The sequence below is a fragment of the Ureaplasma rhincodontis genome, assembly GCF_057537535.1.
On record NZ_BAAKAX010000002.1, the window covers coordinates 57,672 to 115,342 of the forward strand.

Genomic DNA, 57,671 nt, shown 5'->3' on the forward strand with positions numbered 1-57,671 from the left:
TGTGAGATTCAGCTCAATCACAATTAGAAGAAATGTTAAATGAAAACAACATTGAATATACAAAGATGATTGGAGAGGCGGCTTTTTATGGACCTAAAATTGATTTCCAAGTTAAAACTGCTTTAGGAAGAATAATTACAGTGTCTACTATTCAATTAGACTTCTTATTACCTGAGAGATTTGATATATCTTATAAAGATTCTGATTCTGAATTAAAAAGACCTGTAATGATTCATTTAGGATTAATTGGTACTTTTGAAAGATACCTTGCGGTCTTGCTTGAACAAACCAAGGGAGTTCTTCCTTTATGATTAAGTCCAAAACAAGTTTCTATTATTCCTGTTAATTTGGAACTTCATTCAACTTTTTGTGAAGAAATCAATGAAGTTTTAATTCAGAATAATATAAGAACAGATATTGATTTAAGAAATGAAAGGATTTCTAAAAAAATTAGAGATTCACAAATTTCAAAAACACCTTACCAAATTGTTGTTGGTGATGATGAACTTAAAGACAAGAACTTTGTGTCATACAGAGAGTATGGTAAAGAAAAAATTAACAAAGTCACAATTAATGACTTCGTTAATTTACTTAAAAATAAAATAAATTCTAAAAATTAGTTATTATCATTTAAAGTTTTCATCAACTTTTGCATAAAGCGATGTAGCATAAAATTCGTTATTAAATTTTCTAGAATTTTTAATATATTTTTCTTCGATGCTATCAGAATAAAAACGAGAGAAATAAAAAGAGTTGTTTTGAAATAAGATTTCAGAATAATTCTTTTTATTTTCTTCTAAAATTAAAAAATTGTTGCAATCGTATGCAGTGTTATTTCAGAAGTTTCTTTCTGTTTGGCTGAAATGTATGTAGTTTGAATGATCAAGAATTATTTTGAATTTAATTTTTTTATTATCCTCTAGTTCTTCTTTTCAAGTTAATAAATATGCATTTATTAATAAGCATAAATTCATTAACGGCATTCCATTTTCAGTATTAAAATATCCTTCTATCTTGTTTTGATTATGTACTGAAGTTACATGGAATTCAGAATTTGAAAAAGTTTTTAAAATTCAATTTATTAAGACTGTAATTTCAATCGTTTCAGAAATGTCATTAATTTCTATATAAATTTTTGACATTTTAATTTTTTTAATTTCGTTTGTATCTAAAAAAGTAGAATTACTTTTATCAAAAGAAATTTTTAGATTTTTAATGTTTGTGTTTATTATTTTTTTTAATTTGTTCATATAAATCTATTTTATTCTAAATACTTGTATATTTTAATAATTTATCTAATACAATAAAAAAATGAATTATTCTAATTGTATAGTAAAATAGTATTATATTTTTTAAGAAAACTTATTTGTTTTTCAAATCTATAAATATACAATTAAATAAATATTAAAATATTTTAAGGAAAAAAGATGGCTATTAAAAGAGGAATTAGATTACAATGTATCGAATGTAAAGAGATAAATTACTTGTCTAAAAAAAATCCTAAAAACAATCCGGATAAATTAGCTTTAAACAAATATTGTAGTAGATGTAGAGCAACTAAGTCACATGTGGAAATAAAGGCAAAAAAATAATATGAAATTAAGAATTAAATTAGTAAAAACTTTTTTAGCTAACGCTAATATAGATGGTGTGATATTCGCTTCTAAACAAAATCGTTATTGATTAACAGGTTTTGAATCAACAGAAGGATATATTTTTGTTAACAACAAAGGTGAAATAAGATTTCTAGTAGACGGAAGATATTTCGAAAGAGCTCTTGCTTCAATCGAAGGATTAACTAGAGATGAAATTGTTTTAATTAACACTAAAAAAACTTTAATTGAACAAATTAAAAATGTATTAAACGATTTACAAATTAATAAATTAGCTGTTGAAGCAGAATATACAATAGTTTCATTAAGCAACTTATTGGCTTCAATTAGAGGATTAGAATTATTTTCATTTAAATCACAAGCTTTAAGAATCACAAAAGATGAAGAAGAAATCAAATATCTTAAAAAAGCTTCTGAAATCACTTCTAACACTTTATCAAAAGTTAAATCAGATCTTAAAGCTGGAATGACAGAGAAACAAATTGCTAAAATGATCACTCAAGGTTTATTGTCAGCTGGTGCCGATGGTAATTCATTTGACCCTATTGTAGCTATTGGTGTTAATGGAGCAAATCCTCATCATGTTCCAACTGATACAAAACTTAAAAAAGGTGACTTCATTACTATTGATTTAGGATGTTCATATAAAGGTTATGCTTCAGACATGACAAGAACATTTACTTTTGCTAAATTAATTAGAAAAACAAAAAACCAAAGAATGTTAAAAATCTATAACGCTGTTAAAGAAGCACATAAAGTGGGTATTGAACAATTATCAGTTACTTCAACTGGTGAATCAATCGATACTGTATGTAGAAACATTATCTCAACTCATGGTTATGGAACTTATTTCCTTCATGCAACAGGGCATGGTGTTGGAATAGATGTTCATGAATTGCCTCTTATTTCATCAAAAAACAAAGACCCATTAGGTGTTAATTCAGTTGTAACTGTTGAACCTGGTGTTTATGTTGAAGGTGTTGGTGGAGTTAGAATTGAAGATACAATTTTAATTACTCAAAATGGACCTGTAATTTTAACTAAAGATTCTAACAAATAATCATTTATGGAAAAGAATAAAATTTTTAATCAATTAAAAAAACTTCACTCCGTTTCTTACGCTAAATACTCAAATTATCCAGTTAGTGCAATTGTTAGTACTGATAAAGGGTTCTTTGAAGGTGTTAACGTGGAAAACGGAGCTTTTCCATTAGGTTTATGTGCTGAAGTTAATGCGATTTCGACTGCAGTTACTAATGGTGCTACAAAAGTAAAAGAAGTTTTCTTGCTAACTAAAACCGAAATAGGTTTCGGAACTCCTTGTGGTGGATGTAGACAATTCATTTTTGAATTCTCAGAAAATGAAGATGTAAAAATTAATTTATTTAATTTGAATGAAGAGTTGGATATAGTCAAAATTAAAGATTTATTACCTTACCCTTGAAAGGATTTATAAATTTATGAAAAAAGAACTATATGAAATTGTTTATGAAGAATGATTAAACAATAAAAATGTTCCTGATAGATTAAAACAAGAAATGGAAAAAATGGATGAAAAGACAATTAAAGTTGCTTTTCAACCAGGTTTGATCAAATTTGGGACTAGTGGTTATAGAGCTGAAATGGGACCTGGATGTACATTTTTAAATACATTCACTTATACTCAACTTGCATATGGTTACGGTAAGTATATACAAACTCAAAAAAATTGAGAAAAAAGACCTGTCATATTAGCAAGAGATAATAGACTTAATTCAGATAAATATGTTTTATTAATAGCAGACGTTTTAAGTTCAATGGGAATTAATGTTTATATCATTAAAAATAATGTTGTGCTTTCTACTCCTCATTTATCTTATTTAATTATTAAATTAAATGCTGTTGGTGGCATTAATATAACTGCGAGCCATAATCCTAAAAAAGATAATGGATTCAAAACATATAATAGTTTTGGTTCTCAACTATTGCCTGACGAAGATAAAATACTTGTTGAATCAATGTTGAAATGAGATGAAGTTTTAAATTATGAAGTCAAACCAGATACTTCTAAAATTCACACATTAAAAGACAAAGATGTTCAATCTTTCTTTAATGAAATCCAAAAGATTTCAGATGTATCAAAATCAGCCAAAAAAACAAAAGTCTTGTTTTCTTCAATGCATGGAGCCGCAACTCCATATATGGTCAAGTTTTTAAGAAAACTTGGTTATGATGCTCATGATTTTGAAAAACAAAACTTTATTAGTTCCTCTTTTGAAAATGCAAAAATCATAAACCCTGAAGAACCAGAAGCTTTTGATCCTGCAATTAAGTTTGCTGATGAAAATGGATTTGAATTAATATTTGCAGCCGATCCCGATGCTGATAGATTAGGAATCGCTTATAAACATAATAATAAGTGAGAATTTCTAACTGGTAATGAAGCTGGTATTATTCAAACTTACTATCTTTTGAATAAAAATAAAAACTCTAATAAAAATCTTAAAATAATTAGTACTTATGTTTCAAACAACATGATAGATAGATTAGCAAATGAATTCAATGCTCAAGTTATTAGAACAACAACTGGATTTAAATGAATAGCAAATGCTATGAATCAATTATCTGATAATGATAAATTCATTACAGGTTTTGAAGAAGCAATAGGTGCAACAACTTCTGATCTTAATAGAGAAAAAGACTCATTCCAAGTGGCGGCTACTCTTTTAGAAATTTATACTAAATTCCAAGATAAAAAATATACTTTTAAAGATATATTAGAAAAAGAAATTTTTCCTAGATATGGAACTTGATTTGGAAAAACTCAATACTTTATGATTTCAGGTTATGATTGAAAGTTTAAAGCACAAGAATTAATGGAATATTTATTAAACTATAAAGGTAAAAGTATTCTAAATAGAAAAATCACTAAAATTGAAAAAAACGAAGTTGGTCAAACTGTAGAATTCAATTTTAAAAACGATAGTTGATTGAAATTTAGAATTTCTGGAACTGAACCAAAATTCAAAATGTATTTTAATTTATTCACTAATGAAGACACTGAAACTACATTTGAAGAACTTAAGCATGAAGCTTTAGAAATAATCGAATATTTAAGAAAAGAATTAAACATATAAAATGACTGAAAACAGAATTCTAGAAAAGTTTTATGCATATAAAAAATATTTAAAAGCAATTTCATCTTTGAATTTTGTTATTGCAATATTTACTTTGCTATGAGTTATTTTCTTGTATTACTATGTGTACACTCCAACAAACTTATTAAAAAATTCATTATTAACTTGTTTTTCAGTATTTGCATCTTTATCTTTAATTTTGTATATTATTTGCTCATTAATAGCTGTAGTTTTATATAAGAGACACTTTAAAGACGAAACATCTGAAATACTCATTCTTTATTTAAAACAATCATTGATTACTATTTTTGTTCCTTTTTTATATCCATTTATTAACTTAATTAAGATAAGTTCAATAATAAAAAAAGTAGAAAAAGAAGTTATAGATTTAAATAGATAAAATAATAAAAAAAATATCTTTGTTTCAAGATATTTTTTTATATTATTGACTTTATTTCAAGTATAATTATTTAGTTTTATATGTGTTATAAAACACTCTTACTCAGTTTAGAGTAATACCCCATAAGAGAAAGGTTAGATACACATTATGGCTAAATATGAAATTATGCTTTTAATAAGCAGTAATTTAAAAGAAGCAGAAGCTAATAAGATTGCTTCTGACTTGATTAAAACAATAAACGAAAAAAGTATCAAAGAAACTAAAATTGGTTTAAAAGATATGGCTTATGAAATTAAAAAAATGAAAAAAGCTTATTATTTCCAATACAACTTTGAATCAGATCAAACTGAAAACTTAGAAGAATTTAAACGTCTTACAAGAATTAACAAAAATGTTTTACGTCAATTAGTTATTAACATTGAAAAAGACTATGGTTACAAAGCATCAGTTAATCCTAAAAAAGTTGCTTCAAACAAAAAAGCTGCAGAAGTTAATGCTAAAAAAAGAGAAGAAGCAAGAATTAGAAGCGAACAACGTAAAGCTGAATATGAAGCTCGTAAAGCAGAATGAGCAGCTAAAAACAGCGAAGCTAAAGCTTAGGTTTATTTAAAATGAATAAAGTATTTTTATCAGGATATTTAACTAAAGATCCTATAATCAGAAAAACTAAAAATGATAAAGATGTTGCTAGTTTTTCTATTGGTGTAAATGATGCTAGACAATGAGAACAAAGTTATTTTCTTAACTGTGCTGCTTTTGGTCCAAGTGCTACATTTGCTAAAAACAATTTACATAAGGGTGATCTAGTTGTTATTGATGGAAGAATAACAACCGGAAGTTATGTTAACAAAGACGGAAACACTATTTATACAACTGATATAGTTGTAGATAATATTAAAAGTTATGGTTCTAGAACTAAAGGAAGTGCCTCAAAATCTGAAGCTAATGATTATTCAAGTAGTTCAGATGAACACGAATTTAAAAAAACTATTAACTTAGGTGAAGTTTTTGATGAAAAATCAAATTCAAAAGATAAAGACTCAAATAATGATTGAGACGATGAAATTTAGAAAGAAGTAAAATTATGGCTAATTTAAAATTTAAAAAACGTAAACCACGTAAAAAAATATGTTATTTCTGTTCACGTGGTATTGAACAAATTGATTATAAAGACGTTGATACATTGAACAAATTTATTAATCAAATTGCTAAAATACAACCAAGAAGAATTAATGGAAACTGTTCAAAACACCAAAGAAGAGTTGCGAATGCAATTAAACGTGCAAGAATAGTTGCTCTTTTACCATTTATAGTTGAATAAATTTAAAACCCTAAACTAAGGGTTTTTGTTTATATTTAGGAGTTAATCATGAAAGTAATTTTAAAACAAGATGTTAAGGGTGTTGGTCTTAAAAACACCATTGTAGAAGTTAATGATGGGTATGCTAAAAACTTTCTTATAAAGAAAAATTTGGCTGTTTCACATAATGAGAAAAACTTAAGAGAACTTGAAAAAGACTTAGATATACTAAATATAAATAACGAAAAAAGACTTGATGAAGAAAGAATAATTAAGTCCAAATTAGAAAAAATGTTTTTAGAATTTGAACTTAAAACAAATAACGGAGCTGTTTTTGGTCACATAACAAACAAGGCTTTATTATCCGAAATTAACAAAGAAGAAAAATTGATTAATAAATTTATGTTTGATGAATCTTACAAAATTACTGTTGGATCGTCAAAAATTAAAATTAATTTATCAAAAGACACATCAGCTATTATTAAAATAAATGTAAAGGCAATATAATGTCATATAAAAGAATAGAAATAGATTTTGAAAATCTAGAATCAAGAATCATTTCTTCTTTCTTAAGAGATTTAGATGCCAGAGAAGAAATAGTTTCTAAAATTACAATTGATAATTTCAAGAAGCCAACTAATAAAAAGATATTCACTATACTTTTGGATTATTATGCAAAGAGCAAAGATTTTAATTTAGAAGTATTTCTTGGTGAAATGCAAGATTTAGACTTTAAAAAGAAAATAGCAAAATATTTAACTGAAAATCCAACATCTGAAAATATTAATGTTTATATAGAATCATTAATTAATGCTTCTATTAAATGAAAACTTGAAGAAGCTCATAGAGAATTTTCTGATGAAAAAATTACTATTTTAAATGCTGATGAAAAATTTAATGATTTATTTGAAAGATCAAGAAAAATAATTCTTTCAAAACCAACAGCTTCTCTAGTTGATGTTTCACAATACACTAAAGATTTTAATGAAAGAATGACTAAATTAAAAAATCACGAAGCAGACGTTAATGGTGTAAAAATTAATTTTTCAGGAATAGATAAACTAACTAATGGCTTTTCTCCAGGAGAATTAATAATTCTTGCTGCTAGACCTAGTATTGGTAAAACAGCATTAGCATTGAATTTTGTTTCTAATATTTTAAAAGACGACAATATTAGAAGAGATGAAGTTGTTGTTCTTTTCTCATTAGAGATGAGTGCTGATCAATTAATCGAAAGATGAATTTGCATGAATTCTAATCTTGATAACAACGTTTATAAGAACGGTTCATGAAATGAAGAACAAGAAAAAATGATAAAAGAAACAAATGAAGAAATTTCAAAATGAAATCTTAAAATTTTTGATGGTTCAAAAATAACTGTTAATGAAATTCATTCAACTTTAAGACAACTATCAAAAAGTTATAAAATTAAATTAGTAGTTATTGATTATTTACAACTTATAGAGTCTACTAAAAATTCTTTTGCTTCAAGAAATGAAGAAGTTGCAAAAATATCAAGAACTCTAAAAATAATTGCTAAAGAAATAAAAACACCAGTATTAGCTGTTGCACAGTTGTCAAGAAACATAGAACAAAGAACCGGTGAAGATAGAAGACCAAGATTATCTGATCTTAGAGAATCTGGCGCTATTGAACAAGATGCTGATATTGTTTCATTTATTGATTATGATAGAAGTCAAGTAGATGATGCAAATAGCAATAATGAAATTGTTAAATTCAAATCAGTAGTTAATGTTGAATTTACAATTGCTAAAAACAGAAGTGGTGAAACAGGATTGGTTAAATTGTCATTTAACAAATCAACTGGTAAGTTCACTAAATTTATAAGGAAGAAAACAAATGATGAAAATTAGAACAAGAAAAAAATTATTATTTTTAGGATTAGGAGTTGCAACGATTGGTGTGTTATCATTACCACTTCTTTTATCAACTTCATGTGCTTCAACTTCTACTCCTTATGGCCCTTATACAGATTTTGCTGTAACTATAAACGGCAAAACTTTAAATATGAAAATGTATACAAACTCAAAAGTTGTATTTATGAATAAAACAACTGATGGATTTGGTATTCCTATTCCTTCATGAAAAGACAAAGAAGTGACTGCTAATCAAGTGGCAGAACTTGTTAAATTTAGAGCTCCAGGTTCAAAAGTAGAACCTGATCAACAATATGTAATTGATCAACCAGATTTAAATAAAGATTCTCCTGCAAGATATGAAGAAAACGGAAAATGAATTAATGCAACCAATTTTACTGTTGGAGATGCATTTAAACTTTTAAACATATTATCGATAACTGAATCTATATATTCTAATGCTCAAACATTTGCTATTGGATTAATTAAAAACGCTTCTTCATCACAAGCGATAAATCCATCAAACACCACTTCACTTCAAATTTCAAATTGAAACAATCAAATTATTAACTCTCCATTAGCTAAAGAATTCACTCTTGGGTTATTAATGGGAGCTGGAGAGGGCAATACTTCATATTCTTTATGACCAAGTAAAATTTCTATGAACTTAAATATTGTTCCTAACACAGCAACGACTACTCCATCTTGAAACAATGGTGGATTTCCAACATTTAAAACTCAAGTTGATGAGAATAATTTATCAAAATATAATTTTAACATTGAAGCAACTAATGTTAATTTAACTTATCAATGATACAAAAAAGCTAGAACTGGTGGAGAATTTCAAGGTGTTGACGTAAATATATTAAATGATGCATCAAAATATACAGGAAGTCAATGAAGAGCTTTACAAAGTGCTGGATTAAAAACAGGATACACTTCAACAACTTATGTAGTGCCAGTTTCTAATATGAATTTTAATGCAAATAGTGGATGATATACTCATGCCGACAAACCAACTGAAACAAATAAAGATCCAGTTACAAATTATTATTTAAATGGATTAATGTCAGTTCAACCAACATTATTTAATTCTAATTATCCTGAAGGCGCAATTGATGCTTCCAATTTTAATTTTTTACAAGGAACTGAAAATTTTTCTGTTAAAGCCGTTGAAGCCTCAAGAATTGACAATAAAGGATTTGAAAATCTTTATAAAACAATAAATAATATACCTTCAAATAAGAATGTTACTGCCAAAATAGTTTCTTCAAATATAGAAAATGGTTTTGTAGCTGCAAATGTAATGATTAGTGAATCTAATAATTCTGTTATAACCAAAAAAGTTTCTTATTATGGATTTAAAACTCCTAAAGCATTAATTCCTACATGAGGTGTTTCTCAAAATCAATTTGCTTTTTCTTTCCCAGCAATTAATGGTTTGACATCTGAAAGATTAAATATATTTAATGAAGAAATTAAAAAACTTTCAGAAACGAATCAAGTAGTTAATTCACACAACACTTTGCCGTTTAATATGTATAAATATTTAGTTATTTTAGGTTATTTAAGTAATTTAAATAATCCATTAGATGGACTAAATAATGTTATTCAATCAGTCGATTCTAAAGAGAATGAAATTGAAACTGCAGTTAAAAATAATGACAAAAAATCACCATTATTTAACAATTCTGATTATAAAAATGGAATTTCAACACTTTATCAATTAATAAATATTTCAACTATCAAAAAATAAAATTTAATAAAGGAGCGCAATAAATGAAAGAAGTATTTGCAAGAACTGTATCGCCGCTTGCTGAACCTATGTCTTTAGAACCTTGACAAGCCATTCTTGTCTTTTTGGCCTTCTTTATCACTATATTAACTGTATCTATAATTAAAAAAATCTATTATTCAGTTAAATATAAGAAGAGATATTATATATTACCAAGAGTTGGTGTTAAAGGGATAACCAATATAGCAATGGTTATTGCTATATCTATTGCTGTCATTATTCTTTTAACAGTTATAACGGCTGATTTGCTTAATGTTGTTTTTAGGGCGTGACCTGGAACAAGAGTTACGTTAGAAGGTATTCTTATTAAAATTGGTGGATTATTATTTGGTCCATTTATAGGAATGTTTATTGGAATAATGACTGATCTTTTGACAGTTGCTTTAACAGCTGGTGTATTTCACTATGGATATTTAATAGCAGCTATGGCTTATGGACTTATTGGTGGATTAATTAGAGTTGTTTTTGTCTTTGCTAAAAGAAAAAATTTAAATTTTGCAATATATTCAACAATATTATTTACAATTATTGCTGCTTTATTAGGTTTCTTTATTGGTGAAGGAATTCATTTATTAAATCCGAATAGTTTGAGAATTTTTGAAATAAGCTTCTTAGGATTAACTATTAAAATACAAGATTGACAAATCGCATTATTAGTATCTGGTTTTATAGTTTCTGCTATTGTTGTTATTTGAATTTCTTACTTCATTAACAAATCTAAAAAACAACTTAAGTTCACATCACAAAAATATGAAAAACATTTTCATGTTGGCGAGAAAAAAATAAGCTTTAATCTTTTTAAAACAAAATGTTCTTACGAATTAAAAACAACAAATAAAAATTGATTTTCTACTTTTGCTCCTGTTTTAGCAGCTATTATATTGTCATCATCAATTGTCGATGTAGTTATGCTTCCTGCTTTTGATGCAAATATTTCTACATTAGGATTCGAGTTTTGATTAACTATTAGATCATTCTTATTTGTTCCAATGGTCTTATTAAATATAGCTATAATATATCCTATTTTTAAGATTGTTGTTCCTATGATGAAATATGATTACACAACAGAAATAACAGAAAGCAAAAAACTCCCTATATATTACGAATAATTGAAAGATAATTATGAATTTTAAAAAATCACTAGAAGAATTAAATTTAGAACTTAAAAAAAATGAAATAGAAATACTCAAAACATTAGAAGAAGAAACCAATCTTTCTTTTTCTAAAATTAAGAATTTCAAACTTAGTTCAAATTTAAAACCAGTTTATGAGAATAAAACCTTTTTAAGAGAAGATGAAGTAATTCAAATCACTGATGGTATTTTTGATAATGCTATTGAAGTTGAAGATAATTTAGTGGTAGTTAAAAATGAAAAATAGTTTAATATTAGAATTTAGAAACAAACTTTTAAATAATGAAATTACTGTTTCTGAAAATCTTCAAAATTATTTAAAACAAAATGATTATGAAAGTTCTTTGTTAGATCTTTCATCTTTTGCAATTAATAAGGCAAAAGAACTTGATAAAGTTAAAATAACAAAAAACACTAATTTATTGTTTGGTACAGTTTCCTCAATTAAAGATAATATTAATCTTAAAAATAACGTTACCACTTTTGGTAGTATGTATTTTAAAGATTATGTTTCTGCTTTTAATGCAACAGTAGTTGAAAATATTAATAACAAAAATTCATTAATAATATCTAAGGATGTTCTTGACGAATTTGCACAAGGTGGAACTGGCCAACATACAGAATTCAATAAAGCTTTAAATCCGTTTAATGCTAATAAGATAACTGGAGGTTCAAGCTCTGGTTCTGCTACAAAAGTTGCTTCTAACAAAGTTATGTTTTCAATAGGAACAGATACTGGAGATTCTGTTAGAACTCCTGCTAGTTATCTTGGTATTGTTGGATACAAGCCTTCTTATGGACTTATAAGTAGATATGGTGTCTTTCCATTTGCTGAATCTTTTGACACAGTTGGTATATTTTCTAAATATGTAACCGACTCTGCTATTGTTATGTCTGAAATTGCTACTCATGATGAAATGGACTTTACATCTTCAAATAATCAAGAAAACTATTTTGAAAATCTTAAAGAACCAAAGAAAACAAAAGTTTTAGTTTACACATATGATTTAAAAACTGATGAAAAAATTAAAAAAGAATACGAAGAATTTTTAAATTTTATTAGTAAAAATGAAAACTTTGAAATAACTTATAAAGAAATAAATAAAGAAATTTTTGAAATAATTCCTCATTTATACAAAGTAATAAGTTATTCAGAAGGCTCTTCTAATTTAAATTCTTTAAATGGAATTACAATAGGAAATAAAGTTGATTACAAAAATCATCTTGATCTTCTTAAGAAATTAAGAACTGATTATATTTCAAAAGAAGTTAAAAAAAGAATGTTAATAGGAAACATTGCAACCAATGAAGATAATTTTGAAGAAGTATATTTAAAATCTAAAAAAATCATTGAACATATCAATTATCAAATAACAAATGATTTAGAAAAATATGATATTTCGATTTCATTAGCTTCATCAATATATGCTCCTGAAATTAAAAACTTTAATATTCAAAACAATTCAAGTAATATTTTACAAATAGCTAATTTTTTAGGATTAGGTTCAATGGTTATTCCTTTTATAAAACATTCTAATGAAGATTACATAGGACTTAATATTTTTGCTAAACAATATGATGATCAAAAAATATTTAATAATGCTCTTAAATTAGAAAGAATAATATTGGAGAAAAAATATTAATATGAAAAATTTTGAAACAATAATAGGTTTAGAAGTACATTGTGTTTTGAACACTAAAACAAAAATTTTCTCAAGTTCTAAAAACGATCATAATTCTAAACCTAATACTAATATTAATTATTATGATCTAGCATTACCAGGAACTCTTCCAAGATTAAACAAAGAAGCTGTTAAAAAGGCTATTTGATTTTCTAATTTTACAAATATGCAAATCGATTATAAAAATATAAGATTTGATAGAAAAAATTATTTTTATATCGATTTAGCAAGAGGATTTCAAATTACTCAGCAATGACATCCAATTGGCAAAAATGGTTTTATAAAATTAGATAACAATAAAAAAATACATATAGAGAGAACTCATTTAGAAGAGGACACTGCAAAACAATTCTCAAAAGATAATAAAATATTTCTTGATTTCAATAGAGCAGGATCTGGACTTATTGAAATAGTTACTACTCCATGTATTTCTTCAGCAGAAGAAGCCAAGGAATATTTAACTAAATTAAGACAAATACTTTTGTTTGGAAATATCTCAGATGCAAAAATGGAAGACGGGTCATTAAGAGTAGATGTAAACATTTCTATTAGACCATATGGTCAAAAAGAATTTGGAACAAAAATAGAAATCAAAAACATTAATTCAATTCTTAATGTTGAAAAAGCAATTCAATTTGAAACAAATAGACAAATCTCTATGTACTTAAATGAAGAAGAATTCATTCAAGAAACAAGAAGATTTAATGATTCAACAAACACCACTGAGCATATGAGGTTCAAAACAGATGCTGTAAATTATAGATATATTTATGAACCCAATATTATAAACATATCTTTAGATGACAAAACATTCAACGAATTTATAAAAGAATCTCCAAAATCAATAGAACAAATCAAAAATGATTTATCAAAAACAAACTTAGATGAAAAATCAATAGAACATTTGTTGAGAGATTATGATTTATATAAACTATTTAATGAATTAAATAAAAATAAAGATCAATTACTTATATATAAATGAATATCTCAAGATATCATAGCCAATCTCAAAAAAGAAAAAAAGAATTTATCAAATTTAACTTCTTTCAATAAAGAACAAATATTATTAATGCTTGATTTATTATCTAAAGAAGAAATAAATGGTAAACAAGCAAAATTAATATTAACTCAACATATAAGTACAAATGAAAAAGTTAAAGATATAATAAAAGCAAATGATTTTGTTCAAATAAAAGATGAAAAAATTATTAAAAAACATCTTGAAAAAATCATTTCAGAAAACAAAAATATGTTAGAACAATATGCTGATAGACCAGAAAGAGTTGAAAAATTCTTCTTAGGAAAACTAATGCAAATTACAAAAGGACAATGTAATCCTAATATTAGTTCTAAAATTTTAAAAAATTTATTAAAATAGTAGAGTTATCTATGGAGTAAATTAATGAAAAAATTATCAAAAATTTTAAATAAAACAATAGAGAAAAAAGGTAAAACTGAAGTTGTTCAATTCTTGATTGAAGAATTAGGTCTTCCAACTCATTCTCATGCTGATGCTGACTATATGTTTGAACATAAAACAAATACAGAAGAAGAATCAAATATTGAAACTATAAAAAAAGAATCTAACAAAACACCAATCAACGATTCACATGTTTACTATTTATCACCACATGGAGATAAAGGATGAAAACTTATGAAAAGAGGTGGAGAAAAAGCAAGTTTTGTATTTGAAACTAAAAAAGAAGCTATGGAAAAAGCAAGAGAATTTGGTAGAGAAAACAAATGCACAATTATCATCAAGAAAAAAGATGGTAAAATCTCAGATTCAATTAAATACCACTAAAATGAGCTCAGCTCATTTTTTTTGTTAAAAGGAGTTTATATGAAAAGTTATAATTTACATGAATGAATTGAAACGACTTTAATTCAAAATAATTTTGTTAGGCCAACTAACATACAAAGAAAATTAATTCCATTAGGCATTAGAAGCAAAAATATAATTGGTGTTGCTCCTACTGGTACTGGTAAAACTTTAGCTTATTTGTTGCCTATTTTGCAAAATATAGATTATTCAACAAATAAATATCAAGCATTAATAATATTGCCAACTAGAGAGCTTGCTAGACAAACGATTTCTAAAATAGAAATATTTAAGAAAAACAACAAAAAACTTAAAACTCAACTTTGAATAGGTGGAGAAGAAATTTCTAAACAAATTTCTTCTACTAATAATGGAAGTCAAATTTTAGTAACTACTCCTAATAGATTTTTAAAAATTTATGAACAATCAAAAATTGATTTATCTTCATTAAAAACTATAGTTCTTGATGAAACTGATATGTTATTAGATCTTGGTTTTTTTAAAGAAATAGATCAAATTTTCAATATTATAAAAAACAAAGAAATTCAAAAAATAGCATTAAGTGCTACTATTCATAATTTACTTTCTCAACAACTTGCTAAATACTTTACAAATACTAAAGAAATTAATGTTTCTAAATCTATTTATGAAAATGAAAATATTAAACATTATCTTTTATGAACTAAAGATAAATATCATGCTTTGGCAACAATTGCTAATACAACTAATCCATATTTATGTTTAATATTTGCAAATACCAAAAAACAAGCAGATGAAATTTATAAATATTTAAAATCACAAAATAGAAGCGTTATACATTTACATGGTGGATTAAGAACTAGAGAAAGAAAGAACAACTATAAATCTATTCAAAGATTAGATTTTCAATATGTTGTGGCTTCTGATTTAGCTAGTCGTGGATTAGATATAGAGGGTGCTAGTCATGTTATTTCTTGGAATTTACCAGATGATCCAGAATGATATGTTCATAGAGCCGGAAGAGCCGGGAGATCTAAATACGAAGGTATTTCATATGTATTTCAAAATAACGAAGAAGATGCAAAAATATTGAAGCTTCAAAAAAAGGGCATCAACTTCGTTAATATGAAAATTAAGAACAACTCTCTTGAAAAAACAAATCAATATGTAAGAGCAAGAAAACCTAAAATATCAGAAGAACAAATTCAAGAAATTAACAACGTTGTTAAATATCAAAAGAAAAAAATAAAACCTGGTTATAAAAAGAAACTTTCAAAAGAAATTAAAAAGATTAATCAAAAATATAAAAGAGAACATCTTGAAAAGGTTATTAAACAAAAAAGAGTTGAAGGTTACAAAAGAGACAATTCAAAAAATAAATAACTAATTAATCTTTTAAGAAGTTATAATAAATACATAATATTAAACAAAAAAGTAATTAAAAATTGTTATTAATATATCTCCATATTATTGACTTTTTTTAATTGAATTAAACAAAAAAAGGAGAACTTATGGCAATAAGTAAACAACTAAAAGCTGATCTAATTAAAAAATTTGGTGGTTCAGCAACTAACACAGGTGACACAAAGGTTCAAATTGCTATCTTAACAGAAGAAATCAAATCTTTAACAACTCACCTTATAGCTAATAAAAAAGACAACATCTCAAAAAGAGGGTTATACATGAAAGTTGCTCAACGTCGTAACTTATTAACTTACTTACAAAAAAGAGATATTGAAGCTTATAGACAATTACTTAAAGATTTAAATCTACGTGGAAACTAATAAAAGAAACTTATAAACTATGACAACAAAATCTATTATTATTAATAATTCAGAATTTGAAAATGATGCATATGAATCAAATGATCATATGGAATTTGTTGTTAACGAAAATTCTTTCTATAAACAATTAAATAAAAATTTTGATAATTTTGTCAAACGTAAAAACTTTATTGTTTATTGATTTTCTAAACTATTTTTTTATTCAGAAGACTACAAAAAGAATCCTTCTATATCAGAAAAGAAATTATCAACTAAACAACTTTTTATTAAGTTGTTTATTTTTCTATCTTGAATTTCACTATTTGTTTGCATAATATGAGGTGCAGCTCTTCCCATGATAGGTTCTGTAATGAAAACACAAGCTTTATTAAAAGGGAATGTGACAGGTGAAATAATAGCTAATAATCAATTAGTTGGATACATATTAACTACTAAAACAGCTGCTAATTGGTTAAGTTCAGCGGTTAATGATCCTGGAGTAAATTTACAAAAACTTACAGATACAGGATATGTTGGACAAAAAACAATAGATTCTTCTGGTGTATATGACATGTTTGGTGGAACTAAAATATTTTATCCACCAGGAAGTTCTGGAAAAGGAGTCAATGTAGCTAATGGAATGGTTCTTACTCTAAATTCGGGTGCTAGAAACTATTTATTAAAAATATTACAACAAGCTAATCCTAATTTAACCGCTTCTCAAATTGTTCTAAGTGTTGATCAAGTTGGACAAAAACTTATAATTGGAAATATATGACAATCATATTTTTCAACAGCTTCTACGTTAGTGCCGATGATATTAACATTATTCTTTATATTAGTTATTTTTGTATTAAGATATAGAAAGAAAAAGATATTACCAGTTACTAACAAAGCTAGTTGAAAGGATTATTTTCTTTCTAAAGTTTTATGAGTTAGAAGATTTAAATCCGTTGTAAACGCCCCAATTACTAAAAAAATATTAAATAACAAAGAAAATCACAAACTTCTTATTAAAGCTTCTTATATCAAATATTCAGATATGTATGATTTATTAGAATTTCTAAATTTCATGTTTGGAAATTTAGTAGAACTAAATATATCAATAATAATTGATCTTGAAGAAGAAGAAATAAAACAAATTTATAAACAAGTAAAAACTGAAAACTGAGAAAATATATACATAACATCTATTCAATAATTTTTAAGGACACATATGAATAAATATAGTTGAGATCTAGAACATCTATTACAAAACAAACCACTAGAAGTATTACATAAAGAATGATTAGACAAACAAAAAGAAATAATTAAGTTGTATAAAGATTTTTTAAAAACTGAAAATAATTTTATTAAATTTTTAAATAAATCAGAAGAATTAGAAAAAATTTCTAATCGTTTATATAACTTTATAAGTAATAATCTTAATGAAGATATTGCCAATCCTACTTGAAATAATTGAACTCAAAAACTTTCTAATGAATCGATGAAATTTTCAACTGAACTTAGTGATTACACTAATGTTGTTTTAGAAAATCAAGAATTGATTTCAAGATATTTAAATAATCCTAAAATCAAAGAATACAAAAGAAGTTTTGATTTAATATTCAAAACTAAAAAACATGTATTATCTAAAGAAGAAGAAAAACTTCTAACGAAATTATCAATATATGATTCAGGTTTTGAAGATGTTTATTCTACATTGCTTGATAATGATATTAAATTTGAATCTGCATTGGATTCTAATAATAAACTGCATGAATTAAAAACACAATCTGATGTTTTTAAAAATTTAAAATCTAAAGATAGAGAACTTAGAAAAAACTCTTGAATAAATTTCAACAAAGGAATTTATAAGTTTAAAGATACTTTAACTAAATTACTTTATTACAATTATTTAATGCTAAATACAAATTCAAAAATAAGCAATTTTGATGATTATGTTTCAGCTACTGCTTTTTCTGATGAAATTGATAAAAAATTTATAAACACTGTTTATAAACAAGTTAAAAATTTTTCAGATATTTATAGAACCTATTTAGATTCTAGAAATGATTATTTAAAAGAACTTCTTAACTTGAAAGAAATCGAACCTTGAGATTCTTCTGTAGATTTATATAAAAAGGAAATTAAATATACACAAGAAGAAACAAAAGAAGAAGCCCTTAAAGCTTTAAGTATTTTAGGTGAAGATTATTCTAAACAAGTCAAAAGATCTTTTGAAGAAAGATGAATATCTTGAATGCCTAAACCAGGAAAACAAACTGGAGCCTATTCTATTGGCGGAACAAAAGGATTAGACAAATATTATATTTCTATGAATTTTTGTGGAACCATTCAATCTGTTTACACTTTAGTTCATGAATTAGGACATAGTATGAATAGTTATTACTTTGGTCAAAAACAAGAAATATATCAAGGGTGTTCTATATTTTATGCAGAAGTTTCTTCTATTATTAATGAAATGCTTTTAAATCATCATTTATTAAATAAATTTTCTAACGACAATGAAATGAAATTAATGATATTAGATGAAATGATTTCAGGATTTTTTGCAACTACAAGTAGACAAGTAATTTTTTCTAACTTCGAAATGATCGCTAATGAAAAAATCAATAATTCTGAAAATTTTGATTATTCAGTTATTGAAGAAACATATTACAATTTGACAAAAGAATATACAAATTCTAAAAAAGAATTTAAAGATCTTGAATTTCCTAATAAATATAGTTTAGTAACTCCTTTAAGAATTTCTCACTTTTTTGTTGGTAATTTCTATGTTTATAAATATGCTATTGGCCAAGTTGCTGCTATTATTGCTAGCGAAAGAATATTTAATAATAAAGAAGGTTCAAAAGACTTATTATTTAAATTCTTAAGTTCTGGTAATAGTTTATCTCCATTAGAAACTATTAAACTTTTAGATATCGATTTAGAAAAAGAAGAAACATGATTAGAAGCTAAAGAAATAGTTTCTAAATGAATCTCAGAATTTCAACAAATTTCAGAGAAATTAAGGAAAAAATAAAGATGTCTTTTTATTCTAGAAATGAGTTTAGTGTAAGTCATCATGCAATCGAAAGAGCTAAACAAAGACTTAATTATTCTGGATCGAATTTAGAAATTGAATTAAAAATTTTAAAAGATCTTGACGGAGTTCATTTTGAATTCGAAACCAGAACAGATTACTATTTTGAAGTACCCAATAAATACAATTACTATTTTGTTGTTTCAAAAAACAACTTCTTAGTTATTACAGTTTCTCGAATTTCTTACAACAAAAAACTAAGTTTAAATATTATTTAAGCTTAGTTTTTTTAATTTATTTTAAATTTTAAAAATATCTATTTTTTATATTTCTTATAATTATTAATATAAAGATTGGAATAGTAATGTTTAAAAAAATTAATCTTGAAAATGATAAAGAAATAGAAAAAATAATTAATGACGAACTAAAAAGACAAATGGAACATATAGAACTTATTGCTAGTGAAAACTTTGTAAGTTCTGATGTTCTTAAAGCAACTGGTAGTATATTAACAAACAAATATGGAGAAGGATATCCTGCTAAAAGATATTATTCTGGTTGTGAGAATGTAGACAAAATCGAGGCGTTAGCTATAGAAAGACTTAAAAAATTATTCAATGTTAAGTTTGCTAATGTTCAAGCTCATTCAGGAAGTTCTGCTAACGCAGCTGCAATTGCTGCCTTAATAAAACCAGGAGATAGAATTTTAGGAATGTCATTGAATTCTGGCGGTCATTTGACGCATGGTCATAAAGTTAACTTCTCTGGAACTTTTTATGAATCTCATTTTTATTCAACTAATGATAATGGTTTAATAGATTATGAAAAAGTTTTAGAAATAGCAAAAGAAATAAAACCACATTTAATAATATGTGGTGCTAGTGCATATTCTAGAATAATAGATTTTTCAAAATTTAAAAAAATAGCAACTGAAGTTGGTGCTAAATTAATAGCTGATATTGCACACATTGCTGGAGCCATCGCTGTGGGGTTACATCCATCTCCTATGGAATTTGCAGATATTATAACTTCTACTACTCATAAAACACTAAGAGGAGCAAGGGGTGGAATTATTATGACCAACGACCCTGAAATTGCTAAAATTATTGATAAAAAAATATTTCCTGGTTTTCAAGGAGGCCCCTTGTTTCATGTTATTGCCGGAAAGGCAATTTCTTTTAAAGAGGCTCTTCAACCTTCTTTTAAAGAATATCAAGAACAAATAATCAAAAATGCAAAAACGTTTTCTGAAACTTTTATAAATAAAGGTTGTAGTGTAGTTTCTAATGGTACAGACAATCACTTATTTATAATTGATGTAAAAAAATCATTTAATATGACAGGAAAAGATGCTGCTGAAATTTTACACTCATATAAAATAACATGCAATAAAAATACAATTCCTAATGATAAAGAATCTCCATTTGTTACAAGCGGAATAAGATTGGGTGTTCCTGCAATGACTACAAGAGGTTTTGTTGAAAAAGACTTTATACAATTGGCAAATATTATAATTCAAATTTTAACTAACAAAGAGAGTGATAATCCCTCAATTATTAATGATATTACAATCATGAGTGATAAATGTAGAAAACTAAAAAATTAAATTTATTTTAAATTTTGCAAAAAAAAGTATAAAATTATTTTAACTCTTAAAATTTATGTTTTCTGAGTGATAAAATTAAGGATAAAAAAAATGAGAAAAAAAACTATTTTTTCAATTGCAACTGCAACTGTTGCAATAATTACTGCAGCAACATTAGGAACTTCTTTAAGTTCTTCATTAGTTTCAACTAAAACTACAAATGCTGCTGTTAAAACAATTAGTTCAAAAACAACGCCTATTTATGATCAAATCCAAGTTGACGGCAATAATATGTATGTATATACTACACAAGCAGACGACTTTGATATTACTGGGCAAGGAATATTAACTGGTTATTCACCTAAATTTAAAAATTTAATTGAATCTGGACCTTTAAGTGAAATTTTCTATATCAATTTAGTAGTACCAAGCACTGTTAAAGGTATATATCGTAATTCATTTGACCCTGGAAATATTAAAAATCCAACTTCAAACTATAAATTGTTAGCTGTTGATTTTTCAAAAGCAACACAATTAAATGAAATTCATAATCAAGCTTTTATTGATAATCCATTTTTAACAAGTGTTAAATTTAATGAAACTCTTTCTATACTTGAACATTCAGTTTTTGCAAATTGTCCAAATTTATGAAAACTAGAAGGTCTTGAAAGAACAAAATTAACAACAATTGAACGTGATACTTTTAGATCATCAAAACTTAAAAAACTTTCATTACCTAATACTTTAACAACAATTAAAGATTGAGCTTTTGGTGGTATTCAAACTAATTCACCATTACTTGATTTTTCAAACACAAAAGTAACAACCATTGGAAACAACGCTTTCAAAGATTCAACATTTGGATTTTACTTCTTGCCAGAAACTGTAACATCTATAGGTTCTGGTTCTTTCGAAAGAACAACAAATCCTGTTACAAACAAAACTATTAGTTTACCTTCAAAATTAGTTACTGTAGCGACATTAAATTCTGCTGGAATAAAACCTTCAGCACAAGGAGCTAATCTTTGAACTGATGCATTAATCCAAAGTAAAAATTCACTTACTTCTCACTTTAACAAAGAAGCAATTATAACTGCTTTCTTTAATGATGCTAATACACCAGAAAAACAAATCGAAATTTTTAACTCAAAAAAAGGTCAAGAAAAAGCTGATTTAATTGGTCAATTCTTCCATTTTAATAATGATATTAACCAAAAACAAAATATCATGAATACTCTAAGAGACTTTAAATTAACTTTAGAAACTAACGGTTCAATTACTATTGATATAGTAACTTCACCTTTCTATACAACTGATCTATTAACATTTAACGTGTTAAATCCTAATATAACTCCAGAACCAGATCCAGTTCCTCCTTCACCTGACCAAGGCGGAGACAATAACACAACTCCTCCAACACCAAACCCAATTCCTCCAGGAGAAATTGTTCCTGGTGAAGGTGATGGCAACAATCAAACACCAGACCCAGTTCCTCCAGCTCCTGAACAACCTGAAGGGAATTTAGAAGCAACAAAAAATAATAACACTGCTGCAATTGCTGGTGGTACAATTGGTGGAATATTAATTGTTGTATTAATAGTTGCTGCTATTGCGTTAATTTTCAGAAAAAGAAAAACAAACGATCAATAATATTTAATTATTTTAAACTCAATTTAAACTCTCTATTTAATAGAGAGTTTTTTATTAAACAATTATATTAATCATTTATATTACAAGATTTATTACCAAAATTTAAAAAAAAGTGTAGAATTACTTTAACTCTTTTAAAAAAATATTATTAAGAGTGTGTAATTATAAGGATAAAAAAATGAGAAAAAAAACTATTTTTTCAATTTCTAAAATCAGCTTAGCTGTATTTGCGACTGCTACTATAGGAGCAACATTAGGAACCACATTAAATAAAATTGAAACTAAGAAGAAATCAATCTATAGTTCAAATATTCAAAAAACAATTTTAACATACGACGAAATTCTAGTGAATAATGTTAAAAGTTACTTGTATACAACTTTAACAGAAGATCTTCAAATTAATCATTCAACTGGAGAATTAACTGGTTATTCAGAAACATTTAAAACAAAACTTAAAAATGGAGCTCAAAGTTCTAATTTCTATATCAAACTTAAAATTCCATCTTTTGTTAAATCTATTAGTGATTCTGCATTTAGTGCTCAATCTAACACTTTTGCAAATTACAAATTACTTTATGTTGATTTCGATATTGCAACCAGCTTAACATCTATTGGTGCATCTGCTTTTAGTGGTATTACAACTACAACTAATTTATTTGATTTTTCACATACAAAAGTAACAACGATTGGAAACAACGCTTTCAAAGATTCAACATTTGGATTTTACTTCTTACCAGAAACTGTAACATCTATAGGTTCTGGTTCTTTCGAAAGAACAACAAATCCTGTTACAAGTAGAAAAATTAATTTACCTTCTCAATTAATTAGCATAACATCGTTAACTGATGCCGGAATAAAAACTCCCTATCCTGATGTTCCTTGAACAGAATTACTAATTAAAAGAAAATGAGAATTGACCTCTCACTTAAATAAACAAGCATTTATAAATGCATTTTTCAATGATACTAATACACCAGAAAAACAAATTGAAATCTTTAATTCTAAAAAAGGATTACAAAAAGATAGATTAATTGGACAATTCTTCCATTTTAATAATGATATTAATAAGAAAATGATGAACGTATTAACTTTAAGAGACTTTAAATTAACTTTAGAAACTAACGGTTCAATTACTATTGATATAGTAACTTCACCTTTCTATAAAGCTGATATATTATCATTTAACGTGTTAAATCCTAATATAACTCCAGAACCAGATCCAGTTCCTCCAACACCTGACCAAGGCGGAGACAATAACACAACTCCTCCAACACCTGAACAAGGTGGTGGCGACAATCAAACACCAAACCCAGTTCCCCCTTCACCTGACCAAGGCGGAGACAATAATACAACCCCTCCAGCACCTGACCAAGGCGGAGACAATAACACAACTCCTCCAACACCTGACCAAGGCGGCGGTGATAATCAAACACCAAATCCAGTTCCTCCAAACCCAGACCAAAGTACAGAAACAACAAAAAATAATAATAACGCTGCAATTGTTGGAGGAACAATTGGTGGACTAATAATTCTTGCATTAATAATTACTGTTATTTCACTAATTTTCAAAAAAAGAAAAAACAAATAATTAATAATATTTAATTATTTAAAGGTTGACATAAATCCTTTATTTAATAGAAGATTTCTCTATTATAAATTGAATACAATAAAAAAATCATCCCAAGGATGATTTTTTTATATTAATTAGATTTCTCTTTTTTTAATTTTAATTCCGAACACTAAAATTATTATTATTAAGATTAATGCTAACAAACCAACTCCACAACCGAATAAAATAGTATCAGTTTCTGAGAAGATTATACCTTTTACTGGTTTTGGTATTTTTTTGAATTGAACATTGAAGTGAATAGGAATATTTTTTGTAGCCCCATTTTCATATGCGTTTATTAAACTTAATTCAAAACTTAATTTTGAACTAGCTTCATTAAATCAAGCATTAGTTAATTTCATTTCAGAAGTATTACCTAAATTTTCGACTGTTAATTGTAAAGCTTGAAGTTTTGGACAACCTTCAAAATTCTTAATAGTTTTTGCGTTTCAAGAATTAATTTCAGTTTGTAATTCAGTTAAATATATTTCTGATTCTTTTCTATCTTGAGTTGACATATCAATTTCATTATTTAATAATGAAGAACTAAATATTGTTGAAGGAAGATCAGCGAATAAGATAGTGAATTCTAATGGGATTTTATTTGTTGTTACTCCATTAGATTTAGTATTTTCTAAAGTTAATTTGATACCTAAAGTTCTTGTTAGTTTATTTGGAGTATAAACTGCATCAGCTAAACGAGCTTCAGTGTTTAAATTAGTGATATTTAAACCTAATCATTTAAGAATAGTAGAATTTGCAAAATTTGCCACTTTCGAATTATTTCAATCAGCTATTTCTTTATTTAATTCAGTTTCAAATAAATCCATTTGATCAATGTTAGCCTCTTTACTAATATCTTTAAGAGCATTTTTAACATCAGATGTAAATGTTGTTGCATTTTGGTCTTTAAATCAAACAGTAAAGTTTAAATCTAATATTCCTGTATTTGAACCAGCAGTTGTTGCTCCGCTAAGTTTTAATGTAACTCCTATTGTGTTATGAGTGCTTATATTCTTAGTATCAAAAACAGCAGAAAGTTGCATTGAAGTTGAAGGGTTTGTAACACTTAGACCCATTGCTTTAAGTATTTTAGAACTTGAGAAACTTGGATCTTGTCCAGATATTGGATCATTTCAATCAGTAATTTCTTTATTTAATTCAGTTTTGAACAAATCTAACTTAGATGTATCTACATCACCTAAATCAAGAACATTGTTTTGATTTGAAGTTCTAAAAATTGTTACTGGTGAATCATTAAATACAACTTTTAAATTTAATGGTATAGATTCATTAGTTGATCCACTAACATAAGCATTTTTTAATGTCAATGAGAAAGACAAAATATTAGTATCTGGATCGAAATTAAATGTAGATAATTCTAAAATTAATTTTTGTTGACCAAGAACTTGATTTGCATCTTTTGATATTGATAACCCTAAAGCATTTAGAATTGCATATTTTTCTTTTGCAAACAATAAATCAGGAGTTATGTTTCATTTGTTAACTTCATCTTGAATTTTGGCTTCAAATTCTGAAACTTTATCTTGAAGCACTGAACTTAAATTAAGTGTATTACTTGCTAAAGAACTAACAAATGTATCATTTGAATAACCAGTACATTTAATAGTAATGTATTGCGTTAAATTAGGAACATTAACACCTAAATTATTTACTGTTAATTTAAGAATCATTGTATTAGATTTTAAATCTGCAGTCAATGTATAAGAAAGTTTAGCTCCACTTGGGATGTTAACAAAATTAAGATCTAAGAATTTTAAAAAATCAGTTGATGGTAAATAGTTGGTGTTTGTTTCTGGGCTTCATCCATCAGTTTCAGTTGTTAATAATGTTTCTAAATCTGATTTTTGACTAAAGTTAAGTTTGCCAGTTAAATCTAATATATTGTTAGGAAGTGAAGAAGTAAATTGGGAAGAAGAATCTGCTTTATAAACTATATTAAAATCTTGTGTTAAATCAATAGTGGTTGAAGTTGAATCAACATATGCTTTTGACAAAGTTAATCTTACAGAAAATGAATTAGTGTCATTTGATTCAGTAATCACGTGTGTTAATCTTGAATCCGTTGATGGATTTGTGATATTTAAACCAAATAAATCACCTAGAATAGGATTAGCAGTCAAATCAGTAGTTGGTCTTCAAGTATTAACTTCTTGTTTAAGAGCATCTTTAAACTGTTGAAGATTAGCTTTATTAACTGTTGCACTTAAATCAAAACTTGAACTTGTTTTAGAAGTTGTGAATGTTGTTATTGGTTTTTCTCCAAATATAACTACATAAGATAATTCTAAATTTGAGCTTGAGTTGTTAACTATTGCATTGTTCAAAATTAATTTAACAACAACTGTATTGTTTGAAGTGCTTGTAATAGTAGAGGTTAGATTGGTATTTGATCTTAAACCACTAACTTTAACACCTAATTCTTTTAAAATTTTTGTATCAGAGAAAGTTAAATTTCTGTCAGTAAATGTTTTGTCATTTCAGGCTTGAATTTCGGCTTCTAAAGCTGTTTGAAAAGCAGTAATTTTTGAAATATCAACACTTGATGAAATGTCAAACACATTATTCGTTTGTGAAGTACTCACAAAAGTTGTTTGTGATTCTTGTTTAAATAAAACTGTTGTGTTTAATGTTTTAACTAAAGTGGGTTCTAAAACACCTTCAACAAATAAACCCTTAAGTTTAAATTCGATGTTAATAGAATTGCTTATTAAAGATTCTGTGTAAGAAACAGAAAGTTCAGAAGATAAATCAGGATTGATGATTTGAACTCCTAAATTATATAGAGTAGGATATTCTGTTGCTGTAATTTCTTTTTTATCAATAGTAGAAGCCGTTTTGTATTTTTGAACTTCAGAATCTAATAAAGATTTTAAAGTAGAACGCTGATTGTATTCATATTGAGTTGCATTTATAGTTGCGTTTTCAATAACTGTTTTTAGAATGGTTGATTTAGAATCCAATTTAGAAACATCAAATTTAATATTTAAATCATTAGAAGAATAAAGGCTATTCAATTCAATGTTGAAAGTAATATTTCCACTAGAATCTAATGTGGTTTTTATTTTTCTTAAAAAATCAATGGGTTCTAATCCTGGTCTAGATGTATTGAAATTTACATAAGTTAACAATTCTTCGCCCGTTAAGGAATTCAAAGTTGTAATTATTTGATCAGCAGTTTTTGTGGGATAATTGGAAATTATTTTTGCATAATCAATTTTTATACTGATTGGTTCAGGTGTAAGATCAGAACTTTTTAATGATGAACCGTTTGCATTCTTAATTCCAAGACCACTAAGTGTATTAAGATTATTATATTTTGAAGGAAGATTAATATTTCATCTTGTAGCCACTTTATAAGTTGGATGTTTTCCGGAATGACCACCGTTCATTGAAGCGAATGCTCCTGTTTCAATTCTTGTAACAGTATCAGGAGCATAAAAATGTTCAATATTGTTGTACTGGAACGCCTCTTTATCAATAGTTTCTATTTTTGTGTTTTTTAATGAAACCACTTTTAAGTTAGGATTTTCACCAAAGGCTCATTTGCCAATATATGTTGCATTTTTAGGAATAACAAATTCAGTAATATTGTCTTCATAAAATGTTGAATTAGGAATTCTTACAATTTGAGTGTTTTCAAAATTTGTTAATTTACTCAATTTAACATTCACTTTCATTGAATTTTCTCCTGAATCATAATTTGACACATTTGGGTCTGGGTCTCCAATTAAAGAAAGAGAATTATTAAAAACAATTTCTCTTAATTCGTCAAGTCCTCTAATTGAACCTCCACTCATTTTTGTTAATGAAGCAGCAGCAGACATATCAATTCTAATTACCTTATTAAGATCATTTGAAGAGCCATACAAAAATGTATCAAAAGCACGAAAACCAATTCTTGTTGTTCAACTAGGAAGTTTAATGTTTACAAAAGTATCTGCGCTTAATGTTTGTGTAATATTTAAACCAGTTACAGCTGTTCCATCTTTAGTGTATTCATTTTCAAGTGGTGTGTAAATTTTGCAAACAGATGGTATGTTAGAATTTGAGCCATTAGGAAAACTGATCGTTTCAGTTTGTCCATAATCTCCAACAAAAGCGGCACGAGGTGCAGATTTTGAATTTTTTGAGTTTAAAACTTTATTATGTTTAATTGTTTCAGTTATACTTCCAACAAACAAAGGAACAACAGTTCCTAAAATTAATGAAGTTCCTACTATGCTTGAACTTGCAATAATTAATTTTTTATTTAATTTATTCATTATATATACTCTTTTATCCTAATTAATAGTTTTTGTTTTTTTAAGAATTATTATTAAAGTGATTGATATAGCTATTAATATCAATAAGATTATTCCAGGAATACCAAATGAAATTAAAGCTTGATTACTTGTCATAGTTTTTGGACCAACTGAATCAAATTGTGCTATAAAATCAATTGTTTTGTTTCCTAATGGACCATCTTGAAGAGTGTTAGTCAAAGTAATACTAAATTTAACATTCTTATTTTCGTCATCTTGTTTATTTATTTTTAAAAGAAGTTGAGATTTTGAAGATAAATTATCAATTGAAATATTTAATTTACTTAAAGTTTTATATGAACTTAAATCGGTTGTAGGATTCAGATTTCATTTCATGATTTCGTCGTTTAAATCACTTAAATATTGATTAACATTTTCAGGTGTATATTCGTATTTTTCTAAATCAATATTGCTATTTAATGTTTCAAATATAGTAACTGGATTGTTTGAAAATGATAATGTAAAGTTTCTAGTTATAGTGTTTGTATTTAAACCGTTTGAATAAGCATTAAGTAATGATAAAGAAACAACAAGTTCATTTCCATTTTGACTAGTACTAAATACTGGAGAATCTAATCTCATTCCCTCAACTGGATTTGTAATAGTTAATTTAAATTTCTTAAGCGTTGGGTAATTAGCAAACGTTAAATCTTTAACAGTGTCTGAATTTCACTTATCAACTTCTTTAATAATTTCTTCTTTAACTTTTTCTATGTCATTAATAGTTAATGAAGTAAAGTCCAAGTTAGAATTTGAAGAAGTTGTGAATGTTGTTGCTTGTATGTCTTTAAATAAGATATTGAAGTTTATGGGGATAGTTGTAGTTGTTACTGTGTCAACATAAGCTTTTTCTAAAGTTAATTTAATTCCCATAGAATTATTAGTCTCATTAACTTTATAACTTACTGCTAATTTTGAATCAGATTTAGGGTTTTGAACAGACAATCCTAATCATTTAAGAATCGGATATTTTGTAAATGTTAAATCTTTATCAACTTCTGCATTTCAATTTTGTATTTCCTTATTTAATTCAGTTTTGAATTGAGCTGATTTATCAACTGTTTCTTCAAATAATTTAACTGATCTTGAAGTTCTTGAAGTTTCAAATTTAGTTGAATTTAAATCAGAAAATACAACACTAAAGCCTATGCTAATAATGTTTGTAGAAACATTGTTTGAATACATGTTGTTGATAGATAAATCAAATGTAATCATTTTTGTTGATGGAGTGTATTTTAAATTTTTCACTGATAATTTAGAATTGTTTGATAAATTGGTAAAAGACAATTTTAGATTTTTTAATATAGGTAAAGCAGAAAAGTCGTTTTTATTTGTTTGAATGTTTCAAGCATCAACTTCTTTTCCTAATTCTATTTGGAATTGTTCAACAATATTAACATTTTCTGATGTTAGATTTCAATTGTTGTTTTGTAAACTTGTCGTAAATGTTGAATCTTCTTTTTCTGCAAATTTAATTGTAAAGCTTTCAGTTAGTGTTGTAGTGTCAACAGCATTAACACGAGCGTCCTTTAATTTGAATGTAACATTAACATTGTTAGTTGATGTGTTTTTATAAATATCTGCTGAAAGTGTTGAAGTTCCACGATTTGAAATAACTAAACCGAATTTAGAAAGCGTTGTTAATGTATTTATGTCAATTTGTTTATTGGCATTTCATTTAGCAATATCTTCTAAAAGCTTGGTTTCAAATTCATTCATTTGAGTTTCATCAGCGTTTGCGGTTCAATCAATCATATTATCATTTAATGACGTTGTAAACGAAGTTTTCAAACCATCTTTAAAAAACATTATAAAGTTTAATTTTAAAGTCTTTGTTGTAGTTGTATTAACATAAGCATTTGTTAGTGTTAATTCAGTCATTAAAGCATTCTTGTGTTTGTTTTCTGTAAAAGTAACTTTCATATCTGAATTAGCAGAAGGATTGGTTACTGTAACACCAAGTTCAGTTAAAATTGTAGAAGTTATAGTTGGGCTTGTTGGGCTTCATGCATCAACTTCAGATTGTAGTTGCTGTTTAAACGTTGGAATTTCAGTAATATCGTATGCTGTTCAATTTTTAATTAAATTTGATTCATTTGTTGTAAATGTAGTTGCAAATTTAGAAGGAGCAAATAGAATTTCAAAGGTGTGAGAAATGCTATTTGAAGAACCAGGTTTTGCTTTGATTCCGCTCATAGTGAATGTAATACTTAATGAATTAGTTTCTTGATTCATTTTGTTAGCAATAGTTATTGAAGTGTTACTATCAAAATTTGTTGCTGAAAAACCTAATTTTTTAAATATTGATAAACCATTGAAATCACTTGTTTTAGTTGTATTTCAACTATTGGCTTGTGATGTAGCTTCATCCACAAAAGCTTGCATCTGAGAACTGTCAGCGTTTGTAGTGCCTGTTAAATCAATTACATTTGTAGTGCTTGAAGTATCGAATGTTGTATATTTTTGTTCAAATGAAACTAAAATACCAACTTTATATATTGCTTCTTCGCCTGAATAATTAATATCAGTGAATTTAAAACCTAATGAAAGAGAATTGTTTTGGTCATTTTTAGTTTTTGAAACAGTCATTTTCATTTCTGCGGTTGGGTTTACAAATCTAAGTTGTAATTGTTTTAATAAATCACAACCAGTGAAATCAATTTTATTAGATTGTGATAAAAGATTTCAAGCAGCAACTTCATCATCAAGTTTTCTTATAAATGCATCTACATTTGAATAATCATAATTTAAATTTCATTGTCCATTAGGTAATGATGTTGAAACTTGAGTGCTCTTAAATCCAAAATCGTTATAATCAATAATAATTTTATTAGCAGTATAAAAAGTGTTAGTCGTAATTTCAACAATGAATTTATTATGTGTTACATCATTTGTTGCTGTTATTCCTCTTAAATATTCGATTTGCTTAATATTTGAATTATTTACATTTAAAAATTGAGCTAAAATATTTGGTTTGCTAGCAAGATCGTTTAATGCATTTGCTAAACTATCAAAATTAGAATAAGCTTCTTTAAATTTAAAAATATCAAATGTTACATTCAAAGCCGTAGATGGGAATTGGTCGTTACTTGAAAAAGGGTCGTTTTGATTTTTATATATTCCCATTCTTTTAAGTTCTGTTATTGTAGATAAATTACTTGATGAAAAATTGAAGTTTTCATATGTCATTTTTCTTGGTTTTTTATTGAAATTACTTGAATTGAATTCATCATTTGAAATGTTCGTGTTATCCGGAAAATAAATATTTTCTACATAAGTGTTATGAAAAGATTTACGAGCAGTTAAAGAATTACTTAATGAAAAATCTAGGAATTTTATATACGGAATATTTTCTAATGAACCACCATATAAATCTTTAAATTCAGCAGGGAATTTTATGCTTCAAATGCTTGTGTTGGCAAATAATGCAGTCGAAAAACCTTGAGTTCTAGTTTTTTCAAAATCTGTTAATTTTCTTAATGAGATACAGTTATCAAATACTCTATTTTCAAAAGCATAATTTACTCCTTCACAAAAAACAACCTCTTTTAAAGAGTAGAGTCTAGAAAAAGAATATACACCAAGATAATTTAAATTCGGAGAATTCTTAAAATCAACTCTTACTATTCTTTTATAATGATCGTTAGTATTATTAGCTGGTATTGTTGGATCAAATGCGCTAGTTAATGTCTTTGTTGCATTAGATGGCAATAAGAGATTCACATAAGCATTTGGAGTTTTAGTTGTAAAGTTTGATTTTAATCCTGAAATTTCACCAGCCGTATTTATTTTAAAATCATCAGCTTTTGTAGTATATATTTTGTAATTTTTATTTGTGATGCTATCATAAACAGAAACTTCTTCTCCCGGAGTTAGATTCATTTTTCCAAAAGAAACGGCTGCTTCATCAAGAACTCTGTTCTTTGCTTCGAGATTGTCAATTGATGTTGTGCTATTAATTGAATTTTTAATTTGTTTATCTTTTTTGTTGAAATTAGGTGTTTGCGAAATGACTGCTGCTATTGAAACAGTTAAGCTTAGTAGCAAAAAATTATTAAAAATAAATTTTTTGTTATTTTTTTTCATAATAGTTTTTATCCTTATTTCTTTGCTATATAACAAAGATTTTTGTATTTTTAAATTTATACATTTTAAAATTATATAAAATTTATTATTTAATTTGAAATTATTTTTTGCCCTTTTAATGGGGCTTTTTCAAAATTCAAACTAAATTTTTATTTTTTAAATGATTAATTTTTAATATTTATAAAAGTTAATAGACAAATAAAAAAGCAATCGAAAAAATCGCTTTTTTATTTAATGATCATATTAATAGTGTAATTAAAAGAATAAATAACATTTTAACGAGAATCAAACTTAACACTAATTACGGCAATAAACAAAGTTAATGTAATAAACATTAAACAACCTGCAACAATAGTTAAAACAAATCCCATTGAAATTTTTTTAGAACTACTTGAATTATTTTCGTTTGTTGATTCGTCTTCTGGCTTATTTTGATTTCCATCGGGATCGGGAATTGAATTATCGCCACCAGAAGGAGGTTTTGGCGGTATGATTTCTTCTGGTCCAGTATCATCTGGTCCAGGTGTTGTTTCTTTTTTGTTGTAATTTAAATAAACATAAGGCGAAAGAACACCTTCTCTAAAAGATACTATATCAACACCACCAAAATAAGTTTCAGTTATAGAGGGTTTGAAATTTAAAATTTCAATATGTGCTTTAATTACTTGTTCAGTTGTTCTTTTTTCTCAAATTTTGGCGAGATCGTTTGCTCTAAACTTTGCATTAACATTTAAAATAACATCGAATCAATGATTCAGAAACTTATTTACTCCATATACATCTGCTCCTTCAATTCCAACTGTTTGATTTATTTCTTCATTCTGATAATCAAGACCAACGATAACATTTGTTTTTACTTCGTAATTCATTAGTTCAAACAAATTCTTTTTATTATTAATTAATTTTACGTTGTTTATACTAAAGTTAAAGGTTATTGAATTTGATTCTATTGCAGGAATATTATCTAACAAAAATGTAATTTTTGGTTTTGATCAATCTCAAATATTTTCAATTTGTGTTTCTTTTATTTTTAATATAGCGCCGCTTGTTATGAAATCTGGTTTTATCGCAAGACCAAATGCATTAAGTATTGGTGTGTTTTTGTCTATTTTTTTGTTTTTATTGATATATCTAACTTCTTCTGAAATTCTTTTCACAATTTCAGGAGTATTAATTTCATTATTAACAGAAATTAAATCTCTTCTGTAACTAATATATTTGTTATTTAATTTAATTTCAATATTATTTTTTATGATCCCAGAATTATTATTATTTTTAATTGATGTTGGTTTTAAAAAAAAGTAAAAAGATCCGCCAATAGCGAATGTGATTATCAATAGAAAAAAATTAACAAATTTATATTTCATACATTACTTAATTATTAATAATATACATTCTTCTTGCAATCATTAATATTTTTGTATATTGATTATATTTTAAAATTATGAAAAAATAATTATCTTATTTTTGAATGAAATTGAATAGTAAGTTTTATAGATAATTAAGAGCAATTAACTGAACCCAATATTAGATTTAAGGGATTTAAAGACAATTGAAATAAAGAAAATTTAGGTAACGTTTCGAAGATTAAAGCGTCAGGAGATTTAAAAAAAGAAAATTTTTCGAATGCAAAAACTGAACTTTATAAATTTGAAATTTTTTCGAATAATAAAAAAAATAGAGGCTTTTATGGTTGGGCCTCCACTTTTAATGGAGAAGCAGATTCTGTAACCATTACTGCAAGAGGAACAATAGGCTTTGCATTTCATAGAGATGAAAAATTCATGGGAATTGGAAGGCTTTTAATTCTCAAAAGCGATATTATCAAATCCTCATTTATTAGCAAATGATTCAACATTAAACCAAGATTCTTTATGGAAAAAACAAGCATTCCGCAATTAACTACCAATATTTTATCTGAAATTAAAATTATTTATCCTTCTTATGGAGAACAAGAAAAAATTTCATTCTTTTTTGAATTAATTGATAAACAAATTAAATTATTGGAAAGAAAAATACAATTAACTGAATTAAAAATGAAATTTTTTCTTTTTGAAGATTTTAAAAATATATTTTTAAATGAACCATTAATTTGTAAATTTACAGATTATTTTGTTGAATATAAAATAGAAAGCAACATTTCTTCAAAACCAGTTTCGATTGGAAAAAATGGTATAAAGCCAATAGAAAAATGAATTTATGATATTAGCCATCACAAAAGAATTCTAGATAGAACATTAATATTAGGTCTCGGAATTGATGAGGTTTGTGTAAATGAAATAGATAAAAATAAATGTTGTTCAAACATTTATAAAACTTATAAGATAAAAGATGCCATATCGCCATTTTTTGTTAAATATCAATTAAAAACATATTTAAATTATAAAAAAGGTTATGTATCAAAATCAACAACACGAAGAGAATTTGAATTTGATCATAGACAACTTAATGAATTAAAAATGCCTAATTTAAATAACAAGCAGATTTATGATTTTGGTGAAATTTATAAGACGTTTGATAATTTATTATATTCATTAAAAAACCAGAAAAAAGAACTATTAAATAGAAAACAATATTATTTAAATAACTTATTCATTTAATTCATAATATTCTTAGTAAATATTAAGGATATTATGAAATACATTACATACCTAAAAAATAAAAATTTGTCAAAAGAAACAATAAGAATTTATTTGATATATTCAGATAAATGATTAATGTACCTTGATGGAAGAAAACCAACAAAAACTTTATTTGTTAAATACATTAATCAGTTATCTAAAACACATAAGCCCAATTCAATTAAATTACAATATGCAAGCATATTGTCATATATTAAATATCAAAAAAATTGAAAATTATATATGAATTTTCAAGATATTAAATTGCCTAAACAAGATCATATAAATAGAGAAATAATTTCAGTCGAAGAATTTAATTATTTAAAAAAGAAAATAAAAACGAAAACATGACATCAAAAAAGAAATTGAGTCATGTTTTGTTTTCTTTTTACAACAGGAATTAGAATAAATGAATTAAGAACTCTTAATCTCAATAAAATTAATCAAAACAGAGTAGAAATAAAATGTAAGGGTTCTTTACATAGAACTGTTTTTATTTCAGATTATTTAAAAGAAATATTGAAATTAAATAAAAGAGGAAAGTTATGCACATCTAAAAAAGGTAAATCTCTTTCTCACAATCAAATTATTAAAATAATAAGAAAAATAGGAGTTGATTATTTAAATAAAAACATAACTCCTCATACCTTAAGAAGGAGTTATGCTACTAATTTACTTAGAAAAAATATTGATATAAAAACAGTATCAAAATTAATGGGGCACAAAAACATAAATACGACAAGTAAATATATTCATTTAACTGAAAACGAAATATTTGAAAAAGTTAAATATATTTTTGATTAAAGAAATAAATTTTCGAGATAATATTTTTTTCGTTTAGTAAGTTCTTTTTTAATTTTTATTAAAAGATTTGTTCTTTTTTCTATTAATATTAAAAAATTAGAAATTTCTTTTTGTTTTGAAAGAGATTCAGGGAAACTAATCATAAATTTTTCTAAATCTTTTTTTTGCAAATTTTTTAATGAACTACCAACAGCTAATTTACTTATATCTTTCGATTTTGAATGTAATAAAAAAAACAAAAATTCAGGAATTATCATATTATCGATTTCATGAAGAGTATATAGATGTCCACCTGATCAAAATTTTGTTTTATTTCACGTAACAAAACCACATTCACCACCTTCACTTATACTTATAGTATTTTCGTTTCTGTTGAATTTATCAAGATAACCACTAGGTAATCTACTACCATTTAAATAATAATATTCACCATCGGTTTTAAGAAATTCTTTGTTTATTTGATCTCCCTTCAAAATATTACATATTGAAGATAAATTAATTTTAATTATTTTTGAATTATCATTATTTAAATTTTCATAGTTAAATATTTTTTTAAAATAAAATTTCTTGAGTTGTTCGGTTAATTGTATTTTTCTTTCTAATAATTCAATTTGTTTTTGAATTAATTCAAAAAAGAACGAAATTTTTTCTTGTTCTTTTATTCTTTTTGGAATTCAAAAAGACAAATTCATCAATTCTTTTTTCAAAAGCAAAGGTTGATTAGAACCATTATTCATTTTGTTTTTTATAAAATTATTTAATTTAATTAAATTTCAATATTGATATTTTGAAAAAATTTTTTCTTTTTTTCAATTTGTTAATCAAATAAAATTATCAGATATATAAAAGTTAGAATTTTGTACATAAAAAGGGTTCCCTAAAGTTCCAACTCTTCCTAACAAAATATCTCCAGTTTTCAAAATTAAATTTTTATTTTTCAATTTTAAATAATCTTCTTTAGCAATATAATAACCAGATTTTGAATTAGTTCTCAATGAATTATTGTTGTGAATAATATAATCTGATTTTTTAGTAGTTTTGATTTTTTCATTAGGATTTAGGGAATCACATAATTCAAAAAGTTTATTTTTTATTCAATTTTCATCAAAACCCTTAAACCTAAGTCTAGGTTCAGTTAATTGCTCTTTACTCATTTTTGTACCATCTTTCTTTCTAAATAATTAAAATTATTTTGTTTCTCTCAATTCTGAAATCATTTTTTGAATTTCTTCTTCAAGATCTTCAATTTCTTTATTAACTTTCAATAATTCAGAATTAACAGCTTCTATGTCTATTTCTTCTTCTTCTTCAAAAGTATCAATATATCTTGTGATATTTAAGTTGTAATCGTTTTCTTCTATTTCTTTTAATGAAACAAGTCTTGAGAATTTTTCTACTTCTTTTTTGTTTTTAAAGACATCAAAGATTTTTGAAACATTTTCTTCAGTCATTTCATTTTTGTTTTTCATTTTTACAAATTCTTTAGAACCTTCAATGAATAAAATATCTTCATCACTAGTTTCTTTTTTAAAGAATAAAATACAAGCTGGTATAGAAGCGTTAAAGAACATATTAGTTGGTAGTCCAATAACAGCTCTTAAGTATTTCTTAGTTCCAACTAAATATTTTCTAATAGCACCTTCAGCTGCTCCCCTGAATAAAACACCATGAGGTACAACTACTGCACATTGTCCGCCTGGTTTTAACATGTGTATCATATGTTGAATAAAAGCATAATCTGCTTTAGATTTAGGAGCTGCTTTTGGATATTGTCTGAATCTATCATCAGTATCTCATCCTTCAGGATCTCATCCAACAGAGAATGGGGGATTAGCAACTATTACGTCAACTTTGTTCTCGTAATTAGTAAATTTATTATTAGTTAAAGTATTGCCGTTGGCAATTTTAAAGTCGTTATGTTTAATTCCATGTAAGAACATATTCATTCTAGTTAAGTTAAAAGTTTCAGTTATTTTTTCTTGTCCAAGAAGTATTTCGAAATTATTACCAACTTCTTTTTTTGCTTTAATTAATAAAGAACCAGAACCACAAGTTGGATCATATATTATTATTCCAACTTCTTTTTTGTCAATAGTTGCTATTTTAGCTACAAGTTCTGAAACCGCTTTTGGTGTATAGAATTCACCAGCTTTTTGACCAGATTCACCAGCAAATTTACTGATTATAAATTCATATGCGTCTCCTAATTTATCAGTGCTCTTATCTGACATATTAAAGTCTTCTCTATCAAATGATTTAAGTAAATCAAAAAGAGTTTTTGATTTTTCGAAATCATCACCACCTAAAGATGGGTTGTCAAGAATGATGTTTGAGAATAGATTAGAAAAATTTTTAGCACTTTTAGAGCCTATTGGTGAATCTTCAATTTCTTTAAATGCTTTAGCTAATACATTTTTAATAGAAACATCAGTTCCTTCTTCAAGTTGATTTATTATTGAATTAAATGTATATTTGTAATCAACAAAATAACCTAAATTATCTTTACACATACTTTTAATGTCTTCATAGTATTCATAATCTTCAGATATTTGATGAAATTTCTTATTTAAACCTTTATAATTATTAACATAAGTTTCAATTTTTTCAGATAAAATTTTGAAGAACATGAAACCTAAAAAATAAGGTTGTGCTTGTTCTAGTTTTAGTGAAGAGTTTTTTCTCACTTCATTGAATATCGCTCATAGAGTATTTTTTAATTCTTTTGGCATTTTAATTTCCTTTTAAACTTGCATAAAATTTTTGTTGCATCTTGATTAATTTACTTTTTCTTAAATATAACTTGTTCAGAAATTCATATTTTATAAACAAATCAGCTTTTAAAGAAATGTCTTTATTTTCTTTTATTTCTGAAATATCTATATCTTCTAAATCTTTCTTTTTTAATATTTTGATAGTTGAACAATCTAGAAACCTATCTATTGTTTTTAGTTTGGTTTTAAGTAAATAATAAATTATTTTTGTATCTTTTTTTTCAGTTCTTATAATTCCAATATTTGAAGGCACAATTGCACCAATTTGATTTTCTTTTACAAAAAATACATCAATTATTGGTCATAATTTAATTAATAAATCAGTATCTTTTAATCTTGAATTCTCTGGATGTTCTGTCCTAGATAAGAATTTTTTAGTTTCATTGTTTTCTAAACAAGAAAAATCTACTAATTTATATTCAATTTCTCCGCCTTCTTCTCTGGTTCTTAGAAAACCAGTGAGAATTTGGGCCTTATCTTTTAATTTCATTAATTATTAAAGTATTCTCCTTCTTTTATATATCTTCTTAAATTTATTAGATCTATTATTGTTTCTTTGACTTCATCATGTTTTTTGTTTCTATCTATTATGCTGTCAAAATAATTATCTAACAACTCTTCAGCGTTGTCTTTTCTATATTCATTATTTTTTAGTTGATAATTTTTTATAAGCTGATTTATTGCTTCAGAGGTTGTTTTTCAATTCTTAATTGCTTTTTTCTCTATTTCTTCTTCTTTTTTCTTGATTCAATTTTTTCAATAAAGAATTCTATCTTCTACAGAAACAATTCCTTTTTCATTAATATCTTTTCAAAAACCTTTAACTAATTCTCTATCTGATTTCTGTTTAAGATTATTTATTAATTTTTCTAGTTCTTCAGAAGTTTTAATCTTCATAAGGTTTTCTAAATATTTACTATTAATAGTTATTTTATCTCCATCAATTATTCTATATTCATGATAAACAGGAATAACCTTTTTCATTTCAGGATCTTCAAGAAAACCATTGAATGAGCTTTTGAATTTTTCAAAAGTTCTTATTTCGAAATTTTTTATTTTTTTATCATCATATTCAATTGAGGATTTTATCTTTTTATAAGAATATTCAACTTCTCTGAATAAGCTCATAAATTTTTCTTTTGAAGATGTTTCTTTTAATTTTGGTACATCTTCTGGATCTGGATATCTGTCAATTAGTTTTCCTCATTTGGTTTCAAGTTCGTTTTTCATTTCTTTGAAAGAAACCATTTTTCATTTCTCATTTGAAATAGTTGATAAACCACCATTGGTAAACAATTCAAAAGCTTCATCTACATCTTTTCTTTTTTTAGAAAAAGATACTATATGTCCTTGTTTTTTCTCTTTAAAAAGTCTATTTGTTCTACTCATTGCTTGAATTAAGCCGTGATATTTTAGATTTTTATCTAAGAATAATACCTTTGTTCTTGGAGAATCAAAACCAGTAAGGAACATTGAAACAACAATTAATAAGTCTATGTTAATTTTTTTTGTATTTGAAAAGCTTTTTTGAATGTCTGTTTTATATTGATCAAATTTTTCAATTTCTTTGTATTCAGGATTGTGTTCCTTCATTCTTTCTAATAAGAAGTCTTTGTTTGCTTCAGATATTTCTTCTCTTGAAGTGTAATCAGAATTAGTTATCGAATAGACTATTTTTGATTTTATATTTGTAGAATCGTTAAAGAAACTTCAGTATGCTTTAGCTTCTTCAATATTGCTACAAGCAAGCATTGCGTTAAAAGTTTTATTGTGAGTCGTTTTGTCAAAAATTTCTTCTATTTTTTTACCAATGTCGTTTATTCTCCCAATGTCAACTTCAATATGAGACCCTTCTGTTTCTTTTTCAGAATCATCATCTTTTTTATTATTTTTCTTTTGAATTTCACAAATATATTCTTCATAGAACATTTCTAATACATTTCCATCTTCGATAGCATCTTTTGATGTGTATCTATGAATTTCTTCTCCAAATATTTTTTCAGTAGTTTCTCCTTCTTTTTCAGAGTTTTTATCGAATATAGGAGTACCTGTAAAGGCTATGTTTATTGATTTTTTAAAGAATTTATTAATATTTCTTCTCATTAGTCCAAGTTGTGAACGGTGTCCTTCATCAACAATAAATAAAATCTTTTCATCTCTTAGTGCTTCTTGAGATTTATTTTTTAGTAAATCTTTGACAGCTGCATTAAGTTTTTGAATAGTTGAAATAATTATTTTGTTGTCTGTTAATGGATCTTTCATCATGTTCAACAAATCGTTTTTATTTGTTGCGTTTTTAATAAAACCATCATCAATTGTGAATTTTCTGAACTCATCAAAAGTTTGTTTGTTCAAGACTTTTCTGTCAATTAAAAATATAATTTTTTTAACATCTCTAGTTAATAATTCACAAACCTTAAATGATGTTAATGTTTTACCAGAACCTGTAGCGTGTCAAACATAACCACTGCCATTGTTTCTTACTCTTTCAATAACTTTTTCAGCAGCATGATATTGATAATATCTAAGAACTTTTATTTCTTTGTTATCAGTGTCATAAACAAAGTAATTTTGAATTATATTTAATAATATTTTTTTATCTAAAAATGTTTTACAAAAATTATCGTTTTTGTCATTTATCAAAACATTACAATATTGATTTTTTTCATTTCCTCATTTGAAAGAATATTCAGGATTAAATTTTTCTAAATTATTATTTGCTATGTAACGAGTATCTAAATTATTAGATGCTATAAAGATTCTAGTGAAATCAAGAAAACCAGAACTAGCTTTCTTTTTCTTATATGAATCTATTTGTCTAATTGCGTTTTCAACTGTAATGTTTTCTTTTTTTAACTCAATATGAATCGTTGGAAGTCCATTTACAAGAATGTTTACATCAAATCTTCTTGTGTCGTTATTTTTGTCATTAGTGGTGAATTGATTAATTATTTCAAATGAATTATTTTCTATATTTTTGAAATCAAAAATATTTAGATCTTGAAAGAATTTTCCATTTCTTTTGATTGATATTTTTTCAAATCTTGATTTTTTAAGTTTTTCAAAAACATCTCCTGAATTTAAATCATTCATTAAACCTTCAAATTCTCTGTCTAAAAACTTAAAATTATTTAATTCTTCAATTTTTTTCTTAAAATTTTGAATTAAATCTTCTTCTGTTTCTAAATCATTTCTATATATATAATTATTTTCTTTTTCTAAATAACAAATTAAAGCTTTTTCAAATTCTTCTTCCGAAGCTACTTTATAGTTGTTGTGAATAAAGTTTTTTAATTCTTTTTCAAAATTAATCATTTGCAGACTTTCTCTTTTTTATAACTAATTTTATTGTATCATGTAAAACAAAAATAATAAAAACAACTTTTTATTCTTTAAAAACTATATATGTTCAATTTAAAATGTGTTATTATTTACTAGATGCTTATTAAAATTAGGAGATTGTAAAATGGACAAAGAGCAAATAATATTCAAATTAGAAATAAAAAACGAATCAGATTTCAAAGAAAGAGCGAAAGAATTTTTATTTGATTTAGATTCTAATTTTAAAAAATTTAATGATGAAAAAATTGAAAAAGACAAAAGATATGAGTTTTTAAACGAAAAAAATAATAAAAAAAGAGTTTATTGTGAATTTGAAGATTTTGATAAAAAATCGCCTTGAACAATAATTGATGCTCCTTGAGGAGCTGGAAAAACATATTTTGTTGAGGAAATAACGAAAGAATTTTGCAATATTAAAAATGATGAAAATCCCGAAAAAGAATTATCATTTGATAACTTAATTGTAATAGATGCTTGAAAACTAGCTTCGATGCCAGAACCAACAAAAGAATTGTGTTGATTAATAACTTCAAAAATTATTTCATTTTATACAACTACAGAAAAAATAAAAAATTGAATTTTAAAATTAGGTAAAAAACAAATGGAAGGAATGTACTCTCAATGGATAAAACCAGAAATTGAGAAAAAATTAAAACTTTTTATTTTGCCAGAAATTGATGATGAAAATAATAAAGAATCAAAAAAACTTAATAAGGAAATAAAAGAAGTTAACAAAAAAATGGAAAACAAAAAAATTCTTATTTTCATCGATAATATAGAAAGATTAGAAAACGATAAATGAAAAATAATGAATTTTTTATCAGTTATCTCAAGATTTGAAAATTTTGTTTTTATTTTTCCTATGAATAAAGATAAATTTAATGAAAAAGAAGAATCAATTTCGGGAGAAAACGCAATAGAAAAATATTGTGATTTACAAACATATAAATTTGAACAAAATTATTTTGGCATACTTGAAAAAAATAAAGATCATTTATCATCAGAGTTATTCGAAATTTACAATGAATTGTTATCTTCAAAAGTAAATCATAGTATTTTATCCATAAGAAGAGCAGATAAAAAAATTAAACAATCTAATATTAAAAATCGATCTAATGATGAACTTGATGAGTTACATTTATTTACAGAAAATATTTGATATGATCAAGAAACATATCTAAAAATAATAAAAGCAAAATATGAAAAATTAGATGATTTAAATAATCAAATTCTAAATAATGACAAAGAACTTAAAAACTTTTATTATGATGATCTCGATTATCAAAAATTTTATTTAAATACAAATCGATTATTCCACAGAGAATACGAGGACGAAAACATAGAAAGTTTTGGTGAAGTTGAAAACATTTGCAAAGAAATAAAAAAATTAATTCCTAATAAAAAGAATTCTTTTGAAAAAGAATTGTCTGGTAAACAAGAAAAAAATGAAGAATATGTGAAAAAATTTGAAGAGGTTGAAAATGAGATAAGGGATATTAATTCAGAAATAGACAAAAATCCAAATGATTCTTCGGAGAATGCAAAAATAATTAGTGAATTAAAAATGAGGAAGGATTCTTTTGAAACTGCTCTAACGAATATAGAAAACAAAAAAACAAAAATTTCCCAAGAAATTAATGATATAGAACAAGATATCGAAGATTTAGACTATATTTTAAATTTTTGTAATGAATTTCTTAAAAAACAAAAAAACGTTATAAAAGAAAATAAAAAAATTGAAGAATTGATTGAGAACGAAGTTTTGCTTTCTAGTTTGGAAACACTAAAAAACGAGGAAATTCATAATTTTGATCAATATTTTCAATGATATTTTGAAAACAAAAAATAATTCTATTTTTTTATTTAATTCTTTCAAATATAGGTTTTGATTCTCTAACCTTATATTTTTTATTATCAAATGAATCAAAAAGCTCATAAACACTATTAATTTCATAATTAATGTTTGTTTGCTCTTTGATTTCTTTTGTTTTATTTACTAGAACTGGTTCTAATAAATAAGTTGTAATATAAATGATTTTAAAAAGATGAGATAGTAATGAATCTAATTCTTTATCTTTATTGTTTTTAAACAATTCTCAAGGTTTTAAATCCTCAATATATTTATTAGCTGATTTAATAAGATTAATAATTTTGGACAATATTTTATTAAATTCAAAATTATTAACATTATTTTCAAAATCAGTTAATAAATTATCAATCTCATTATCTAAAACTTTGTCTTCTTTATTTATATTAGTAATAAAGGTTGGAACTTCTTTATTTCTATATTTAGTTAGCATTCCTATTGTTCTGCTAACTAAATTACCAATATTGTTAGATAGATCAGAATTTAAAGTTTCAATATAGTGTTCTAATTCAAATACACCATCTTTGTGTATTGGTAATTCTTTAACAATAAAGTATCTTAATGAATCAGAACCATAACTATTAATTAGTTCTAAAGGATCTACAACATTACCTAATGATTTAGACATTTTACCTTCTTTAGTTATTATTCACCCATGACTTAAAATTTTAGTTGGTAAATTAAGATCTAAACTATTTAAAAATACTGGTCAATAAATACAATGAAATCTAGTTATTTCTCTAGACATTAAATGTATTCTTTCAGAATCTTTATTTTCTCAGAATCTTTTATAGTTTGAATCTTCATCACTTAAATAACCTAAAGAAGTTAAATAACTAAATAAAGCATCTAATCAAACATATATTACATGCTTTTTATTTTCTTTAACTTGAATTCCTCAATCAAAGGTTGTTCTAGTTATAGATAAGTCTGTTAATTCATTTATAAAGTTATTAATAAGTTCAGTTTTTCTGTGAGAAGGAAATATATCAATAACATTGTTATTGAATATTACTTTAAGTCAATCAGAAAACTCGCTCATTTTAAAGAAATAAGATTCTTCTTTTTTCTTTTCAAGTACATGACCAATTTCACAATATAATTTGTTGTTTTCTTTCTTAGCTGCTTTTTCTGTGTAATTCTCTTCACAACTTACACAATAAAAACCAACTCAATTATTAAGATAAATTAATCCTTTATCTAAAAACACACTAAAGATTTTTGAAACAGCTTTTTTATGTGAATCATTAGTAGTACAAACAAAATCATCATAGTCAATGTTTAATAGTTCTCATAAGGTTTTAAAATCTTTAGAAATGTTATTAACAAAGGTTTGCTCTGTTAAATTATTTTCTTGGGCTTTTAAAGATATTTTTTGACCATGTTGATCCATTCCTGTAACAAAAAATACTTCATCGTTTAGAAGTTTTTTATATCTTTTAAACACATCAGCTAATACTGTTGTGTATGAGTGTCCCAAGTGGGCTTTTCCACTTGCATAATATATTGGTGTAGTTATTATTGTTTTCTTATTCATAATGTATTCATTTTATAGTAATTATTTAATAGATTTGTTTTTAAAAGATAATTGTTTTTCTTTTAATTTAGATTCAACAGAATTATATTCATTTTCTATATAAAAGATTTTATCTTTTATATCATCTGGAAGATACTGTTGTTTTATATAGTTAAAAGGAAAACTATGAGGATATAGATAACCAGTAACTCCTAGTTTTCTAGCTGATTTGTAATGACCATCTCTAAGGTGATATGGAATCTCAGAAGTTAGACTTCCGTTTTCAAGTTCACTTATAACTCTATCATAAGCAATTCCTGCAGAATTTGATTTTTCACTTAACGCCATTTCTATAACTAGATAAGATAACATATATCTAGCTTCTGGCATTCCAACTTTTTTAGCTGCTTCTATTGTTAAAACTCCCCGAGTCATAAGATTAGGATTAGCAAGCCCTATATCTTCATATAGTATTACTAATAACCTTCTAAAGATTATTTCATAATCTCCAATATTTAGAAGTCTTGCTAAATAATATAAAGCAGCATTCTCATCGCTACCTCTTATTGATTTTTGTAATGCTGATTTAAGATTGTGAATTTCATCACCATCTACAGTTCCTGAAAATTTATAGTTTAATAAAACATTTTTTAAAATATCTTCAGTCACTTCGTTTGTGTCTTTAAGATATAAATTGATAATTAGGTCTAATGTATTAATAACACTTCTTAAATCACCATTAGAATGATTAATAATAGATAACAGATTTTTATCTGTTATCTTTATATCTAATGTTTTATTTTTTATCTTAGTTTTTAGAAAATCAAAAACATCTTCTTGACTAATTGGTTTAAGTTCAAAAATTTGACATCTACTTCTTAAAGCAGGATTTATACTAAAGAATGGGTTTTCAGTAGTTGTCAAAAAGAATTTTATTTTGTCATTTTCTATAAGAGGTAATAAAATATCTTGTTTATCTTTATTTAATCTATGTATTTCATCAATGATTATTAAATAATCATTTGATAACTTACTAAGTTCTACTATGTTTTTAAGCTCTTCTTTAGAACCAATAGCAGCATTGAAAGTAGAGTGTGGAATATTTAATTCTTTTGCAATTGTTTTTGCAATAGAAGATTTACCAATGCCTGGATTTCCATAAAAGATACTAGAAACTATATATTTGTTTTTAATCATTTTACTTATTACACCATCATTGTGTAATAAGTGTTTTTGTCCAACAATATCTTTTATGCTTTTTGGTTTTAGTAAATCTAGTAAATTAGGCATTATTTTTTTTCTTTCAATGACAATATTTTTTTATATATATCTTTAGAAGATATATTATATTTTAAAGACAATTCTTTGCTTAGGTCTTTAGATTTTTTGATGTTTATTTCTTTTAGAATTTCATTTTCAATATCTTCTAAGGATATATCTTTTTCTACATAATCATGTTTAAGAACTAAAACAAATTCACCTTTTAAAACAACTTCATCTAAATTAATATCTTTTAATTTAGATTTAATTATTTCTTCATTCTTTTTAGTAAGTTCTCTACAAATAACTATTTCGTTATTTCCAAAGTTATTTTTAAGATATTCTAAAGTTTCTACAATTCTATGAACCGCTTCATAGAAAACGAGAACGGTATTTAATTTAGAATATTTATTAAATAAAAGATCTTTTTCTTTATTTTTTCTAGGCAAAAATCCTAAAAAAGAAAAGTTTTGAGTATCAAACCCAGATACTGCAATTGAGTGAGTTAAAGCAGAAGGTCCGTTAATAACTTCTACAGCGATATCTAAGTTATGACACTCCTTAATAAGTTTATATCCAGGATCTGATATTGTTGGATATCCAGCATCGCTTATTAAAAGAACAGAGTGTTCTTTTATGAGTTCAATAGCATATTCATTCTTTTCTTCTTCATTATGTTTATGAAAACTTATTAATTTAGGCTTATTATTTATATTCAACAAATTTAATAATTTAGAACTCACCCTTGTGTCTTCGCAAAGAATAATTTCTACTTCATTAAGACAATTTAATAATCTAGAAGAAACTTCTTCTAGATTTCCTATAGGGGTTGCTGCTATTGTTAGTTTTGTTTTGCTTAAAAAAGTTTTCATTTGTAAATTATTATTTCTTTAATATATTTATTAGTTCTTGTTTAGTGATATTCATCATGTTTAATCTTTTGAATAATTGTTTTCCATTGCAATAACTTATTTTTAAACTATTACATATAATTAATCTTTTGTCTTTTGAATCAATTCTTAAATCATTAAATTCTTCTAGAGATATTGAATTTGTATCTTTTGAAAAACTAATCATATTATCAAGTGCTTTAATAATAGATTCATCAGTAGCTTCTGCTATTCCAATTTTCTTTGAATTTGTTTTAATGTCTTTTTTAGAAATAAAACATTGATAGAAATCAATGTTTAATTCTTTTGTTATTTGTTTTCTTATTTTTTCTCCTGCATAATCAGGATCTAAAAACAAGACTATTTTTTTGGTTTTTGAGATTTCTTTTATTAAATTTAAAGTTGATTTCTTTAAATCACTTCCATTGGTTTCGATGGTTTGAACATCAAATAGTGATTTAAGTCTTGAAGTATCGGTTTTGCCTTCAACAACTATAATGTGATTTAATACAGGTTTTTGCATTATTTACTTTCAATCTCTTTTTTTAGTGATTGTAAAGGTTCTTTAATGACTTCACTTAATGAACCACAACCTTTTGCAAAAACATTAAATACTTTAGAAAGTTGGGGAGCGACAGAAACAATATTAATGAAATCTATTTCTTTTAATTGTTCATCTGTTCTTTGGATAGTATCTGTTATGTAGATATTATCTATTATTTCGTTTTTGTGAGCTTCTTTAAGTTTTTTAATAGCATCTCCATTAAATAGAGCATGAGTGGCAAAAATAGAAACTGACTTAGCGCCTTTTTGTTTTAACAAAGTTGCACCTTTAATGATTGTTCCACCGGTATCTATCATGTCATCAATCATTAAACAGTTTTTGTTTGTTACACATCCAAGAACATCATTTATTTCTACTTCATTAGCAACAGGTCTTCTTTTGTCGATGATGGCTAAATCTAAACCAAGTTCAACAGCTATAATTCTACTTAACTTAACTCCCCCATAATCAGGAGCAACAATAGTTAAGTCATCTGGGTGTTTGTCATTAAAGAATTTGTTTAACATATCTCAAATTGCTTGTGCTGAATCAAAATGGATATCAAAAAATCCATGTGTATCTTTTGAGTGGATATCTCAAGTTAACACATTTTGAGCACCAGCGACTTCTAAAAGATTTGCAACAAGTTTAAAAGTGATGGGTTCTCTTGGCTTTGTTTTTCTATCTTGTCTTGAATAACCCATATATGGAATTATTACTGATATTGTTTTAGCCGAAGCTCTTCTCATGGCATCAATGGCTATTAATAATTCCATTAAACTATCATTAACAGGAGTTGATGTAGATTGAATGATGATTACATCTTTTCCTCTTACCGAATTAAGAGGTTTTACTAAAATTTCACCATCTTTAAAATGTTGAATTTTGATTTTTCCTTCTTCTTTATTTAATAATTTGCATAATTTAGTAGCTAATTTTTTTCCATTAGTTAAACCAAAAATTTCTATTTGTTTTGACATATTTTTTCTCATGATTTCTTATAATTAGATTAATTTCATTTTACTTTAAAAATATATTTTAAGTGAATAAAAAAACAGACAAATTGATATAAATTATCCTTTGTCTGTTTTTAATTATTATTTTTGTTAAATTAAATTCTTTTCATTGATTAAATCAATACTATTTTATTAATCTTCTATGTATATATTTTAAAAATAAAATTAATCGTTTAAATCTTCATCAATAGATCTATTGAACAAATCAACATCTTCATTGAAACTAATTTTTCTATCTACACTAGGTAAATCAGTTAATGATTTAATTCCAAATAAATCAAAGAATTTTTGAGTTACAGCATAAAGTCAAGGTTTACCCATTGCTTCTGATCTTCCTGCTTTTTCAATTAATTCTAAATCAAGTAACCTATTAATTTGAGAAGTAGCATCTTTATCTCTTATTTTTTCTACTATCCCCTTTGTACAAGGTTGGTTATACGCAATAATAGATAAGATTTCTAATATACTTTCAGAAAGTGGCTTTCTTTCTTTAGTATTAAGCATAGTAGAGATTTCTTTATTAACTTCAATCTTTGTTAATAATTTATATGAATTACCAAATTGTTTAATTATTAAACCTGAATTTGGATCCATTTTTCTAAATTTGGCCATTTCAGCAATTATTGAATTTATTATGAAAATAGGAAGATCAAGTATCTTCTTAAGTTCATAAACACTAACACCGTCACTACCAACAACAAATAAAGCAGATTCAATTATTTTTCTAACTTTTTCTATTTCTATTTTATTTCCATTAGTTGCATATGATTCTTCAATTTCAACTTTTTCACTTATTGAATCAGTTGATTTGCTTGCTTTTTCATAAATTTCTTTGGAATTAGAGAAATTAGCTTCAAATTCTTTTTCTGGTTTTATTAATTCACTATAAGTAGCTTCATCTCTTGTTTCTTGTTTAGTACCAATTTCATAATCATTAAGCATTTGTTCATACATTGCATTAGAACTTATATTTTCTTCTTCATCCTCAACAGAAGTTGCTTTGAATGCTTCATCTTCATCAGATTCTTCTTCAGTTGATTTGTTTTGTTCTATTATTATGTCTTCATTTGAAGGTTTAAACAATAACTCTTCACTAATTTCATCTTCATCAGATTTTGAATCATTGTTTTCTATTTCATCTTCATTTGAAGGTTTAAACAATAACTCTTCACTAATTTCTTCAACAACAACATCTTTTGTTTCTACAATTTCTTTTTCAGATTCTTCTTCAAAATCATATTCTTCAAAATCTTCTGATTTTTTAGTTTTTGGTCTTTGAGTAGAAGTGAAATCTGAAGAATCCATATAAATAGATTCTTTTTGCATTTTTTTCTTGTTTGAAGAAACCTTACTATCTTCTTCATCAGCTAATAAGAATTTAACTGAAGAAACTAAATTTTTATCTTCTTCAGGCATTTCATTCTCTTTTTTAATAATTTTTTCATGAGATTTGTAAACATCATCATAATTAACTTCAGAAACATTAGTTTCTACAATTTCTTTTTTATTAGATTCTTCTTTTTTATCATCATCATAGTTTTCAATTAAACTAGAGTATTTAGATAAAAGATCTTTTTTGTTATCACTCATATTTTTCCTTATTCACTCTCTAATAAGATATCTTCAAAATTAGTAAAGTCTTTTGTTTTGTTTAATGAAACAATGAAAACTTCATTGTTAATATCGTCTACATTAGATTCTAATATTATTCATTCTCTTTTTAGTAAAACTAACATTGCTAAGAAAAGAGTACAATAATATTCAATTGCTGATTCATTAATTGTAAGATTATCGAAATATTCAAAAATATTTACTCTATTGTCATGTTTTTCTAAATAATCTACTAAATCTTTTTGAACAACACTGATTGAAACTTCAGGAACTTCAATTGTGTTTAATTTCATAGTTTTTAAATTCCTCTTTAAAACTAATGCATCAAAAAGATTGAATAATTTTTCAGGATTAATTTTTTTAGGCAATTTACCCATTGGTACTTCATCTAAAAAATAATCTTCATAATCTTCAGGATCTTTAGAAAACATTTTTTCTCTATTTTCTTTTAATATTTCTAAAGCAGCCAGAGTTTCTTTATACATTTTGTATTCAAGAATTTTTTTAATAAGTCTTTCACGTTCTCTTTCAAAATCCTTATCACCCATGCCATCTTCGCCTGCGTTAATAGGTAAAAGACTTTTTGTTTTTAGATTAAGCAATTGCGCAGCCATTACCATGTATTCACTAAGATCATCAACGTCTATGTCTTTATCAGCATTGCTGACATATTCATAATATTGATTTGCTATTGAAGCTACATCAAGATTTTTGATGTCCATTTTCTTTTTTGTTATTAAAGTTAATATCAAATCAATAGGACCATCAAATTCTTTAAGAGAGAACTTTAAAGTTCCGTCTTCATTCATTTTATTTACTTTATTTTCCATATTCACAACTCTTATTATTCAGTTTTTTCTATGTAAGGTTTATGATTTTTTTTGAGTTCTTCATAAATCTTATACATTTTTTCTTGAATGTTTTTTATTAGAATAGTTGAATCTATATTCATATAATCTTTAGCAGTAATTGAAGATAATATGTTTACATCTACTATATTGTCTTTTTCTTTTTTATCTTTGTTTTTTGAATCTAGCATCCCCAATGTGTTGTAAATAACAATTGGTTGAATATTTACATAGGTTTTATAAGCTGGCATTAAAGCTCCTGCTTTAAAGTCTGAAAACTCGTGTTTAGTTGTTCTTGTTCCTTCAGGGAATATTACTATTGATTTTTTGTTTTTTATTTCTTCTACTTGTTCAATAGCAATTTTTGCATTTTGTCTTAAATTTTCTCTATCAATAAACTTAACATCTATCATGTTTAGAATAGCGCCTTTTCAACCTCTATTAAGTTCTTGTTTGGCAATAAAAATAGGATATTTTTTTGTTTTCTCAAATAGGATTTTAAATATTATTATTGAATCTATATTAGATTTATGATTTATTAAATATAAAAGCGGTTTGTCTTCTATATGTTCTCTAGATATTAAATTTATTTTTACATCTTTTATGTATAAAAATAATCTACAGATTCTATGAATTTTTTTATGTCTTAATTCAATGTCAATATCTTCTGGAACTTTTTTGTAGCTGTTTGCTGTAATTAGTGCGTTTAATCACAACCCAAATAATAAAATTCATGAGAAAGGTCAACTAACAACTCATAAAATTTTTAATAATATTTTCAATTTTAATCCTTCAAAAGTAAATTTATGTATGTTATATTATTTATTACATAAAGATAATTACAATTATATAAGAAAAAAAGTAATAAGAAAAATGAAAAACATAAACGAAATATTATTAGGCTCACATGTATCTATGACTAAATCTAAAAATTCATTAGTGGGCTCTGTTTTGGATAGCGTGTCTTATGGTTCAAATTGTTTCATGATTTATACAGGAGCACCACAAAACACAAAAAGAACAGAACTTGATTTAGATAATGTTAAAAAAGCACATGAATTAATGAAAATCAATGGAATATCAAAAGAGCATTTGATAGTACATGCTCCTTATATAATTAATCTATGTTCTTCTAAAGAAGAAACAAGAAATTTAGCAAAAGAATTTTTAGCAAAAGAGATATTAAGATGTGAAGCAATAGGATCTAAATATCTTGTTTTACATCCAGGAAGCAAACTAGAACAAAATTTGGAAATTGCTATTGAACAAATATCTTCAGGAATTGATTATGCTTTTAAAAAATCTAAAAACAAATCAGTTACTATTTGTTTAGAAACAATGGCAGGTAAAGGTTCTGAAGTTGGTTCAAAATTGGAAGAACTTAAACAAATAATTAATAAATCACAATATAAAGATAATTTAGGCATTTGTTTAGATACTTGTCATTTAAATGACGCAGGATATGACATGAAAAATTTTGATAAGTTTTTAGATGATTTTGAGAATGTGATGAATTTAGATCTTATTAAAGTTGTTCATTTGAATGATTCAAAAAATAAAATAAATTCTCATAAAGATAGACATGAAAATATCGGATACGGACATATCGGATTTGAATCGTTGTGTGAGATAGCACATAATAAAAGACTATGGAACATTACAAAAATATTGGAAACACCTCACGTTAAGATTAATGTTAAAAAAGCGGTTCCAATATACAAAGAAGAAATAAAGAATATAAAAACGAAATCTTTTAATGATATTAAAATTCATATTGTATAATCTTATTATTGATTAAAAAAATCGTAAAATGAATATTACCATGTGAAATAAAATATTAGGCTTTTTAAAAGATAAATCTTGAACGAAAATAATACTGGTATCACTATTAGCATTAAGTGTTGTAGGGTTAGTAATAGGTATTATATTTTCTTCTATAGATTTATCTAATACTAAAGCTATTAAAGAAGGTAATAATTACAACAATAGTGTTGAATCTAAAATTTATGTTAAATTAGATCCTAAATTCAAAACAAAACAAGAACAACTTAAACAAGTTGAAAAAGATGCTTCTAAATTTGTTGAAAGATTAAGAATTGCTGGCGTAACTGAAATGAGAGTTGAGTCAGGAATTGAGAACATAGAAACTCAACTTAATGAAAGTACAAATAATTGAGTTGGTGTTATATATTTATTCACATCAAAAAACAATCCACTATTTACATATCTTGATTCAAAAACAGATTCAAAACTTTATGAACAAAATTTTAATTTATATTCAAAATTTGCCAATCCATTTAATTTAGTTATGCAACCAATTAATTATGCAAATACTAATAATAAATCTAATTTTTCAGATAATTTCTTAATTCTTAATAATAAATCAAATTCTGTAAAACCTTCTGGTTCTAATGTTGAAGTTTCTTTACCAGATACATTAATAACAAACACAGAAGATAAAAATAATAAAGATTGAGATTTATCAATTTTTCAAAAGCAATTTGTTAAAACTTATCCAGGTTGAGATGGCACAAAAAGTTATAGTGACTTAATAGAAGCCAATAAAGATGTTGTTAAACCAAATCCCAATAAAACACTAATATTGTGAAAAAACAGATTAGGTTTAATTGAAATGCTCCAAAGAGTAATTTTAATTACTAAACTTAATTCAGAACGTTTCAATATATTGCCTGATGGTTTGAATGTAAGTTTATATCAAATTGATGAAGCTATTAAAAGTTTATATAGCTCTTTAACAGAAGATCAAAAATCATTTGGTGAATGAGTAGTTAAATCTAATAATATTTTTGGAGTTAATAAAGAATTAACTGAAGCTCAAGAATATTTACACCCAACAGTTAAAACCCCAATTGATCCATTAATAACTTTATTAAACTCTTACTATACTAGAGTTAATGCATCAAATCAATCTGGCGAAACTAATAATGTGTTTGCAAAGAACGATGAGTTCTTATATAGTTGAAACTTTAAGAATCTTACTTTAATTAATAGTTATTTTTCAACTATTGATTACAATAACTTCTTTGATTTCTTTAATAACAATACTCCTTCTAAACCAAATGATTTAAATTATTCAGAAAATAATTTTTATTCAAAATCTTTAAAATTTGCTCCTTCAAAATATTCAGTCAATGAATTTTCTCAATATTACAATACGGCTTCAGTTGATTCAATTATTTTTAATCCTTTTTTAAATAAAATAAATAATTCAAATTATGTTGCTGGTAATCTAAAACAATTTTTAAATTCATGCAACTTCATTCAACCAGACGATGTTGCTAAAACAAAAACCAATATTAATTTAAACTTTTATACTTCAACTTTAATATTGATTAGTGTTGTAATAATATCAATAGGAATTCTTGTAAGTATTCTTTATAGAGTGCCAGGAGCCTTTGCTGCTATTTTAAACATGTTCGCTTTCTTAATGACATTAATATCATTCAATTCATTAGGTATGTCATTTGATTTTTCAACATTTATGGGTGTGTTCGCATTATCATTAATTGCTTATTATCCAATGCTTACATTCTTAAAAGAAATTAAAGAAAATATACAATTAGGTTTTAATTTACAAAATGCTATATTGAAGAGCTTGCTAAGGTTCTTAAAATTATGCTTAGTAACATTTGTTTCTATATTCATTGTTGCTTTAACATTCTTATTCTTTGGTTTAAATCAAATACAAGAATTTGGATCTATAGTCGTTCTTGGAACCTTGTTTACATTCTTATTTGGTGTCGTTGTTTATTTATTATTTAATCTATCTTTATATTGAATAACTCAAGATAAATATTTATGATTAATGTTAGATAAAAAATATATATCTTATTTAAACGTAATTGATGAAACAAAATTTGGAGATTCTTCATTAGCTAAATTTGATAATAATGATAGCTTCATAACCAAGTTTGCTTCTAAGATTGATTTCATGAATTTTAGAAAATCATTGTTTTTCTTTATTCCTACAATTCTTATATTAATATTCTCAATAGTTGGTGTTGTTTTATTATTAACATTTGGTACTGGATTCTCATTAGAATTTTCAAAAGTAATGATTATTTCTTTTGATTCTAATAATGTGCCAACAACTGCTATTCATGATTTAGCAACTAAATTAAATGTTTCATGACATCTTGTAGAAGTTGTTAATAATAAAACTTTAATATATTCAGACGCTATGATAGATTCTGATAAAGTAATAAATGCAATAAAAACAATACCTGAACTTAATTCGCTTATTAGTACTTTATCCATTAAATTCCCAAATACTATAATTCCAAACTTGTTAAAAAATAACTTTGTAAATGTAATTTTAATTTCAATTGCTTTCTTAGCATTATGAAGCTTTATTAGTTTAAACTTTGTAAATGCAATAGCTATCGTAATTGCATTGTTCTTTAATTTGTTAATAGTAATAGGAATACCGGGAATTGTAAGAGTTCCATTTAATATTGATTCATTAGTGGTTTATTCTCAAATATATCTCTTAATAGTATTTTCTATATTTAATTCATTTAATTCATATAAGTCTACTATTAACAATAAAAAAAGATATACTAAACTTGAACTTAATGAAACAATGAAAAATAAATTCAAAAATGATTTTGAGTTCAACACTTATTCATACGCTTTATATTTAATTGGTTCATTGTTAACACTTATCTTTGTAACTGAACAACAAATAAACGCAATTATCATTTTATTAATTTCCGTTATATTTATTTCTATTACATCATTCATAATCAATTATTATTTATTCTTCTCTGCTATGTTGTTTAGAGAAAAATACTTACAAATGATTCAAAGAGGAAAATCATCTAACAAGAAGGTTGCATTCTCTTATGACAAAATTGATGAACAAGAAATATATGGTATTAACGAATATTAGAAAGAAAGTCAATGAAAGATCTAAACAAACTTAAAAATTTAATTATTAATGTACCTAACTATCCAAAAGAAGGCGTTAATTTTAAGGACATTACTCCTTTATTTAAAAAACCAGAAATTTTAGAAGAAGTAATTAATGAATTTGCAAAATTCACAAAACAAATAGGAGCAACAGTAATTGTTGGTGCTGAATCAAGAGGATACTTATTTTCAGTTCCTTTATCTCTTAAAACAAAACTACCTTTTGTTTTAATTAGAAAGCCTAACAAACTACCTAGAGATGTTCATGAGGTTTCATATAACTCAGAATATGGAAGTTCTATAGTACAAATACACAAGGATTCTTTAAATGAAAATGACAAGGTAATAATAATAGATGACTTATTAGCCTCTGGCGGAACAGTTTTAGCTATTGAAAAACTTGTTAAAAAATCAGGAGCCAAAGTAGTTGGAAATGCATTCTTAATTGAATTAGAACAGTTTAAAGCAAAATCTAAACTTTCAGGAAGTATTCTTTCTATATTGAAATATTAAAAAATAAAAACCAAGCAAAAGCTTGGTTTTTTATATGGCGAGGATAAAAGGACTTGAACCCTTAACACGCAGGTTTGGAGTCTGCTGTTCTACCATTGAACTATATCCCCATTAAAAATTTTATAAATAATTTATATATTCTTAAACATTATTATATAATCATTAAGGTTTTAATGTTTTTGAGATTGCTGATACACCAATATAAGTTGTCAGGTGTACAGGTAACTTACTAACATATAAAATAATGTAACATAACATCGTTACAAGGAGGCAACTATGAATCAAGAATTAAGAATTAAACTTTACTCATATGATCACAAATTATTAGATCTATCTGTAAAGAAAATTGTTGAAACTGCTAAAAGCACTAATT

General features: G+C 25.4%; 48 protein-coding genes and 1 tRNA gene (2 of these 49 cut by a window edge). 32 read left to right on the plus strand and 17 right to left on the minus strand.

All coding sequences use genetic code 4. The features are described from left to right. A protein-coding gene (gene thrS / locus AC27EK_RS02160) for a threonine--tRNA ligase (RefSeq protein WP_487231714.1) crosses the window boundary here: on the plus strand, positions 1-620 show its 3' end. It extends 1,105 nt beyond the left edge of the window; 620 of the gene's 1,725 nt are visible here — the last part of the coding sequence; its start codon lies beyond the left edge, outside the window; it ends in the stop codon at positions 618-620. A 3-nt stretch (positions 621-623) separates the two neighbouring features. Here thrS and AC27EK_RS02165 read toward each other — a convergent pair whose 3' ends face one another. Next, positions 624-1,250: a hypothetical protein gene (locus AC27EK_RS02165; RefSeq protein WP_487231715.1), complete on the minus strand. Its 627-nt coding sequence runs from the start codon at positions 1,248-1,250 to the stop codon at positions 624-626. 177 nt (positions 1,251-1,427) lie between these two features. Here AC27EK_RS02165 and rpmG point away from each other — a divergent pair, with 177 nt between their 5' ends. The 24 genes from rpmG (at position 1,428) to AC27EK_RS02285 (ending at position 24,331) form a co-directional block, all read left to right on the plus strand. Beyond that, on the plus strand, positions 1,428-1,592 hold the full coding sequence (gene rpmG, locus AC27EK_RS02170; protein WP_487231716.1) for a 50S ribosomal protein L33: 165 nt from the start codon (positions 1,428-1,430) through the stop codon (positions 1,590-1,592). Between the two features lies 1 nt (position 1,593). Continuing rightward, on the plus strand, positions 1,594-2,673 hold the full coding sequence (locus AC27EK_RS02175; protein ID WP_487231717.1) for a M24 family metallopeptidase: 1,080 nt from the start codon (positions 1,594-1,596) through the stop codon (positions 2,671-2,673). Positions 2,674-2,679: 6 nt separating this feature from the next. Further along, positions 2,680-3,069 carry a cytidine deaminase gene (gene cdd / locus AC27EK_RS02180; protein WP_487231718.1) on the plus strand — a complete coding sequence of 130 codons (390 nt, stop codon included), beginning with the start codon at positions 2,680-2,682 and terminating at the stop codon, positions 3,067-3,069. Between the two features lie 4 nt (positions 3,070-3,073). Beyond that, positions 3,074-4,729: a phospho-sugar mutase gene (locus AC27EK_RS02185; protein WP_487231719.1), complete on the plus strand. Its 1,656-nt coding sequence runs from the start codon at positions 3,074-3,076 to the stop codon at positions 4,727-4,729. A 1-nt stretch (position 4,730) separates the two neighbouring features. Then, positions 4,731-5,129: a hypothetical protein gene (locus AC27EK_RS02190; protein ID WP_487231720.1), complete on the plus strand. Its 399-nt coding sequence runs from the start codon at positions 4,731-4,733 to the stop codon at positions 5,127-5,129. A 147-nt stretch (positions 5,130-5,276) separates the two neighbouring features. Continuing rightward, complete coding sequence (gene rpsF / locus AC27EK_RS02195; protein ID WP_487231721.1) at positions 5,277-5,729, plus strand: 30S ribosomal protein S6; 453 nt, start codon at positions 5,277-5,279, stop codon at positions 5,727-5,729. A gap of 11 nt (positions 5,730-5,740) precedes the next feature. Continuing rightward, positions 5,741-6,199: a single-stranded DNA-binding protein gene (locus AC27EK_RS02200; protein WP_487231722.1), complete on the plus strand. Its 459-nt coding sequence runs from the start codon at positions 5,741-5,743 to the stop codon at positions 6,197-6,199. Between the two features lie 14 nt (positions 6,200-6,213). After that, on the plus strand, positions 6,214-6,450 hold the full coding sequence (gene rpsR, locus AC27EK_RS02205) for a 30S ribosomal protein S18 (RefSeq protein ID WP_487231723.1): 237 nt from the start codon (positions 6,214-6,216) through the stop codon (positions 6,448-6,450). A 48-nt stretch (positions 6,451-6,498) separates the two neighbouring features. Beyond that, on the plus strand, positions 6,499-6,936 hold the full coding sequence (gene rplI, locus AC27EK_RS02210) for a 50S ribosomal protein L9 (RefSeq protein WP_487231724.1): 438 nt from the start codon (positions 6,499-6,501) through the stop codon (positions 6,934-6,936). After that, complete coding sequence (locus AC27EK_RS02215; protein WP_487231725.1) at positions 6,936-8,303, plus strand: DnaB family ATPase; 1,368 nt, start codon at positions 6,936-6,938, stop codon at positions 8,301-8,303. Before rplI ends, AC27EK_RS02215 begins: the two co-directional genes overlap by 1 nt. Continuing rightward, positions 8,290-10,062 (plus strand): hypothetical protein, encoded by a 1,773-nt coding sequence (locus AC27EK_RS02220; RefSeq protein ID WP_487231726.1) that lies wholly within the window; start codon positions 8,290-8,292, stop codon positions 10,060-10,062. The genes AC27EK_RS02215 and AC27EK_RS02220 overlap by 14 nt, the downstream gene beginning before the upstream one ends. A 23-nt stretch (positions 10,063-10,085) precedes the next feature. Beyond that, positions 10,086-11,210: a hypothetical protein gene (locus AC27EK_RS02225; RefSeq protein ID WP_487231727.1), complete on the plus strand. Its 1,125-nt coding sequence runs from the start codon at positions 10,086-10,088 to the stop codon at positions 11,208-11,210. A 13-nt stretch (positions 11,211-11,223) separates the two neighbouring features. Next, a complete protein-coding gene (locus AC27EK_RS02230; RefSeq protein WP_487231728.1) occupies positions 11,224-11,481 on the plus strand; it encodes a hypothetical protein in 258 nt (85 codons plus the stop codon). Beyond that, positions 11,471-12,877, plus strand: a complete 1,407-nt coding sequence (locus tag AC27EK_RS02235) for an amidase family protein (RefSeq protein WP_487231729.1) — start codon at positions 11,471-11,473, stop codon at positions 12,875-12,877. Before AC27EK_RS02230 ends, AC27EK_RS02235 begins: the two co-directional genes overlap by 11 nt. Position 12,878: 1 nt before the next feature. After that, positions 12,879-14,294, plus strand: coding sequence for an Asp-tRNA(Asn)/Glu-tRNA(Gln) amidotransferase subunit GatB (gene gatB, locus AC27EK_RS02240; RefSeq protein WP_487231730.1), 1,416 nt, complete (start codon positions 12,879-12,881; stop codon positions 14,292-14,294). A 24-nt stretch (positions 14,295-14,318) separates the two neighbouring features. Beyond that, positions 14,319-14,720 carry a DUF2188 domain-containing protein gene (locus AC27EK_RS02245; protein ID WP_487231731.1) on the plus strand — a complete coding sequence of 134 codons (402 nt, stop codon included), beginning with the start codon at positions 14,319-14,321 and terminating at the stop codon, positions 14,718-14,720. Between the two features lie 39 nt (positions 14,721-14,759). After that, entirely contained in the window at positions 14,760-16,100 is a 1,341-nt protein-coding gene (locus AC27EK_RS02250; protein WP_487231732.1) for a DEAD/DEAH box helicase, read from the plus strand. 128 nt (positions 16,101-16,228) lie between these two features. After that, entirely contained in the window at positions 16,229-16,501 is a 273-nt protein-coding gene (gene rpsO, locus AC27EK_RS02255) for a 30S ribosomal protein S15 (protein ID WP_487231733.1), read from the plus strand. A gap of 19 nt (positions 16,502-16,520) precedes the next feature. Beyond that, the gene (locus tag AC27EK_RS02260) at positions 16,521-17,681 is read left to right on the plus strand and encodes a hypothetical protein (RefSeq protein WP_487231734.1); all 1,161 of its coding nucleotides are present in this window, start codon (positions 16,521-16,523) and stop codon (positions 17,679-17,681) included. Positions 17,682-17,696: 15 nt separating this feature from the next. After that, entirely contained in the window at positions 17,697-19,508 is a 1,812-nt protein-coding gene (pepF, locus tag AC27EK_RS02265) for an oligoendopeptidase F (protein WP_487231735.1), read from the plus strand. After that, on the plus strand, positions 19,460-19,786 hold the full coding sequence (locus AC27EK_RS02270) for a hypothetical protein (RefSeq protein ID WP_487231736.1): 327 nt from the start codon (positions 19,460-19,462) through the stop codon (positions 19,784-19,786). The genes pepF and AC27EK_RS02270 overlap by 49 nt, the downstream gene beginning before the upstream one ends. An 86-nt stretch (positions 19,787-19,872) precedes the next feature. Continuing rightward, on the plus strand, positions 19,873-21,114 hold the full coding sequence (gene glyA / locus AC27EK_RS02275) for a serine hydroxymethyltransferase (RefSeq protein WP_487231737.1): 1,242 nt from the start codon (positions 19,873-19,875) through the stop codon (positions 21,112-21,114). 90 nt (positions 21,115-21,204) lie between these two features. Continuing rightward, on the plus strand, positions 21,205-22,743 hold the full coding sequence (locus AC27EK_RS02280; RefSeq protein ID WP_487231738.1) for a leucine-rich repeat protein: 1,539 nt from the start codon (positions 21,205-21,207) through the stop codon (positions 22,741-22,743). 178 nt (positions 22,744-22,921) lie between these two features. Continuing rightward, a complete protein-coding gene (locus AC27EK_RS02285) occupies positions 22,922-24,331 on the plus strand; it encodes a leucine-rich repeat protein (protein ID WP_487231739.1) in 1,410 nt (469 codons plus the stop codon). 116 nt (positions 24,332-24,447) lie between these two features. Here AC27EK_RS02285 and AC27EK_RS02290 read toward each other — a convergent pair whose 3' ends face one another. From AC27EK_RS02290 to AC27EK_RS02300, 3 genes are all read right to left on the minus strand, one after another. Continuing rightward, a complete protein-coding gene (locus tag AC27EK_RS02290; protein WP_487231740.1) occupies positions 24,448-28,638 on the minus strand; it encodes a leucine-rich repeat protein in 4,191 nt (1,396 codons plus the stop codon). Positions 28,639-28,656: 18 nt separating this feature from the next. Next, on the minus strand, positions 28,657-32,763 hold the full coding sequence (locus AC27EK_RS02295; protein ID WP_487231741.1) for a leucine-rich repeat domain-containing protein: 4,107 nt from the start codon (positions 32,761-32,763) through the stop codon (positions 28,657-28,659). Between the two features lie 275 nt (positions 32,764-33,038). Further along, complete coding sequence (locus AC27EK_RS02300; protein ID WP_487231742.1) at positions 33,039-34,130, minus strand: hypothetical protein; 1,092 nt, start codon at positions 34,128-34,130, stop codon at positions 33,039-33,041. A gap of 237 nt (positions 34,131-34,367) precedes the next feature. On the opposite strand from AC27EK_RS02300, the gene AC27EK_RS02305 reads away from it, so the two are divergent. Both AC27EK_RS02305 and AC27EK_RS02310 read left to right on the plus strand, forming a co-directional pair. Continuing rightward, positions 34,368-35,363, plus strand: a complete 996-nt coding sequence (locus tag AC27EK_RS02305) for a restriction endonuclease subunit S (RefSeq protein WP_487231847.1) — start codon at positions 34,368-34,370, stop codon at positions 35,361-35,363. 33 nt (positions 35,364-35,396) lie between these two features. After that, on the plus strand, positions 35,397-36,188 hold the full coding sequence (locus tag AC27EK_RS02310; RefSeq protein ID WP_487231743.1) for a tyrosine-type recombinase/integrase: 792 nt from the start codon (positions 35,397-35,399) through the stop codon (positions 36,186-36,188). Here AC27EK_RS02310 and AC27EK_RS02315 read toward each other — a convergent pair. The 4 genes from AC27EK_RS02315 to AC27EK_RS02330 are packed head-to-tail and all read right to left on the minus strand — an operon-like array spanning position 36,185 to position 42,274. Next, a complete protein-coding gene (locus AC27EK_RS02315; protein ID WP_487231744.1) occupies positions 36,185-37,342 on the minus strand; it encodes a restriction endonuclease subunit S in 1,158 nt (385 codons plus the stop codon). The two genes, AC27EK_RS02310 and AC27EK_RS02315, sit on opposite strands and share 4 nt — an antisense overlap. A 33-nt stretch (positions 37,343-37,375) precedes the next feature. Continuing rightward, on the minus strand, positions 37,376-38,917 hold the full coding sequence (locus AC27EK_RS02320; protein ID WP_487231745.1) for a type I restriction-modification system subunit M: 1,542 nt from the start codon (positions 38,915-38,917) through the stop codon (positions 37,376-37,378). 1 nt (position 38,918) lies between these two features. Beyond that, complete coding sequence (locus AC27EK_RS02325) at positions 38,919-39,449, minus strand: hypothetical protein (RefSeq protein ID WP_487231746.1); 531 nt, start codon at positions 39,447-39,449, stop codon at positions 38,919-38,921. Next, complete coding sequence (locus tag AC27EK_RS02330; protein WP_487231747.1) at positions 39,449-42,274, minus strand: type I restriction endonuclease subunit R; 2,826 nt, start codon at positions 42,272-42,274, stop codon at positions 39,449-39,451. The genes AC27EK_RS02325 and AC27EK_RS02330 overlap by 1 nt, the downstream gene beginning before the upstream one ends. A 151-nt stretch (positions 42,275-42,425) precedes the next feature. Here AC27EK_RS02330 and AC27EK_RS02335 point away from each other — a divergent pair, with 151 nt between their 5' ends. Further along, the gene (locus AC27EK_RS02335; RefSeq protein ID WP_487231748.1) at positions 42,426-44,150 is read left to right on the plus strand and encodes a P-loop NTPase fold protein; all 1,725 of its coding nucleotides are present in this window, start codon (positions 42,426-42,428) and stop codon (positions 44,148-44,150) included. Positions 44,151-44,160: 10 nt separating this feature from the next. Here the strand turns inward: AC27EK_RS02335 and metG are convergent, their stop codons facing one another. The 8 genes from metG to AC27EK_RS02375 form a co-directional block, all read right to left on the minus strand. Continuing rightward, a complete protein-coding gene (gene metG / locus AC27EK_RS02340; protein WP_487231749.1) occupies positions 44,161-45,705 on the minus strand; it encodes a methionine--tRNA ligase in 1,545 nt (514 codons plus the stop codon). A 21-nt stretch (positions 45,706-45,726) separates the two neighbouring features. After that, positions 45,727-46,974, minus strand: coding sequence for a replication-associated recombination protein A (locus AC27EK_RS02345; RefSeq protein WP_487231750.1), 1,248 nt, complete (start codon positions 46,972-46,974; stop codon positions 45,727-45,729). Further along, on the minus strand, positions 46,974-47,816 hold the full coding sequence (gene rsmI, locus AC27EK_RS02350) for a 16S rRNA (cytidine(1402)-2'-O)-methyltransferase (protein ID WP_487231751.1): 843 nt from the start codon (positions 47,814-47,816) through the stop codon (positions 46,974-46,976). The genes AC27EK_RS02345 and rsmI overlap by 1 nt, the downstream gene beginning before the upstream one ends. A 10-nt stretch (positions 47,817-47,826) precedes the next feature. Beyond that, positions 47,827-48,357, minus strand: a complete 531-nt coding sequence (rnmV, locus tag AC27EK_RS02355) for a ribonuclease M5 (protein WP_487231752.1) — start codon at positions 48,355-48,357, stop codon at positions 47,827-47,829. Continuing rightward, on the minus strand, positions 48,357-49,358 hold the full coding sequence (locus AC27EK_RS02360) for a ribose-phosphate diphosphokinase (RefSeq protein WP_487231753.1): 1,002 nt from the start codon (positions 49,356-49,358) through the stop codon (positions 48,357-48,359). The genes rnmV and AC27EK_RS02360 overlap by 1 nt, the downstream gene beginning before the upstream one ends. 201 nt (positions 49,359-49,559) lie before the next feature. After that, positions 49,560-50,984 carry an SMC-Scp complex subunit ScpB gene (scpB, locus tag AC27EK_RS02365; RefSeq protein ID WP_487231754.1) on the minus strand — a complete coding sequence of 475 codons (1,425 nt, stop codon included), beginning with the start codon at positions 50,982-50,984 and terminating at the stop codon, positions 49,560-49,562. 8 nt (positions 50,985-50,992) lie between these two features. Next, positions 50,993-51,835 (minus strand): segregation and condensation protein A, encoded by an 843-nt coding sequence (locus tag AC27EK_RS02370; protein ID WP_487231755.1) that lies wholly within the window; start codon positions 51,833-51,835, stop codon positions 50,993-50,995. A gap of 14 nt (positions 51,836-51,849) precedes the next feature. Then, complete coding sequence (locus AC27EK_RS02375; RefSeq protein WP_487231756.1) at positions 51,850-52,635, minus strand: lysophospholipid acyltransferase family protein; 786 nt, start codon at positions 52,633-52,635, stop codon at positions 51,850-51,852. Between the two features lie 91 nt (positions 52,636-52,726). Between AC27EK_RS02375 and AC27EK_RS02380 the strand changes: the two genes are divergently transcribed. Genes AC27EK_RS02380 through AC27EK_RS02390 form a run of 3 tightly spaced genes read left to right on the plus strand, consistent with a single transcriptional unit; the run spans position 52,727 to position 57,298 of the window. Further along, entirely contained in the window at positions 52,727-53,635 is a 909-nt protein-coding gene (locus tag AC27EK_RS02380) for a deoxyribonuclease IV (RefSeq protein ID WP_487231757.1), read from the plus strand. A gap of 40 nt (positions 53,636-53,675) precedes the next feature. Continuing rightward, positions 53,676-56,765 (plus strand): hypothetical protein, encoded by a 3,090-nt coding sequence (locus tag AC27EK_RS02385; protein WP_487231758.1) that lies wholly within the window; start codon positions 53,676-53,678, stop codon positions 56,763-56,765. Between the two features lie 11 nt (positions 56,766-56,776). After that, entirely contained in the window at positions 56,777-57,298 is a 522-nt protein-coding gene (locus tag AC27EK_RS02390; protein ID WP_487231759.1) for an adenine phosphoribosyltransferase, read from the plus strand. Between the two features lie 35 nt (positions 57,299-57,333). Here AC27EK_RS02390 and AC27EK_RS02395 read toward each other — a convergent pair. Continuing rightward, positions 57,334-57,408, minus strand: a tRNA-Trp gene (locus tag AC27EK_RS02395). 166 nt (positions 57,409-57,574) lie between these two features. Between AC27EK_RS02395 and rpsJ the strand changes: the two genes are divergently transcribed. Beyond that, positions 57,575-57,671: the start of a 30S ribosomal protein S10 gene (gene rpsJ / locus AC27EK_RS02400; protein WP_487231760.1), read on the plus strand. The gene runs 212 nt beyond the window's last position; the window shows 97 of its 309 coding nt (coding positions 1-97); its start codon is at positions 57,575-57,577; its stop codon lies beyond the right edge, outside the window.